This window comes from Trinickia sp. HAY1-2D (assembly GCF_056754935.1).
In genome coordinates, this window is the sequence record NZ_JBPGWX010000002.1 from 1,530,824 (window position 1) to 1,586,187 (window position 55,364).

Sequence of the window (55,364 nt, forward strand, 5' to 3'; positions counted from 1 at the left end):
GCGATGCTGTCGATCACGCCGATGATGTCGACGATTTTGTGCGAACTGTCTTCGATCGACTTCATCGTCTCGATCACTTTGCCGACGGCCAGCCTACCTTTTGCCGCAACGCTCGACGTCGTCGTGGACAACATCTCCGCTTCACGCGCGCTTTCCGAATTTTCGGCCACCGTCGCCGTGAGTCTCGCCATGGAGGCGGCGATCCGCGTCAATGAGGCGGCTTGCGCTTCCGTTCTGACGGCAAGATCGGCGTTGCCCGATGCGATCTGCGCGACGCCGTTGCCAACCAGCGCCGTGGTTTCCTTGATCTGCGAGACGAGCAGCTTCAGATTGATTTGGAGAATGCGCAGCGCGTGCCGGATCCGCGCGGCCTCGTCGTCGCCGTGCGCTTCGATCGTTTGCGACAAATTGCCTTCGCCCAGCGCGTCGATATGGTCCTTGAGCCGTGCGAACGGTCCGGTCACACCCTGGCGAAACAATAGCGAGGCCAGCAAGCAGGAAACGATTCCGGCGACCGACGACCCGATGGCCCAGCGGCTCGCGCCGCCGCCCTCATGCGCAAGGACGGCCAAGTTGCCGGCGAAGAGAACGATCGTCAGGGCCATGAGCGCGTTCATCTTCCTCCAGACGGAAAACCGCCTTTCGGCGCGCAGGCGCCGGAAGATCGATCGCCTGACGAGTCGGCCTTGGTCGACGTCGATTTCGGCGCTGCCGCTCTTCATCGCGGCATACGCCTCGCTCGCCGAGCGAATCTTCTCCGGGGAGGCTTTCGCGCGAATCGTAATGTAGCCGGCGATACGGCGATTCACACAGATCGGCGCCGCCGTCATCTCGACCCAGAAGTGATCGCCGTTCTTGCGAAGGCCTTTCGCGACCCCCGTCCACGTGCGATTCGACCGCACGGTGCGCAGGAAATCCTCGAACACCTGATGCGGTGTGTCGGGGTGGGCGAGCAGGCTTTGCGGCGCGCCGAGCAGTTCGCTTTCGGCGTAGCCGCTCACCGAAATGAAATCTCGATTGGCGTAGGTGATCTTGCCGTCGAGATCGCCTTTCGAAATCATGGCGATCGAATCGTCGAGCACGTATTCGATCCCGCTGGCTGGTCTGTCAGCGTGCATGGCCGCCGGTCTCCGTAATTATTGTTCGTCGATGCGCCGCGTGCCGAGCGCGACGCCTACCTTGACGGCGTATAGCGACCGATGCCCTCGACCCATGCCGCCGCCACCTGGTAAAGATGGTCGACGGGTTCATGCAACAGTGGAACGGCGACCGAGCGGACCTGGTCGCGCAGCCGGTCCTCGGTCAGATACTCCACCGGTGACTTGCCGTCCACGCGCGCGAGCAGCAGCGCCGGGAGCAGCGCGGCCGCGCGCGCTTCGAGGCTTGCACGCAATTCCCAGTCCGCTTCGTCGAAGTACGCTTCGGTCAGCGCCTTGAATGAGATGATCAAGGCGTCGACCTTGTCGGGGCGCACGAGGCATTTGAGCAGCAGGTGATTGAGGCAGAACGCAAGATCGAACGCCGGATCGCCGAACCACGCGCATTCCGCATCGAGCAGCACGGGACCGTTGGGGCCGATGAGAATGTTCTTCGGACTCACGTCGCCATGAACGAGGGCCGTGCGTATCGAGGCAGTACGAAGCGCGAGCGTTCCCAGCCTGTGCGCCAGTGCCGGGTGCCGCGCGGACATCGCGATGAGGTAGGGGTCCAGACGCAACGCACGGAAGTTCTCCCCCGTGTCGAAAGCATCGGCGAGCTCGCTGCTGTCCGCGCTCGCGCTGTGCAAACTGCCGATCAAACGGCCGACGGCCTTGGCCGTGTCGATCTCCACTTCGCCTGCCATGAGCTGCTGCTTCCAAACCGGATGCTCGGCGGGGGAGAGGAAGGACATCGCGAACACCCCGAGCACCGGGTCGTGCGCCAGCGGCGTGGGCACGTTCTCGGGGCAGTGCTGCGCGGCGAATTGTATCCACGCCCATTCATAGGCGTTGCGCGAAACGGGCGCTTCCCATTGCGCGGAAACCTTCAAGGTGGAAAGCGCACGCTTGACGCACAGCGATCGTCCGGGTAGATCGACACGCCAAATGTCGGACGATACGCCGCCCGTCAAAGCGCGCCAGGACGCAGGTTCATTCGCGGCCGCGAGCCGATGCTCGATGAGAAAGGCGTCGAGGCGCGGGTCGGGGCAATTTCGTTCGTTCATCGTGAGACGGCAGTGGTGGAAAATCGAAACGGCACGCTTGCCGTCAAACCTTACGCAAGTTGCAGGGGTTGCGCGGCGCCTCGCCGCGCAGGACACGGACGACTTCCTGCGCCGCGCGCTCGCGCAATTCCAGCAGCGAAGCATCGGATGAAAACGCCACATGAGGGGTCAGCAGCGCGCCGGGCTGCCCGAGCAAGCGTGCGGGAACGGCGGGCTCCGATTCCAGCACGTCGAGGGCGGCCCCGGAGAGGCGACCGCTTTCGAGCGCCTCGATAACGGCGTCCGTATCGACGATCGCGCCGCGGCTCACGTTGACGAGCAGGCCGCCGGGCCGCATGCGCGCGATCCCCTCGCGATTGACGAGGTGGTGCGTGCCGTCGGTCAGCGGCGCATGCACGACGACGATGTCGCTTTGCGCGAACAATTCGTCGAGGCTGACGGCTTGCACCCCGTCGGCATTGGCGGGCATGAACGGATCGTGCGCCAGCACGCGGCATCCGAAGGCGGCGAACTTGCGTGCCGTCGCGCGCCCGATACGTCCGTACCCGATCAGTCCGCAGGTCAGCGACGACAAGCGGCGCAGCTTCGCGTCCGCCGGCGACCACCGTCCCGCACGCACCTCGCGGTCGAATGCGACGAGGCCACGGGTCCAGGCCAACGCGAAACCGACTGCATGATCGGAGACTTCCTCGACGCAGTAGTCGGGCACGTTCGTCACGAGAACGTTTCGCGCCGTTGCCGTCTGAACGGCGATGTTGTCGAGCCCGACACCGAGCCTCGCGACGATTTTCAGATTCGGTGCGGCGGCGATCGCATCTGCCGATACTTGCGCCCAGCACGTCAAGATGCCGGCGGGCCGATGCTCGCGCACGAGGGCTTCGATCGATGAGGCAGAGGCCGGCGATGCGGGGCCGCTGACCAGCCGAAAGCCCGACGATTCGACGATGGCGCGCTCGACGCTGTCGTCGGGCCAGGCGTAGTCGGTGAGAAGAACGGTATCGCTCATGAATGACCTTGTTCATGTGAATCGAGAAATGTGCTCAAACGTTAGCACGAGAAACGATGCCTGCCAAGACGGCCGGCGACACAGCCGGCCTGGCAATTCGCTGCGGCCATGCCTGCAATGGGCTTCGAGATGGGCTATCGAAAACCCCAATGTCGTAAGCTGAGCAGTCGAAATATTCTCCGTCTCAGTGCTAACGTTAGCGCTAACCGAGATCCAAGTGTGACGCATTCGATCGCACCCGACGACACGGACAACAACCAGGAGACAAGGAATGAAGCGGCAACTCGCATTCGCGATCGGAGGCTGTCTTTGCGCAGCGGCTCATGCTCAGAGCTCGGTCACGCTGTACGGCCTGATCGACAACGGCATTTCGTATGTCAGCAATCAGCGGGGCCACAGCGCCGTATTGGCGTCGACCGGGAATATCGTCGGCGATCGATGGGGGTTGACCGGCAGCGAAGATCTCGGTGGCGGATTGAAGGCCATTTTCAAGCTCGAAAACGGCTTCACGGGCACGAACGGCACGTTGCAGCAAGGCGGACGCTTGTTCGGCCGGCAAGCATGGGTCGGTATGTCCAACCCCTGGGGCGCCGTCACGCTGGGCCGCCAGTACGACTCCGTGGTCGACTATCTCGCGCCGCGCAGCTTGGCGCAAAGCTTCGTGGGCGGGCTCGAATTCATGCACCCCATGGACAACGACAACTTCGGCGACTTCTTCCGGCTCGACAATGCCGTCAAATTCGCGAGCACGGATTACAAAGGCCTGAAATTTGGCGGGCTGTATGCGTTCTCCAATAAGGCGGGCGGTTTTGCGGACAATCGCGCATTCAGTGCGGGGGCGACGTACGAGCGAGGGCCCATCACGGTCAGCGCGGCGTACATGCGCATCGACCACGCGGGGGATGGCGCCGCGGGCGCCCTCGACGGTTCGTCCACGTCGGGTGATGCGACGTTCCATGCGGCGACGCAGCAGGTATGGGGCGTCGGGGCGGGCTATACGATCGGACCGGCCATACTAGGCCTCGTTTGGAGCCATTCGCACTATGGCGCGGCGAGCGCGGTCTATCGCGGCAGCACGCTGGCCCCCGCGGCAACGGGTTCGCCTACCGATCTGACGTTCGACAATTACGAAGCGAACATCCGGTATCTGATCAATCCGGCGTGGGTAGTCGCGGCATCGTACACGTTCACCAATGGCAGCTATTCCAATGCCTCGGTTCGTGCGAAGCCGCGCTGGAATCAGTTCAATCTGATGACGGCCTATTCGTTGTCCAAGCGCACCGACCTTTATTTGATGGGCGAGTACCAAACCGTCAGCGGCGCGGGCTCGACGATATTCAACGGCGCCTTCATCGGCAGCAGCGGCGGCCCCTCGTCGACGAACCGTCAATTCCTGACGAGCGTCGGCCTGCGGCACAAATTTTAAGCCGCGGCGTGGGGCAGGACGGCAGCATTGCCGGCCTGCCTCGCAATCCAGTCGCGAAACCGGCCCAGCGCCGCGTTTTCCGCCTTCTCTTCCGGAAAGATCAGGTAATACGATCGGCTGCTCGGGTGTTCGTGCGAGGACACTTGCACGAGCGCGCCGCTTTTCAATTCGTCCTCCACGAGCAAGCGCGGCATGAGCGCAATGCCCATTCCTTGCTTCGCCGCTTCCGCGACCATCGAGAAGAGTTCGAGCCGCGGTCCCGCCATATCGCCTTCGACCTCCATGTCCTGGGATGCGAACCACTCGCGCCAGGCGTAGGGCCGCGTGCTCTGCTGCAGGAGCGTGTAGCGCTTCCAGTCGTTTCGCTTCAGTGCGCCGCGCGCTGTGAGGAGCGCCGGGCTGCATACCGCGACCAAGGTTTCTCCCATCAGCCGCAACCCGTCCGTGCCGGGCCAAATACCGGGCCCAGCGTGAATGGCCGCGTCGAATTCGGTGCCTTCGAATAGGAAAGGGCGCGTCTGCGAGGTCAGGTTCACCGTGATGTCCGGATGCGCCTCATGGAACATCGGCAAGCGCGGCAACAGCCATTTCGTGGCAAACGTAGGGACCACGGCGAGTTCGAGCGTTGCGCCTTGTCCGCCGCGAGCCATGAGTTCGAGCGTATCGCGTTCGAAATCGTTCAGGCGCGCAACGACCCTTCGGCTATAGGCCACCCCGGCTTCGGTCAATGCCACGCCGCGACGGCTCCGGCGAAACAGCTTCACTCCCAGGAAATCTTCCAACGTACCGATCTGCCGGCATATGGCGCTTTGCGTGACGGCCAGTTCGTCCGCCGCTTTGGTGAAGCTCTGGTGCCGTGCGGCCGATTCGAAGGCGCAGAGCGCGCCCGTGGAGGGAATCTTTCTGCGCATGACGGTGGGTCTCCGGTTACTCTGACAACAAGTGAGATTTTCGCACAGATCAGTGCGAACAAATCGTTTGTGCGTGACTCATGGTGTGATTAGAGTGGCTCTAATCTCACTTTCTTTCGAGTTCGAAATGCGTGCACAGCACAAGTCAGCCAGCTTCAAATGGGACGATCCCTTGCTGCTCGATCAGCAACTGACGGACGAAGAGCGCATGGTGCAGGAATCGGCGCGCGCCTACTGCCAGGAACGACTGGCGCCGCGCGTGCTCGATGCGTTTCGGCGCGAGCATACCGACGTCGACATTTTTCGCGAGATGGGCGAGCTCGGCTTGCTTGGTGTGACGATTCCCGAGGCGTATGGCGGTTCCGGGTTGAACTACGTCAGTTACGGGCTCGCGGCGCGCGAAGTCGAGCGCGTGGACTCCGGGTATCGCTCGATGATGAGCGTGCAGTCCTCGCTCGTGATGGTCCCGATCAATGAATTCGGCAGCGAGGCGGTCAAAAACAAATATTTGCCGAAGCTCGCGCGCGGCGAATGGATCGGATGCTTCGGCCTGACCGAACCGGATCACGGCTCCGACCCGGGCAGCATGGCCACGCGCGCGAAGCGCGTCGATGGCGGCTATTTGCTGACGGGCAGCAAGATGTGGATTACGAACAGCCCGATCGCCGATGTCTTCGTCGTATGGGCGAAGGACGACGAGGGAGCGATCCGCGGCTTCGTGCTCGAAAAAGGTTGGAAAGGATTGTCCGCTCCGGCCATTCATGGGAAGGTCGGCCTGCGTGCGTCGATCACGGGCGAAATCGTCATGGACGAAGTGTTTTGCCCGGAAGACAATGCGTTCGAGCACGTGCGAGGGCTCAAGGGTCCGTTCACTTGCCTGAACAGCGCGCGATACGGCATTGCATGGGGCGCGCTCGGCGCGGCGGAAGATTGCTGGCATCGTGCGCGGCAATACGTGCTCGAGCGCAAGCAGTTCGGCAAGCCGCTCGCCGCGAACCAACTGATCCAGAAAAAGCTCGCCGACATGCAAACGGAAATCACGCTCGGTTTGCAAGGTTGCCTGCGGCTTGGCCGGATGAAGGACGAAGGCACGGCGGCCGTCGAAATCACATCGATCATGAAGCGCAACTCCTGCGGCAAGGCGCTCGATATCGCCCGCCAGGCGCGCGACATGCTGGGCGGAAACGGCATCAGCGACGAGTTCGGCGTTGCGCGGCACCTCGTGAACCTGGAGGTGGTCAACACCTACGAAGGCACGCACGACATCCATGCGCTCATTCTCGGGCGCGCCATGACCGGCATCGCGGCGTTCTAGGCGACTATGAACGACTTCAAACAAGGCGCGCTGTCCGGCCTGCGGGTGCTCGATCTGTCGCGCGTGCTCGCCGGACCCTGGGCGAGTCAGTTGTTGGCGGATCTGGGGGCGGACGTCGTCAAGGTCGAGCGTCCGGGCGCCGGCGACGATACGCGCGCGTGGGGGCCGCCCTGGCTTGACGACATCGATGGCAAGCCTACCGGCGAATCCGCGTACTACCTGAGCGCCAACCGCAACAAGCGATCGGTGACGATCGACATGGCGCAGGCCGACGGCCAGGCGCTGATCCGGCAGCTTGCCGGCAAGGCGGATATCGTCATCGAGAACTTCAAGGTCGGTGGCTTGGCGCGGTACGGGCTGGACTATGCGAGTCTGTCGGCGATCAATCCGCGGCTCATTTACTGCTCGATCACCGGCTTCGGGCAAACCGGTCCCTATGCCGCGCGCGCCGGCTATGACTTTCTGATTCAAGGCATGGGCGGATTGATGAGTCTGACCGGGCGGCCCGACGGCTCGCCGGGCGAGGGTCCGATGAAGGTCGGCGTGGCGCTGACCGACGTCATGACGGGGCTCTATTCGACCGTGGCCGTTCTTGCCGCGTTGGCGCATCGCGAGCGCTCGGGCCGGGGCCAGCATATCGACCTCGCGCTGCTCGACGTGCAAATCGCGTCGCTGGCGAATCAGGCGGCCAACTACCTCGTCGGCGGCGACGTGCCTCGACGGATGGGCAACGCGCATCCGAACATCGTGCCGTACCAGGACTTCCCGACGGCGGACGGCTACATGATCATCGCCGTGGGCAACGATTCGCAGTTCGCGAGTCTATGCGAGGCGATCGACCGGCCGCAGTGGGCGCGCGATGCGCGCTTTCGCACTAACCCGCAGCGTGTGAAGCATCGCGACGAGCTCGTCGAATCGTTGCGCGGCATCACGCTCACTCGCACGACCGCGCAATGGGTGTCCATGCTGGAAGCGCGCGGCGTACCGTGCGGCCCCATCAATCGAATGGACCAAGTGTTCGCCGATCCGCAAGTGCAAGCACGCGCGATGCGCTTGGAGATGAGCCATCCCGTCGCGGGAAAGGTGCCGCTGGTGGCCAATCCCATACGAATGTCGGAGACGCCCGTCCAGTACCGGCATGCCCCGCCGACGCTCGGCGAACATACCGAGGCCGTGCTCGGCGAATGGCTCGCGCTCGATGCGCCGCAGCTCGCCGCCTTGCATGACAGAGGCGTCGTTTAACCGACATTTCATCAGGGAAAGCAATCATGAAGGTCCTCGTACCGGTCAAGCGCGTGGTCGATTTCAACGTGAAGGTTCGCGTGAAGTCGGATGGCACGGGCGTCGATATTGCGAACGTGAAGATGTCGATGAACCCGTTCGACGAAATCGCGGTGGAAGAGGCGGTGCGGCTGAAGGAAGCGGGCGTGGCGACGGAAATCGTGGCGGTGTCGTGCGGAGTGGCGCAGGCGCAAGAGACGCTGCGCACGGCGCTGGCGATCGGTGCCGACCGCGCGATTATGATCGAATCGAACGAGGACTTGCAGCCGTTGGCCGTGGCGAAGCTGCTCAAGGCGTTGGTCGATAAAGAGCAGCCGCAGCTCGTGATTCTGGGCAAGCAGGCGATCGACGACGATTCGAACCAGACGGGCCAGATGCTGGCGGCGTTGGCGAACCTGCCGCAAGCGACGTTTGCCTCGAAGGTGACGATCGCCGAGGGCCGTGCGACGGTGGCGCGCGAAGTGGACGGCGGTGCGGAGACGCTGACGCTGAGCTTGCCGGCGGTGGTGACGACGGATCTGCGCCTGAACGAGCCGCGCTATGTGACGCTGCCCAATATCATGAAGGCGAAGAAAAAGCCGCTGGAAACGCTGAAGCCCGAAGACCTTGGGGTGGACGTCACGCCGCGCTTGAAGACGCTGAAGGTGGCCGAGCCGCCCAAGCGCAGCGCCGGTGTAAAGGTGCCGGATGTGAAGACGCTGGTCGAGAAGTTGAAGACCGAAGCCAAGGTGGTGTAAGGGGAGCGCGAAGAAATGACGATTCTGGTGATTGCCGAACATGATGCCCGGAACGAAATCCCCTTGGGGGACAACGCGACCGTCAAGGGCGCGACATTGAACACTATTGCTGCCGCGCAGAAGATCGGCGGCGACATTCACGTGCTGATTGCCGGTCACAACGCGCAGGCCGCGGCCGATGCAGCGGCGAAGATCGCGGGCGTCTCGAAGGTGCTGCTCGCCGATGCGCCGCAACTGGCTGCAGGTCTGGCGGAGAACGTCGAAGCGACGGTGCTCGAGATCGCGAAGGATTACTCGCATATCGTGGCGCCGGCCACGGCTTACGGCAAGAACATCGCGCCGCGCGTGGCGGCGAAGCTGGACGTGGCGCAGATCAGCGAGATCACCGCGGTGGTGTCGCCCGATACGTTCGAGCGGCCGATCTACGCGGGCAATGCGATTGCGACGGTGCAATCGGGCGATCCGATCAAGGTGCTGACGGTGCGTGCGACGGGCTTCGACGCCGTGGCGGCCGTTGGCGGCAGCGCTGCAATCGAGAAGATCGAGGCGGCGGCGGAGCGCGGCATCTCGCAGTTCGTGAACCGCGAGGTGACCAAGCTGGACCGTCCCGAGCTGACGAGCGCGCAGATCGTGGTGTCGGGTGGCCGGGGTCTGGGCAGCGGCGAGAACTATCAGAGCGTGCTCGTGCCGCTGGCCGACAAGCTCGGCGCGGCGTTGGGCGCGTCGCGCGCCGCGGTGGATGCGGGCTATGTACCCAACGATTATCAGGTGGGCCAGACGGGCAAGATCGTCGCACCGCAACTGTACGTTGCGGTCGGTATCTCGGGTGCGATTCAGCATCTGGCCGGCATGAAGGATTCGAAGGTGATCGTCGCGATCAACAAGGATCCTGAGGCGCCGATCTTCAGCGTGGCCGATTACGGGCTCGTCGGCGATTTGTTCACCGCGGTTCCCGAGTTGATCGAAACGCTCGCTTAGGTGCGGGTGACAGTGAGCGCGAAATCCGCGCGTCTACCGGAGTCACGATATGGATGCGATGCAACGCGCTCGCTTCGATGCGGCCGCAGTAGCCAATGCGGAAGATGCATCGGTCTGGCGATGGTTTTCCGCGCTTCTAGAGGAGCGTCGCATTCGTTGGCGCTATACGTTCGACAACTGGGTAATCAGCGTCGACCGGATGCGAGTGGCCACCGAGCCCACGTTCGACGGTGCGATCCGAGCCGCAAAAGACGAGGCCGAGCTGCGCAGAGTCGGCCAGCCCGGCGACTGGTCGGCGCCGAAACGGCGTCGCGCCGAATCATCCGAATATCTAAGGCAGCAACCATGAACTACGAAACGATAGGCATCGTCGGCGCAGGCCAGATGGGCACGGGGATCGCGCAAGTCTGCGCGGCAGCGGGGCTGACGGTCGTGCTCAGCGACGTCGATGAAAGCGCGCTCGAGCGCGGGCGCGAGCGGCTGTCGGCGGGCTACGACAGCCTGGTCTCGAAGCAGAAGATGACGGCCGGTGACGTTGCCGAAGCGATGGGGCGGGTGAAGACGACGTCCCATTCCGCCGCGCTCGGTACATGCGATGTCGTCATCGAAGCGGCTACGGAAAACGTCGGGATCAAGCACCAGATATTGCGCGAGTTGGACAGAATCGCCAAGCCCGGCGCCATCATCGCAACGAATACGTCGTCCGTGTCGATCACGCAATTGGCGGCTACGCTCGCCGACCCGTCGCGTTTCGTCGGCATGCATTTCTTCAACCCCGTTCCGGCGATGGCGCTCGTGGAAGTCATTCGCGGCATGCAAACGAGCGACGCCACGTTCGAGACGACCGTTGCGCTTGCCGAGCGCCTCGGCAAATCCGCGATACAGGTGAAGAATGCCCCCGGTTTCGTGGTCAACCGCATTCTCGTGCCGATGATCAACGAAGCCGTATTCGCGCTGCAGGAAGGATTGGCGAGCGCGAACGAAATCGACGCGGGCATGAGGCTGGGCGCGCGTCATCCCATGGGGCCGTTGGCGCTCGCGGATCTGATCGGCCTCGACACCGTGCTCGCGATCATGGAGGTGATTCAGCGCGAGACGGGCGACACGAAATACCGGCCCGCGTCGTTGCTCAAAGAGATGGTGGACGCGGGCTATCTCGGCCGTAAGACTAAGCGGGGCTTTTACTCCTACTGACCGTGGCCGTGGCGCGCTCTCGTGCCGCCGCAGCGGGCGCGCGCGTGCTGCCCCGCTGGATCAACGTGGCCGTGGCGATCGAAGCGTAGGGCGCGCGCGCGGCGGCGTTTTGGCGGATCTGGTGCACGAACCAGAGGCCGCACGCCGTGGCCAGATCGTGAACGGGAAGGCCGATGGTCGTGAGACCCGGCCCCCACCAACTGAATCCCATCTCGTCGCCGAAGCCCACCACCGAAAGTTGCTCGGGAACGGCGATACGTTGAGCCATGAGCTCTTCGACGATGCCTTGCGTGATGCGCACCGCACCGGCCACGACGGCCGTCGGCGCTGCGGCCTGCGCCAGCAGGTCTCGCATGGCTTCGCGCCCGAAATCGATCGAACCCGGCGGGCCGAGCCGGACGAACTCGGCGCTCGGGCGCGCATTGCGCGGCATGGCTTCGATGGCTCTTCGATAACCCTGCAGTCGCGCTTCGCCGGTGGGCAGCTCGTCGGTGCCGCCGACGTAGGCGATGCGTCGGTGGCCGAGCGCAATCAAATGGTTCGTCGCATCGAACAGCGCCTGCGTATCGTCGATGCCGAAGTACTGGTCGCCGATGACGGCTTGCCGGCGAATCAATTGGACGTGCGGCAACAACTTGAGCAGGCGCGTGGCTTCCCGATGCGGCTTCGCCGTGGGAACGATGATGATCCCGGCCACGTTCGCGCTCGTCAGCTCGCGAATGTGATGCAGCTCGACCATCCGGTCGTCTTCGGTTTCCGACAACATCAATTGAAAGCCCGCGCCCTGCACGCACTTCGACAGCGCGTGTGCAATCGTCGAATAGAAGCTGTTGCGAATATCGGGCAGCACGAGGCCGATGAGATTGCTGGACACGCCGCGCATCATGCGCGCCGCGAGATTGGCCACGTAGCCCATTTCATTGGCGACTTCCGTGACCTTCTTTTTGGTGGCGGCGCTGATTCTCGGATCGTCGGCGAGCGCGCGGCCAACCGTCGAGGGAGAGACCTCGAGGCGGGCGGCGATGTCTTTGATGGTGATCATGGCGTTCCAATGAGGGCGGATTCGGACAAACGATAGCACACTCACTCGCTGCAAGGCAGTTCCCCCGATCGACCGCCCGGTACGACGGCGAACGAGCAATTCCCCCGTCGGATCATGCGTTTGCACGCGCCTAGTGCATACGTAAGCACGAAATAAGTAGATGTACGCATTTGACAGCGAAAGAGCGGGCATCTAATCTACGCTAACGTTAGCATTGATCGTGTGAAGCGGTAATCGAAAGAACGCCGTCATGGCGTATCGCACGAAGACAACTTAATGGAGACAATTGATGACCGCTTCTCACCATGACATCGGGTACGAGCGCAAAACGCTCGTCCTGCTGGGCCTGGGGTTCGGACTGGTCGGTTTCGACCGGTGGCTGATGGCGCCGATGTTTCCGTACATGATGAAAGACCTTGGCCTCGACTATTCGCAACTGGGTAGCTTGATCGGCGTACTCGGCGTGGCGTGGGGCATCTGGTCGATCGTCATGGGGCCGGTTTCGGATCGCATCGGCCGCAAGAAGATTCTCGTCGCGACGATGATCGTCTTCTCCGTGCTGTCGAGTTTGTCGGGGTTCGCGACGGGCTTCAGCAGTCTCTTGTTGTTGCGTGCCGCGATGGGCGTCGCCGAAGGTGCATTCACGCCCGCAAGCCTCGCGGCAAATAGCGAGGCGTCGCGTCCCGCCCGACGCGGCCTGAACCAGGGCTTGCAACTGAGCATGATCCCGCTCGTCGGGCTCGGTTTCGCCCCCATCGCCGCCACGCAACTGCTTCGCGTCGTACCGTCGTGGCACTGGGTATTCATGATCTCGGCCGTGCCGGGCTTGATCGTCTCCGCGCTGATCTGGCGACTGCTGCACGAGCGCACGCGCAGCCGCGATGTCCCGCTCGGCGTCGAGGGCGCCGCCAAGATGGAATGGACGCAGTTGCTGCGCACGCGCAACGTGCTCGTCGCGACTGCTGCCATTCTGTGCGCGATGGGCGGCATTTTCGTGATCGGTGCGATGGTTCCGATCTACCTCGTCGCCGTCCTTCATCTGGACACGCGGAGCATGGGCTTCGTCGCTTCGGCGATCGGATTCGGCGGGTTTGCGGGCTCGTTCGCGCTGCCCGGTATCTCCGATCGCGTCGGCCGACGCCCGACCGCGCTGTTCGGCTTCGTCGCCGCGACGCTTCTGCTCTATTGCTTCGCACGCACGGGCCCCCATCCTCAAATGCTCTTCGCGCTGCTCTTCGGCGTATCCCTCTTTTCGATCGGCTTGCTGTCGTTGCTCAGTGGGCCGGTTGCCACCGAGGCGGCTCCGCCCGGTCTCGTCGCGTCGGCCATCGGCTTCGTGTCGGGCGTGGGTGAGACGTTCGGGGGTGGCGTTGCTCCTGTGATCGCCGGTTTCATCGCGCAGCATTTCGGCCTGGCCCGGACCCTCGATTTCGCGTTCTACAGTCTCGTCGCCGGAGCGGGCATTGCCGTGCTGCTCGTCGAAACCGCGCCGCGCCGGCGCACCCTTGCGCGCCCGGACGGCGATGCGGTCGAAGTTCATTTCGTCAACGATCTTTGAGCCGGACATGTCTCCTGTACTCGTGAACGTGTCGATCGCCGCCTGCACGCCGTTTCCGGCGCTGCTGTTCGAAGGCCGCGTGATGGCTTTGGCGCAGTGGCGCGCCAGCGGGTTGCGCGGCACATCGTCGGTCGCCGAATTCCTGAATGAATGGGAGTGCAACGCCGATCGATTGAAGCAGGTCGTTCGATCGGAAGGGACGCAGACGCTCATCGCGGAAAAAGGTGTCGAGCTCGCTGCCTTCCGGATCCACGAGCCGATCGCCCCGCGGCAGGTCTACTGCACGATCGGCAATTACAGTGAGCAGGTGGTGCAGGCAGCCCTCGATGCACATGGCGCTGCCGATGCGCCTGTCCGCCGGGAAGCCGTGCTCGCATCGATCGAAACTCGGCGGCGCGTGGGCACGCCCTATATATGCGTGAAGGGAACAGCCGCGGTTTCGGCCCCGTTCGACCCATTGCCGGTCGAAGCCGGCATGTCGACGCTCGATTGGGAGGTGGAGATCGGGGTCGTGATCGGACGGCGCGCTTGCAACGTCGACGTCGCAAGCGCGCTCGACTATGTCGCGGGCTATTGCGTCGTCAACGACATCACGTTGCGCGATCGCGTAGTGCGGACCGACGTGCCGGTGCTCGGCACGGATTGGCTTCAGTCGAAATCGAGAGCCGGATGGCTGCCGGCCGGTCCGTGGCTGGTTCCGGCATGGGACATCGAGGCGCCGTCGGCGCTGCGACCGTGGTTGCGGCTGAACGGCGCATTGATGCAGGACGGGCAGGCCGGCGACATGATTTTCAGCATTGCCGAGCAGATCGCCTACCTGTCGACGCATACGTCGTTGCAGCCGGGCGACTTGATCTGCACGGGTACGCCTGCAGGCATCGGCAGTCACCACGGGCGATATCTGCGTGCCGGCGATGTGCTCGAGGCCGGTGTATCGGCGCTCGGCACGCAACGGATCGTTTGCGTGGAAGTGGTCGGAGGCCGTTCGGATGGGGGAGCGGGACGAGGAGAGGAACGATGAGTCAGACGAACAGCGCGGGCAGGCCCACTCAGGAGCGCTTCGAAAGACGTGCGGGCGAGCACGTGTCTCCGACCGTTGGTGGCCGGGGTGCGTATACGGCCGCTGCAATCGGGTTGCACTGGATCGTCGCGGCGTTGATCGTCGGCGGGTTTGCGTTGGGCTGGGCGATGACGCGCATGCCGGGCATCACGCCCGATAAGCTGCGCTTCTATTCCTGGCACAAGTGGATCGGCGTGACGGTGCTCGCGTTGGCCGTGTTGCGCATCGTCTGGCGGTTGACGCATCGGGCACCCCCGTTGCCCGATTGCATGAGCGCGTGGCAACGCTGCGCGGCGAATGCCGTTCACGTGGCGCTGTACGCGCTCATGATCGCGATTCCCGTTTCGGGCTACCTCTACACCGCGGCGGCGAATGTGCCCGTCGTCTATTTGGGCCTCATACCGATGCCGCAGCTCATCGCACCGGACCCGGTACTCAAGGTGTGGTTCAAGTCCATTCACATTGCGCTCGATTACGGACTGCTCGCGCTCGTTGCAGGGCACGTCGCCGCGGCCGTCAAGCATCAGTGGATCGATCGGGACGGACTGCTCGGGCGGATGCTGCCTTTTCTCAAATGACGAAGGATCTTCGATGAAGTCATCGCTTTACCACTGCATGGCGCCGGTGCTCGTGGCAGCCGTCTTGACTGCGCCCGGCGCGGCGCGCGCCGAAGTCGACCTCGCGAAAAGCTCGATCACCGCGGTATCGAAACAGATGAATGTGCCCATCGAGGGCGTCTTCAAGAAGTTCAGTGCGCGCGTGAGCTTCGATCCGGCCAAACCGTCGGCAGGCAGCGCGCTGATCACGGTCGATGTCGGCAGCTATGACCTGGGCGATTCCAGTTACAACAGCCAGGTGGCCGGAAAGGAATGGTTCGACGCGAGGACTTATCCGACGGCAACGTTTGCTTCGAGCGAGATAGCCGCTGCCGGTGCCAATCGGTACCGCGTGACGGGAAAGCTGACGATCAAGGGCAAATCCGCGATCGTCACCGTGCCCGTCACGCTAACGGTGCGTGACCACGCTCAGACGCTGGACGGCAGCATGCCGATCAAGCGCTCGCAGTTCGATATCGGGACGGGCGAGTGGAAGGACACGTCGATCGTCGCGGACGACGTCACCATCAAATTCCATCTCGTTGCAGCGAAGTTTTAAAGAGAATCCAATTCAACGCATTTGGAGGAGACAATGAACAAAGCAAACCAGCTCGTCACGGCGGGCCTCATCGCCATCGCGGGAGCATCGTGTTCGGCCGCCGCTTCTGCGACCAGCTATCAACTCGATCCGACGCATACCTATCCCAGCTTTGCCGTCGACCATTTCGGCGGTGTGTCGATCTGGCGAGGCAAGTTTACGAAGTCGAGCGGCACCGTGACGCTCGATCTCGCGAAGAAGACCGGGACAATCGATGTGTCGATCGATCCGTCGTCGATCGACACGGGCAACGCGCAACTCGATCAAAACCTGCGCGGGACGCAAGGGTTCGATACGAAGCAATTCCCGAGCGCGATTTACAAGGGTACCCAAATCCGATTCGATGGCGATCGGCCCAAAGAGGTCATCGGCGCGCTGACGCTGCATGGCGTCACGCGGCCGGTCAATCTGCGGATCGAATCGTTCAAATGCTTCATGAATCCCTACTTCAAGCGCGAGGTGTGCGGTGTGGAGGCAAGCGCACAGTTCAACCGCGCCGACTTCGGCATCGATATCGGGCAGCGGCTTGGGTTCAACATGCTGACGAAGCTTCAGATTCAGGCGGAAGGCATCAAGCAGGAATAGGGCCGCGCCGCAAGCGCTAGCCGGCGATCTTTTAAAAGTCCTGTTCTATTGCACAAATGTGCCTTCTCTATTCGCGATGAACGTCGAAAAATACAAGCAAACGACGAGACATCTTGAAAGGGGGCACCGTCATGAAAACCCGAGTCGCGATCATCGGCGCCGGACCGTCGGGTCTGCTGCTAGGCCAATTGCTGCAACGAGCAGGCATCGACAACGTGGTGCTCGAGCGGCAGACGGGCGGCTACGTGCTCGGGCGAATCCGGGCGGGCGTGCTCGAGCAGGGCGCGGCGGATCTCATGCGCGAGGCTGGCGTCGGCGCGCGTATGGATGCGGAAGGACTCGTGCATGAAGGCATCGAACTCGCCTTCGGCGGCCGGCGCGACCGCATCGATCTGAAGGCATTGACGGGCGGTGCCACGGTGCTCGTCTACGGCCAGACCGAAGTCACGCGCGATTTGATGGCGGCGCGCGAGGCCAGTGGCGGTACGACCATCTATGAAGCCCGCAACGTTCAATTGCACGGGATCGAGGGCAACACGCCCCGTGTCACGTTCGACAAGGACGGCGAGACGATGGCGCTCGAATGCGAATTCATCGCTGGCTGCGACGGCTTTCACGGTGTATCGCGCAAGGCGATACCCGCGGATCGCCTCACGCAGTACGAGCGCATTTTTCCATTCGGATGGCTTGGACTGCTATCGGATACACCGCCCGTCAGCCATGAACTGATCTACGCCCACCATGCGCGCGGCTTTGCACTGTGCAGCCAGCGCTCGATGACGCGCAGCCGCTATTACCTGCAAGTGTCGCTGAGCGAGAAAGCCGAGGATTGGACGGACGAGCGCTTCTGGGCCGAGCTCCAGGCGCGCTTGCCGCGGGATCTGGCCGAGACGCTCGTGACAGGCGATTCGCTCGAAAAGAGCGTGGCGCCGCTACGCAGTTATGTGGTCGAGCCGATGCAATATGGCCGGCTCTTTCTCGTCGGGGATGCCGCGCACATCGTCCCACCGACGGGTGCGAAGGGGCTCAATCTTGCCGCGAGCGATGTCGGCACCCTGTACCGGATTCTCCGTGGCGTCTACGAGGGCGGGCGCACTGACTGGCTCGAGAAATACTCGTCGATCGCACTACGCCGTGTTTGGAAAGCCGTGCGTTTTTCCTGGTTCATGACGAACCTGCTCCACGAGTTTCCGGACCGCGATGGTTTCGACAAGCAGATGCAGCGCATCGACTACGAGTACTACACCCGTTGCGATGCGGGGTTGAGGGCGATCGCCGAGAACTACGTAGGGCTGCCTCATGAAGCGATCGAATAGGGTGCCCAAACGTTGGAAGGGGCAGGAACTTGGCCGGCAGGGATGACCGTTCAGTGGTGGCCTTTCGGCGCCCCCTGCCTCGCCGTACCGGTCAACCGTCGGGCAGTGCACCGGTGTACTCGTACGCCACCGTTCCCTGGGGATGCGTGTGCCAGCCCGGATCGCGGTAGTCGTTGCGCCCGAGCCCCTGCCTGACCTTGACGACCGTGAACATGCCGCCCATTTCGAGCGCGCCGAAAGGCCCGGTGCCCGTCATCATCGGCAGCGTGTTTTCGGGCAAGGGCATCTCCATTTCGCCCATTGCGCCACCGGTGCTGCCCATCGCCATATAGTCCGGCACCACGTTGCCGATGCGTTCGGCCAGGTCGTCCTGCCGTACCCCGATCATCGTCGGCACGCGGTGCCCCATCGCGTTCATCGTATGGTGCGACTTGTGGCAATGAAACGCCCAATCGCCCGGCCGGTCCGCGGTGAACTCGATCGCGCGCATCTGGCCGACTGCAACATCGGCGGTCACCTCGGGCCAACGGGCCGCCGGTGGGATCCATCCGCCGTCCGTGCCGGTGACCTCGAAGCGATAGCCGTGCAGATGGATCGGGTGATTCGTCATCGTCAGATTGCCGAACCGGATGCGTACGCGATCGCCGGCGCGCACCGGCAACGGATCGATGCCGGGGAACACGCGCGAGTTGAAGGTCCACATGTTGAAGTCCGTCATTTCGTTGACGCGCGGCGTAAAGCTGCCCGGATCGATGTCGTAGGCGGCCAGCAAAAATACGAAATCGCGGTCGACCGGCATGACGCTACGGTCCTTCGGGTGGACGATGAACATGCCCATCATCCCCATCGCCATTTGCACCATCTCGTCGGAGTGAGGGTGATACATGAACGTGCCGTGCGTCTCCAGCTGGAACTCGTAGACGAATGTCTTGCCGGGCGGGATGTGGGGTTGCGTCAATCCACCGACACCGTCCATGCCGTTCGGCAGCCGCATTCCGTGCCAGTGGATCGTGGTGTGCTCGGGCAGTCTGTTGGTGACGAAGATACGGACCTTGTCGCCTTCGACGGCCTCGATCGTCGGGCCCGGCGACTGACCGTTGTAGCCCCAGAGGTTGGCCTTCATACCGGGCGCCATTTCGCGCACCACGCGTTCGGCCGTCAGGTGAAACTCCTTCCAGCCGTTTTTCATCCGCCAGGGCAACGTCCATCCGTTCAGCGTCGCGACCGGTGTATAGGGGCGGCCGTTGGGCGGCATGAGAGGCGGCTGCGTCGCCGCGGCCGCCATGGTCGGCGCTTCCGGCAATGAAGCCGCGCCGGCCTTGCTGACCATGGCGGCACCGAGCAGGGCGGCTCCCGAGCCGCTCAGGAATTGTCGACGGGACACCATGTCACTGCCCTCCCGAACGGCTGGCGGATGCCGGCGGCGGCAAACATCCGCCCAACGCTTGCCGGATGTCCGTTTCCGCGAGCCAGTAGTCCTCGAGCGAATCGACGTAGCCGCTCATCGCGGCGGCCTGCTCGCGCGCGTCGGCCAACAGCTCGAAAACGCCGGCGAGCATGCCGTTGTAGCGGAGCAGCAGTTCGTCCGAGATCGTTTTGCGAAGCGGCACGATTTCGTCGCGATAGCGCTTTGCTACGTCGTAGCTCGTCATGTACGCCGAGTAGGATTCGCGAACCTCCGATCGAATCTCGAGATGGTTGCGCGAGGCGAATGCGTCGAGGTCGTTCAGTGCGGGACGCGTTTTCGGCAGATCCGGCAACTGATCCGGAAGGGTGTACTGCGTGTGCCCGCCCCGCAGCCCCAGCGTTCGCGTCAATTTCTCCCGCGCCGACAGCGCTTGCTGGCGAGCCTTCGCTGCCTGTACTTGCGCGCTGGCACGGAAGGCTTGCTCGCGCGCCTCATCGAGCTTGCTCAGGTTTCCGGCCTGGCGCATGCGCGAGGCCAATTGTGCGCCGGCGTCGGCGGAGTCCTCGACGTGCCCGGCGTATCGGGCGGCTTGCTCGCCCGCCACCGCTCGGATATAGGCACGGCGCGCATCGGCGGCCACCTTCGACATCGCGTCGGCGGTGCCGGGGTTGTCGTTGTGCAAGGCGAGCCGTGCCGCGTCGTCCATCGAAAGCGGCTTGGAAGCGTATTCCCGGGTGCGCATGGCCATTGCATCGCGTGCGGTGGTGGTTCTTGCAACGAGCGCTTCATCGTCGACGGCAGACGATGAAGCGCTCGCGGGAGCCGGGGCCGCCGCGTCCGCGGGGGCGGGAAAGGTGGAGGTGGCGTGCGTGAGCATCGGCAATGAAGCCGCCGCGCCAAGCAGCGCCGCAGAAATTAGTCGCATGGATTTTCTCGTCTTCAATCATCCGGCGGGTCCAAGAGACCGCCGGCACGAATGGAACATCGCGGGCTTTAACCGCGGTGGAAAACTAGACGAGCGTGGAGCGAGGAGGGCGCTCGATGCCGCCGGTCAAAAAAGACGCGGCACCGGCCGAAGGGGGAATAGATGCGACGACACGCGTAGCGTCCGCGATGACGGCAACGATGGGAACGGCCGGCAAGGCGGTCCCGAGGCAGCACGATGCGCACATCGAACACGAATGCACGTGAGGACTGCCGCGCAGGTCATGATGGTCGCCATCGCCGGCGAGAACCATCCCGTGCATTTCTCGATGGTGCTCGGACATCTCATGCCCGGCGTGCCGGACGGACGCATCGCCGGCGCGAGCATGTGTGGGCACGCATTTCATCGAGATGGCCGCAAACGACTGAACCGGCAGGCTCAGTGCCAAGAGCACGACGATGAATAATTTGCGCCAATAGGACATGGGTGGGAAGTCTAGCACGCGTGTACTTCGCGGGGTAAGCCACGCGCGCCATGGCGCGCGTGCATCGCCGCTAGAAGTTCCGCGCGAGGCCGACCATGAACATGTCCTGGTCCTTGTCATTGCCGGTCGCGACGCGGTTGAAGCGCAGGCTCGCGGCCCAATTGTTCGTGACCTGGTAGCTCACTTGCGCGCTGAGCAAGGCGTTGATTCGCATGCGATTCGAAGGTTCGTCGCGGTCGCGCGCGAGGTACGGCCCTACACCGGCCGATAAGGTCCATTTGCTCTGGATCGGCGCGACGTACCAGAGTTGTGCCGCCACGCCGCGCCGGCCGGCCGTGCCGTTATTGCCTTCGTAGACGAAGCTCGCGGAATACGCCCAAGCGTTGCCGAGCGGGCGCTTGAGTTCGACCATGTAACCTTTTTCCATCGGCACTTGAGGATGGTTTGTCTGCGACGTGCCGGCCCAGATGCTCAGCTGTGTCTTGCCGTCGGAGAGCGCCGGTGCGGGGTTGCCGCGAAGATCGGAGCCGATGCCGAAGAGCACCGCGTCGGAGTTGAATCCGTTGACCATCTGGATATGGTTGTATTGCAGCTTCAGAAAAAAGCGGTTGGGCACGACATAGAACCGCACTGCGGCCGAGGCGCGCAGGCCCAATCGCTTTTCGTTACGCGGTTCATTCTCGACATGCGTGGTATCCATGCTGAAATAAGGCCCCGCGGACAACTCGAACGCCACGCGATCGCTGAGGGGCCAGCGAAACGAACCCAGCGCCGCAAAGCCATCGCGATGATGATTCGTCGGATGCCCCTCGTTCAGATAGGCGACGTAGACGGAGAGGTAATCGTTGAGGATGTCGCCGAAGCCGATTTCATAGGCGCGCCAATGCATGTCGCCGCCTTCGGTCGCGCGGCCGTTGCCGAACACGGCGTAGCCGTCGATCGTGCGCTGCGGCGATTGCTGCGCGGCCGGCGCATTCGGTGTGCCGTCTTCGGCATGCGCCAGGCTTGTGCACTGCAGAGCGGCCAAGGCCGCGAGCGTGCCTGCGCACACAGTGCGCCAATCGATGCGGTGAAACTTTAGAGGCGTCAAAGCAAATGACCGGTTAGGTAGAAAAGGCGAACGCACTTCGCCGCTTCGCAACAGCCTACTTATCGTTGACCGATCCCTATGTAGGGCACCGAACGCACGAACGCGGAAAATTGCATGCGCTCATCCGGTCGGTCCTTCGCGCGCCCGCGCTTGTAACGGACCTAGCGATGGGAAGATGACGGCATTTGCCACTTCTCGCGACTCACATCATGACAGTGCCGCCGCTTGGGACATCCGGCTCGATGGGTCCCGAACCCGACCCGTCGACCGAACAGCCGAAGCCCACCGTCAGCTCGGGCCGGGGCCGGCATCGGGCTCACTCGGTGCTCGATGGCCTGCGCGGTCTCGTCTCCGCTGCGCGGGGTAAGGAGACATCGCCCACACCTGCGTCGCCGGAGACCGGACAGACACGGCACGACGCGGCAGCCGCGCTAGAGCCTCGCACCGCCCGATATCTATCGGGTCTACTCGACGAGATCGATCGGATCAGCTCGCGCCAGTATGGTGGCGGCATCGAGATGCTGATCGACGAGCACCCGTCACCGGAGCGCGAGCAATTCCTTGCTGCCTTGGCGCGAGGCTGCGAGGTCACGATTGGTCTCGGCGGCGATGACACCGGTGCCCCGGATGCGCTGCTTCAGAACATCATCGATCTCGTTCGCGTGATGGAGCGCGAGACCAAGGCCAAATCGGTGCTCGACGTCGCGGGGCGGCGCGACCGCGCGCGCCTTGAAGAGCTATGGGCGCAAGCGGGCGGTCTTCCTTATCCCACGCCGCCGTTCCGCGATGAAACGACGAGAAAGGCCAACCACCCGCCCGGTGACGCTTCGGGGCAATAGCCTTCCTGAATCCTACGCGGCGCGCCAGCGAGCGAGCACGGCCGGCAGTTCGGCCATATCGTGAAAGATCGCTGCGACGCCCGTGGCTCGCATCGCCTCGGCATGGCCGTGCCCCGCAGCGTCGGGGCAGTAGCCGAACACGGTTGCCCCGGCGGCCAGTCCCGCGGTCGCACCCGTGATCGTATCTTCGACGATCGCGCAGCGCGCGGGATTGACCTCGAGCCCGCCTGCGGCGGCGAGGTAGACATCGGGATGCGGCTTGTTCCGGGGCATTTCATGACCGCTGAAGATGCGTCCTTCGAAATACTCGAAGATACCGACCTTCGCGAGCTGCATTTCGACCTTGTGCCGATCGGCACCGGATGCGACGGCGATGACACCGCCAAGCGCTTCGTGCAGCGTTTTGACTGCCAGTGGTGCGCCTGTCACGCCGAGGAGCTCGGCTTCGAGCGCCGCATTGCGCCGGGCGCGGAACTGCTCGAGCCACTGCGCCGTGAGGCGAAAGCCGGTGTGCGATTCGATGAGGGCGGCTTCGTCCTTGACCGTTTTGCCGACGAAGTGCCGCATCGTCTCCCGAGTGCTGATGTTCCAGCCGAGCTCGCCGAGCATTTCGGCAAGCACGCGGTTCGTAATGGGCTCGGAATCGACGAGGACGCCGTCGCAATCGAAGATCACGGCGTCGAAGGGGAGGGCGGACATCGTGCGCGAATCATCCAGATAGTGTTCAAACGCGGCCCTTACGTCGATGCGCTTCGGGCCGCAAACCGGATGGCATTGTATCGCGCGCGGGGACGTCCTCGCCGCTCCCTCCCCGGATGCGGCAAAGACCATCCGCCTCAGTCCTCGATCCCGAGTCCCGGCAGTGCGTGCGTCCCTTCTTCCGCTACCGAGTGCAGCCACTCGGGCTTCAGGTCGAGTGCGCGCAGGATCGTCGGCGCCACTTGCGTGGTCAGGACGGGCTTGGCGATCGTGCGGGCGTGACGAATGCCAGGGAACGACACGAGCAGACCGAGGTGGCTGTCGTCAGGCGCATTGCCGCCATGTTCCTCGTCCTTTTTCTTGCTCGACGTATAGATCACGCCTGGATTCGGCTGCACGACGATATCGGGCGTGCGGCCTTGCGCCGGATCGCCAAAGCGCGCGGCGAGTTGCGGGCCGTAGAGGAGATAGGCCCCCGGACCATCGGCGCAGATGCCGGGCGCGTTGCAGCCGAGATTGGCCTTGAGCGTCGCGATCACGGCGTCGCGCTGGCTTTGATCGCGCAGCCAGACGAGCCCGACATCGTCCGTTTGCACCATGCCCGTGCCGGCAAGCCCGGTGCCGTCGTTGAGGTTGCCCGATTGCGTCGTGTTCTGGCCGAAGTTGCCGTTCGGATCCAGGTAGTTGTTCGCTTCGAGCAGTTGCGTGAGCGTGTCGCCGTTTTTCACGAGCTTCGTGTGATCGGTCGGCGATTGGCCATGTTTGGCCGTCACGATGATGACGGTCGTGGAGTACAGGTTGCGCTGCTTCAGCTCGGCGACGATGCGGCCGATCGCGTCATCTGCATAGGCGATCGCATTGGCCACGTTCGGGCCCGGGGTGAAGCTCGCGTCGAGGTAGCCGCCGCCGTTGGCGACCGGCGATTTTTGCGCCACGCTCAAGGTCTGGAAGTTCGTGCCGAACAGCGTCGGTACCGGCGCGTTCTTCGTCCCCGTGGAGTCCTTGCCATCGATCTGATCGAGGATTGCTTGCACGTGGTAGTTGTCGAATTTCTCCGTGTGGGTATAGACGTCCGTATAGTCGGTCTGCGTCGCCGGATCGATCGAATTGATTTCGGTGCGGGCGAGATCGTCCACGCCATGGCCCGACGGTCCGTTGAGCCAGTCGTAACCCCACGCGTGCTTATCGGCCCAGGCCGTATGCGCATCGCGCATGTGCTCCTTGATGACTTCGAATATCGTGTTCGTCTTGATGTAGTTGTGCGGATAGACGGGGCTGCACACGCCGTTGACCAGCGCGTGCGGGATCGCTTGCGGATTGAATGCGCCACCGCCGTCGAGATGGATCAGCGCGCCGCCGTTTTGCGCATCGATGCCGGTCGTTTCGTCGAACACGACATTCCAGCCGCGCTTGCCCGAGCATGTGTCGTCGGTGGGTGCGAACAGCGTGCGGTCATAGGAGACGTCGTAAAAGAGGCCGGCGGATTTCGGCGAGCCGCCCGTGACGAGCGCGGCGAGACCGGGGAATGAATCGGACAGGCCAGGCGTGCGCGCCTCGGTATAGGTGACGCCGGAGTGCGCCAGCACGGCGAGGTTCGGGCAGGTATTGGCGCCAGTGCAGCGAGCGAGGTCTTGTTCGTGCAGCCCGTCGATGCTGATGAGTAGCACGCGCCTTGCATCGTGGATTTCATGGGCGGCAGCGTCCGTTGCCGCGCCTGCGAGTGCCATCAGCCCGATGGCGAGCGCCGTGCCCGCGTGGCGCATTGCCTTGCGTCGATTCATGTCTACCTCGTTGTAAGGCGCGGAGAGTTTCCACGCTAAAAGCAGCTAATCTGAGGGTCGAATGCGACTGGGCGATGAAGCGGACCTTTCAGTCTGCTATCGATCGGCGCTTGGCGTGCAGGTCACGGTCGATGGCGCCTGAACCGGGTGCCGGTTCGGCGCGGCGCCCGCTTGGCAGCCGATGTGCCAAGAGGCTGTTAATATTGCCGTCTGATTTTCGGGTAGGCGGTTACAGGACGAATATGGGTTTCGAGCAGCTGGCAGAACTGAGAAAGCAACTGGCGAAAGAAGCGCGCGCCGCAAAGGAGCAGGCCCAGGCCGCCGATGCGGGCAAATCGCCTCGACAGGCTCGGCCTGGTCAGCGCGACGCAAAGGGCGACGCCAACGGTCATCGCGATGCGAAGGGGCCGCGCGACGCGAAGGCCCACCAGGAGACAAAGGGTCAGCGCGACGCGAAGGGACAGCGCGGCGATGCCCGAGCCCAGCGCGGGGAGGCGAGAAGCCATCACGTGCCGAAGGCTGAGCCGGTCGATCCCGTGGTACGGGTCATCGGCAAGCTGCAAAAGCGCTTTCCGGCAGCATTCCCCAAGAACCCCGCGCCGAAGGTGCCGCTGAAGATCGGCATTCTGGCCGATCTCGTCTCGCACGCCGAGGAGCTCGCGCTGAACGAGGCGCAGATCCGCGATGCGGTCAGCACATGGTGCCGCGGCAGCCGTTACTGGGCCTGTCTCGTCGACGGTGCGCCGCGAGTCGATCTCGACGGCGCGCCGGCCGGCAGCGTCACCGCGCGCGACGCGGCCTTCGCGCGCAGGCAGGCCAAGGGCGGCGCTGCAGCGCGCCGCAAGGGCGATGGCACACAGCCGGCTGCGAAGGCTCCCGCCGAACAGCCGGCGCAGCCGGGCGCGCCGGAAGGTTCGCCGGCCTCCGAGGCGGCGCAGCCAGCTGGGGCTGTTCAGTCGGCTGACGCGGCTCAGGCGCCCGAGTCAGGCTCGACGTCCGATGCGGGACATGCGTCCGACACCGGGCATGCGTCCGACACCGCGCCCACGCCCGCCGTCGAGCATTCGCCGGATACGGCTCAGTCGCCTGACTGAGCCAAGGCTCGGGCGCGTCCCCACGCGCCCGAGGGTTAGACTATCGTTCGCTGCGTTGCGCCGCGAGCCGCTTTTCTCCTATCGCGCTTTTTTCGACGCATGTCGAAATCATGGCAAGCCGTTCGACATTGTCGAGGTAACACGCTGCGTGTTGCCGCAACTCTTCAGGAGCGACAAATGGAATATCTGCTGATGATTTATGGCAATGAAGCCCGGGCCGCCGAAATGACGCCGAGCCAGGCCGCGGAGATGACGGCTGCGTTCGGCGCCTATACGGAGGCGCTCAAGGAAGCCGGCGTCTGGCGTGCCGGTGCCCGACTGCGGCCGGTCGACACGGCCACCACGGTTCGAGCGAAGAACGGCAAAACGGAGGTGCTCAACGGACCGTATGCGGAAACGCGCGAGCAACTGGGCGGCTATTACCTGATCGACGTACCCGATCTGGATCAGGCGCTCGCATGGGCTGCGCGTTGTCCCGCGGCGGACTACGCCGGGCTCGAAGTTCGCCCTATCTGGCCGATGCACGAGTACGCCCCGAATGCCCGATAGCGGGGACACGGCCGCCGCGCGTGCCGCGGAGGCGGCGGCGCGGCTCAGTTACGGCAAGCTCATCGCCTTTCTCGCCGCGCGCAGCCGCGACGTGGCGGGCGCCGAAGACGCGCTCGCGGACGCATTCGCGGCCGCGCTCGCGGATTGGCCGCGCAACGGCGTGCCGCGCACGCCGGATGCGTGGCTGCTCGCGGTGGCCAAGCGCCGTATCGTCGATGCGATCAGACGTCGTTATCGTGACGCCGATGCAGCCCAGTATCTGGAATGGCTGAGCCAGCTGGCGCCCGAGACGGATGATGCCGCCGCATCGATTCCCGACGAGCGCCTGCAATTGATGTTCGCCTGCGCGCATCCCGCGCTCGAGCGCAGCGCGCGTGCGCCGCTCGTCTTGCAAGCGGTGCTCGGCTTCGATGCTGCGACGATCGCCTCCGCGTTCCTCGTCGCGCCATCGGCGATGAGCCAGCGGCTCGTGCGGGCCAAGAACAAGATTCGCGAAGCCGGCATTGCACTCGAGATGCCCGAGCCCGGCGAGCTGCCCGCGCGGCTCGAATGTGTGCTCGATTCGATCTACGCGGTCTATGCCGAAGGATGGTCGGATCCCGAGGGCGGGGATCCCCACCGCCGCAATCTCGCCGATGAGGGCATCTGGCTGGGCCGCCTCGTCGTCTCGCTCATGCCGGACGAGCCGGAGGCGCTCGGATTGCTGGCCATGATGCTGCACACGCACGCCCGCCGCGATGCTCGCCGCGCGGCCGACGGGGCCTACATCGCGCTGAGCGAGCAGGATGTGATGCGATGGGATTGCGGCATGATCGAAGAAGCGGAAGCGTTGCTGGCCCGCGCGAGCCGGGCCGGCCGGATCGGCCGCTATCAGTTGGAAGCCGCGGTGCAATCGGCCCACGCGATGCGCAGGTTCGGTCATCGTCCCGACTGGCAGGCGATCGTGCAACTCTACGACGCGCTGTGCGCGTTGAGCGGCTCGCCGGTTGCCGCGCTCAACCGGGCGGTTGCATTGGCCGAGCGCGATGGCGCAGCGGCCGGCCTTGCCGCGCTCGACGAGGTCGCGGGCGATGCACGGCTTTTGGCTTATCAGCCATTCTGGGCGGCGCGGGCCGAACTGTCGGCGCGCGTCGGCGCGTGGCAAACCTGCCTCGACGCATATCAACGTGCCATCGGCCTTGAATCGGACCCGGCGGTGCGGCGGTTTTTGCTCCAGCGCGCGCAAGCCGCGCGCGCCCGATGCGGGCAGAGCGCTTCGCCGGCCGAATGATCGCGCTGCCGCTCGTTCCGTCATCCAATACGGCATTCCTTTATTCGAATTCGTGGGGCCTACAAGTTTTTGGAGGTCCTGGTCCACGCTTATCCGTTTATTACATGAAAATATGCAAGATGCGTTGTGAGATAGAATAAAAATTACCGGTTACTACGAAATTTGCATATAGCATACCGTTTGCCAAAACGATTAGAAAAGTAATACAGTGAAAGCGAGTTGACATTAAAAGGAAGTGGAACGTACTCTGCGCTGTCGCTGGTTTTTCTGGAAGACATTCGCGCCGCCCCGTTCCTATGGAGTCGACGATGTCAACGATGATTTTTAGTAGTCCATACGTTTAGTACTCCTATTTATTGCAGGTTGGAATCACGGTCTGGGTTTCAGTGAATGCTGGGCCGGGGCGCAGCACGCCCCTTTTCGTCGCGAGCTACGGATTTGCTTGCGTGGCGTCGTATTGCCTGCCGGCGAATGAGAGAGAAGAACAACGAGACGAAACCTGGCATCGGTTAAACACTTTCTCATTCAGGATTTCTATGCGATTTCATTTTGGATTGAATTGGCATTACGCTTCGATTGCCGCGCTCGCGCTATTGAGCGCATGCGGCGGCGGTGACGGTGGACAGGCGTCGGCGAGCCGTGCGGGCGCGGCCACTTCGAGTCCCAGCACTCCGGCGCTTGTCGCGCCTGCTTCCGCCGTCGCGGCGACGCCGGGCGTGGACAAGACGGTATCGCCGGTGGAAATGCCCGATACGGTCATACCGGTCAATTACCGGCTTTGGTTCCGCCCGAACCCCGTGCTGAATGCGTTCGACGGCCGAGCGGACGTCGAGATCAAGGTGCTCAAGCCGGTCACCGCGATCACCGTGGCCGCGCACCGGCTGCAGTTCGTAAACGGCACCATCGCCTTGCAGCCCGGCAATGTGCAGCTGGTCGCGACGCCCCAGGACCAGGGCGATTACTATCAATTGCGTCCTGCGAGCGGACAGATCGCGGCGGGCACCTATTCGCTGCACATGGAATGGCGCGGCATCATCAACTTCAAAAGCTATGACGACCCGGTCACGAAGACGGGCGGCAGTTGCGGCAACGATCCTTATCCGGGATGTTCCGCTGCGGAAGGCGTATTCCGCGTCGATCTGAAGGCGACCGACGGTACGACGAGCGGCGCCATCCTGACACAAGGCGAATCGGATCTCGCGCGGCAATGGTTCCCCGGGTGGGACGAGCCGGCGTTCCGCCCGACCTACGAGGTCAGCGCCGACGTGCCGCAGAACTGGCGAGTCGTCTCGAACGCGGCGGAGAAACCGCCGGTCAACGTGGACAGCGGTTATAAGCGCGTTTCATTCGAGAAGACGCCGCCGATGCCGTCGTACCTGCTCTTTTTCGGCGGCGGGCAGTTCGATGTGCTCGAAGACGACTTCTCGAGCCCGCTGCCGGACGGCAAGGGTCTGCATTTGCGCATCTTCACGCCGCCGGGCATGCGCGATTGGGCATTGCCGGCCATGCAGCAGACGAAGCAGGCGCTCGATTACTACTATCGTTACACAGGCATTCCGCTGCCCTTGACGAAGTTCGATACAGTCGCGGCGAACGACGCGTTCAAGGCGCAGAAAGATCTGAACTTCGGCGGGATGGAGAACTGGGGGGCCATTCTCGAGTTTGCCGACGACATCTTGCCGCAACCGGGCACCCCGATGTCGAACTATGGCGTGACCGTGCTGACACATGAGGCAGCTCACCAGTGGTTTGGCGATCTCGTCACGCTGGACTGGTGGGACGACGTCTGGCTCAACGAATCGTTCGCAACGTTCTTCGAGAACAAGACGAAGATCGCCTTCTTTCCCGATCGCTTCAACTGGGAAGGCGAGGTCCGCAACAAGTATCGCGTCATCGCGGACGATCTGACGTCCGCATCCTTCCCGGTGCAGCCGAATTTCAACGCATGGGCTTCGAACGACTTCGTCATCAACGCCGGGCGTTTTGTCTATGACAAGGGCGGTCAGGTTCTGAAGATGATCGAGGGCTACCTCGGCGAGGACGTGATGCGCAGTGGGCTGCAGTCGTATCTGGCGGATTACGCACTCGGCAACGTCACGCCCAAGCGGCTATGGGACGAACTCGCGCGAGCAAGCGGGGAGCCGATGACGCAGATCGGCGACAGCTTCGTGCGACAAACGGGTGTACCGCTGGTCTCGCTGAACACGACGTGCGATCTGACGACGAACCAATCGGTCGTGACGTTGAAGCAGCTGCCGTTCCCGAACCAGAATCCGTATCCCGGAACGCTATGGACGATCCCGCTGACGTTGGCCTATGGCGACGGTCTGACGAGCCGTAAGACCGTCTCGATGAAGGGCGCGGACATGCAGGTGCGTCTCCAAGGCTGCGGCGCGGTGCTGGCCGATCCGACGGGACAGGACTATTACGTCGTGAACTATGGCGACAACGCGTGGACGCAGTTGCTCGCGCAATCGAGTGCACTGCTCGAGCCGGCCAGGCTGACGAATCTGAAGCTCGGCACGCACTTGCTGGTCGACCACGGCCTTGCGCCGCAATCGCGCGCGACGGCGATCGATTCGCTCGCCGCGTCACCGAGCGTCGCAGCCCGGCTGATGCGCCAGGCACTGATGCCGGAGCAGCCAGTCGAGCGCCGCATCCCGCACTATCAGGGCCGTTTGAAAGCGAGGCCGCAGCCGTCGAGCAAGCAACAGTAGTTGAGCGATTGATCGGTTGACGGCGCGCGGTTCGCTTCAAAGAAGCGGATCGCGCGCTTGCGCACACCTCTCATTTGCCGAATTCGGAACGCACCCTTAAAAAACTTTCGAAGAATCGAATGCGCTTCGCTACAGATTTGGGGCGGCGAAGTCGTTATCGCAGTGAATATTCATCGAACGATTATCTGGCTCGTTATGAACAGAAATTTGCCGCAGCTGGTTTTCTGCATGGTTTCCATGTTTTTCTTGAATGCATGCAGTGGTGGGGCGGCGGCGCCGCAAAGCGGCGGCGTCTATATGGCTAACGTCTCTCAGGCGTCCGTCGCCGTCTATGAAATTGCGGCAGACGGCGCCGTTTCCCCGCTGCCTGCTGCTATGGCGCGTACGGCCGATGACGGCAGTTTCTCGCTAGCGCGGCCTGCGCATTACCCCGTGCTCGTGCGGGCGAGCGGCGGGCGCTATATCGAGGAAGCGACGGGCGAGCGGGCGTCGCTTTCGGGCGAACTCGATGCCGTCTATGTTTCGGCGCCAACAACCATGGTGGTCTCCCCGTACTCGAATGCGATCGTCATCGATGCCATCGCGGCCGGAGGCTTGAGCGCCGAGAACATCGCCGCGGCGTCCGCACGCGTCAACGCATTCGTCGGCGGCATCGATGTTCAGCAGACCGTGCCGGTCTATCCACCGGCTTCCGATGGCGCAGCCGTGTCCGATGGCGCGAAGATGGCGTTCGCGCTCGGTGCCGAGTCGCAAAGCCGCAGCGATAACGGTCTCGCGATTGCTGCGAGCTCGCAAGCGATCGTCGACCAGGCGGCGAACGGCGATACGCTCGCCCGTTGTCACACCGGTGCGGGCGACGTCTTGAGCGACGGCTCCGTCGCAGCGGCCGATGCCGACCATTGCCTCGTTACCTCGGGCGCCGCCGCGTTTGCCCACAATGCACACAATCGCACCGGCATCACGTCGCTTGCGATGCTCGAGCCTGCGCAGCAAACGGCACCGCAGCTTGCTGCCGCGTCCGCATGTGGGGATCGGGTCGCGCTGCTGACTGACAATCTTGCGCTGTTCGAAGGCCGCAAGAACTCGGTGCAGGCGCTGCTCGCCGGTGGCATGACCGACCAGAATTGGTCGACGTTCCAAACACCTAGCCGCTGGGGGCCGTTCGCGAGAGGATATGGGGCCATCGAGCCGCCGGCGAACTGCACGGACATGGATACGTTCAAGCGCGAACTGGTCATGGCCGCGGAAAATTTCTGGGTCGACCAGAACATCAACTACTGCCACCACCATGTCCCCGGATGGCTGCCGCCCGACGATTCGAATCGCGCCAACCCGAAGTACCGCAATTCCACGCCGGAGAGCACGTCGGGGGAGTCGGCGGGCGGCAATCCGCAGCAGATGACGTGCACTGGGCAGCGCAATGCGAACGGCGCCCAAAGCGTGCAGGTGGCGGCAAGCGATACGCCCGCGTCGTTTCCCGCGGCGGCCATCAACTGGAAGGGCGTGGACTGCTCGGACTACACCGCATGGATCTATAACTTCGCCGGCATGACCTCCAACGATCTATCGACGGGCATCGGTACTCAAGCCTGCTCGACGGCCGATCGGGGCGGCTCCGACGCGAATCCGTCGCCGGGCGTATTGCTCGACATCAATCAGGGAAATTTCGACGCGATGCAGAGCTATCTGCGCCCAGGCGATCTGCTCTACATCACACAAGAAAATGCGCTCACCGACAGCGGCGAATTCACGGGCGACTACAAACTCGCGCATGTGGTGACCTGGACAGGAAAGCATTGGAACGATTTGCAAGCCGGGACCGACGCGGCCCGGTATGACATCGGCCGGATCGGGCAGCCCGACTCGCGGCTCGGCGGCGATTTCAAAGCGCATCTCGATTTCGACGTCAGTCAACTGGGTAAGACGGCGAGGACCGACCCGTGGATGATCATCGACAGCCATTATGCGGGGCCCGCCTACCGGCCGTTCTTGGGCTGGTATCGCACGCATCTCTCGCATGTGAGGCGGATCATCGGTGCCGACGCGGCACGCACCGACCCGGTGCTCGCCGCCTACGTCATCGCGCCGGTTTCGCAAAACGCGCAGCATACGCAGGTCGTGCTGGGATCTGCCCACGCGGGCAGCGGCGCCGCGAGCGGCTACCGGATGATCTATGACGACGTTCAGGGCAAGCAGGCGTGTTACCGTGCGGGCACCGCGCAGTAGCGGTCCGGGGAGGAGGGGGGCGTACCGGCCGGCAACGGCGCATCGGGCTGCGCCGATTCTTCCCGGGCCGAGCTTTCGACGAAGCGAATGAAACAGTTCAGCCGAAGCCGTTCTTCGCTGCGCAGGTCGCGCTCGGCAATGGCCTCCGATAAATAGCGTTCGCGGCAGGTTTCCAGAACGTATCTGTTTTGCGCCATCAACGTCTTCCATCCCCCCGATGAGGCGAACGCGTCGTTTGCCCAATCGATGAAATCCAACGCGCAGGCGAGATGCCAGCTTCGCGCGCGCCATGGCAGCCGCGCGGCGACGAGATGCTGCTCGAACTTCGAAATCGTCGTCATCGTCAACTCGCTCCGGTCTGAAACCGCCTCGTTCAGGGTTGAGCCGGGGCGCCCGGCGTCGATAGTTCAGAGCTTAGCGATACCGTGCTGTGCTCGAACCGCAGTGTGCGAAATGGCGATGCGCCGTGCGAAGAAGGGGATGCCTTCGGGCCGGTGGGGCACTGCCGCGTCGGCGCGCTGCATGTCGCCAGGCCATGTCAGCCGATGTAAGGGATATTTGGTGGGCAAGGCGGCGTGAACTAAGATGCAATCGACCGGTCGTCGATGAGTCGCATCGCGGCCATCCCCCACCACGTTCAGCGAGTCAGACATGGTAAAGGCTTTTGCATCGCAGGCGGATCTGCAGGAAAAGCGCGTCTCGTTCGAGCAGTTGTCCGAAAACGCCTATGCCTACACGACGGAAGGCGATCCGAATTCCGGCGTAGTGATCGGCGACGACAGCGTGCTCATCGTCGATACGACTGCGACGCCCGCCATGGCGCGCGATCTGATCGCCAGGATCCGCAGCGTCACCGACAAACCGATCAAGCACGTCGTGCTGTCGCACTACCATGCCGTGCGCGTGCTCGGCGCGTCGGCCTATGCGAGCGAAGGAGCCCAGGAAATCATCGCGAGCCGCGGCACGTACGAGATGATCGTCGAGCGGGGCGAAGCGGACATGCACTCCGAAATCGAACGCTTTCCGCGGCTCTTCGCAGGCGTGGAGACGGTGCCGGGCCTCACTTGGCCGACGCTCGTCTTCAAGCGGGAGCTCACGCTGTTTCTCGGCAAGCTGGAAGTCAAAATCATGCATCTCGGGGCGGGCCATACGAAAGGCGATACGGTCGTCTGGCTCCCCGGGCAAAAGGTACTGTTCTCGGGCGATCTCGTGGAATACGAGGCGGCCTGCTATTGCGGCGACGCACAACTCGCGCAATGGCCGGCCACCCTCGATGCGTTGCGCGCGCTCGGGGCCGAGAAGCTCGTGCCGGGACGCGGCCCCGCGCTGACGAATCGCGCGGCCGTGAACGCCGGCATCGACTACACGCTGGATTTCGTCACGACGCTGCTTGCGCAAGCGCGCACGGCCGTCGAGCGCAAGCTCGATCTGAAGGCCGCGATGGCCCTCGCGCGCGAGGCGATGGATCCCAAGTTCGGTAGCGTCTTTATCTACGAGCATTGTCTGCCGTTCGACGTTTCGCGTGCTTACGACGAGGCGAGCGGCATCGTTCATCCTCGCATCTGGACGGCGCAGCGCGACAAAGAAATGTGGGGCGCCCTGCAGGGCTGAGCGCTCGAGGCAACGCATGGAAACGCCGGCCGACTATCGGAACGCGCACTTCGACTATCGACGCGCGGCGGAAGCTGCGTCCGATGCGCAGGCGGTGGTCCATCCGGTCGTCGTCGTGGGTGCGGGCCCGACGGGACTCGCTACGGCAATCGATTTCGCGCAGCGCGGCATCGAGGTGGTGCTCGTCGATGACGATGACCGCCTCTCTGTCGGATCGCGTGCGATCTGTTTTTCGAAGCGATCGCTCGAGGTATTCGACCGTCTCGGTTGCGGTGAGGTCATGGCGGCGAAGGGCGTGCGCTGGCACGTCGGGAAGGTGTTCTTCCGCGACGAGCTCGTCTATGCGTTCGACCTGCTCGGAGAAAGCGGTTACCGCCGCCCGGCGTTCGTCAATCTGCAGCAGTACTACGTCGAAGGATATCTGCTCGAGCGGGCGATGCAGCTCGACAATCTCGACGTGCGCTGGAAAAACAAAGTGGTCGCAATCGAAGCGCCGCGGGTGCGCAATGCGGATACGCGCGGCAACGGTTGCGAGCCGATCGCGTTGACGATCGAGACACCCGAGGGGCAATACGAGTTGCGCGCCCGTTTCGTCGTGGCCGCCGATGGCGCGCGCAGTCCGCTGCGCAAGCTGCTCGGCTGCGACAGCGCGGGACGCACGTTCAAGGACCGCTTCCTGATCGCCGACGTGAAGATGGAGGCCGATTTTCCGCCCGAACGATGGTTCTGGTTCGATCCGCCATTTCATCCGAATCAGTCGGTGCTGCTGCATCGACAGCCCGACAATGTATGGCGAATCGATTTCCAGCTCGGCTGGGATGCCGATCCGGAGCTCGAGAAGGCGCCCGAGCGAGTGCTTGCGCGCGTGCGTGCACTGTTGGGCCACGATGCGCAATTTTCCCTCGAGTGGGTCAGCGTTTATACGTTTTCATGCGTGCGCATGAAGAGCTTTCGGTGCGGCAATGTCCTTTTCGCGGGCGACAGTGCGCATTGCATGTCGCCGTTCGGTGCTCGAGGCGCGAATAGCGGCTTGCAGGATGCGGATAATCTCGCCTGGAAGCTGGCGCTCGTCCTGCGAGGACTGGCACCGGACGCGCTGCTCGATTCCTATGCGCGGGAACGCGAATATGCAGCCGATGAGAACATCCGCCACTCCACGCGCTCGACCGATTTCATTACGCCGAAGACGGCGACGAGCCGGGTCTTTCGCGACGCGGTGCTCATGCTCGCGCGACATCATGCGTTCGCTCGCCAGCTCGTCAACAGCGGCAGGCTGTCGGTTCCGTCGGTGCTTGCCGACTCCGCGCTCAACACCGCGGATCGCGACACCTTTTCGGGCAGCACGGTGCCCGGTTCCGTCAGCGCCGACGCCCCGGTCGATCGCGACGGTGATGACGACTGGCTGCTCTCGCACCTCGGCGATACTTTCTCGCTGCTCATTTTCGGCGGTACGAATGGACTCGACGCGAATGCGCGGGGATTGCTGGCGGCCTCGGCGAGTTGCCGGGTTCCGGTCCGAAACGTCGTGGTATTGCCAGCGGGTGCGCAAGTGAGCGGCACCGATGATGCCGCTGCCGCGACCCTTTTATTCGATCGGGAAGGGCTGGCTGCCGAACGCTACGACGCGAAACCCGGCACCGCATACCTGATCCGGCCGGACCAGCATGTCTGCGCGCGCTGGCGTGCGGCCAGCGCCGCCGATCTGGAAGCAGCGCTCGCGCGTGCGCTATGCGCCAACGTGGATTGACGCCGCCAAGCGCGGCTAAGCGATCGAGGTGACGATATGTCGTTGAAGACCGAACCGAATCTGACCCGGCCCGACGATTTTTATGAATCGTTGCTCGAGATGCATCGCGATCTGGACGATGCGCAAAGCCAGTCTGCCAATGCGCAACTGATTCTGTTGCTCGCCAATCATATCGGCGAGCAGGCCGTGCTTGTGGAAGCCATGCGGCTCGCGCGCGAAGGCGTGACGGAGCGTTCGACGCCTCGCGCGAGCGTTACGCGTTGAGCAGCCCGCGGCGCGCGAGGTTGCGGTAAAGCGCGCGCACGCCGAACGTCCACGGTGCAATTTCATTCGACCGTTGCACCGTGTTCACGAGCGCGCCGAGCGAAGGCGTCGAAATCGTCACCACATCGCCGAGGTGGTGGGTGAATCCGGCGCCGGGCGCATCCCGATCCTTGATCGGCGAAAACATCGTGCCGAGAAACAGCACGAAGCCGTCGGGGTACTGATGGTGTGGGCCGAAAGTCTGCGAGACGAGGTCGGCCGGATCGCGGCTGATCTCGCTCATGTGGCTGACGCCCTCGAGCACGAAGCCGTCATCGCCCTCGATGCGCAGCGCGAGACTCGCGAGACGCACCGTATCGAGCGTGAAATGTTCGTCGAAAAGGCGCACGAACGGGCCGATCGCGCACGAGCCGTTGTTGTCCTTCGCCTTGCCGAGCAGCAGCGCCGAGCGGCCTTCGATGTCGCGCAGGTTCACGTCGTTGCCGAGCGTCGCGCCGACGATGCCGCCCGCGCTGTTCACTGCCAGCACGATCTCGGGCTCGGGATTGTTCCATTGCGAGCTCGGGTAAAGACCGACGGCCGCGCCGAGTCCGACCGCCGACATCGGCTGGGACTTGGAGAATACTTCGGCGTCCGGGCCGATGCCGACTTCCATGTATTGCGACCAGGCATTGCGACGCTCGAGCTCGGCCTTCAGCTTCATGGCCGCTTCCGAGCCGGGTTTGATCTTCGCGAGATCCGTGCCGATCAGCTCGACGATGAGTTGCCGTACCTGCTCGGCCTTGCTCGCATCGCCCCCGGCTTGCTCTTCGATCACACGTTCGAGCAGGCTGACGGCGAACGTCACGCCGCAGGCCTTGATGGCTTGCACATCGCACGGCGCCAAGAGCCGCGCGCCGCTTGCGCCGCCACCGTCGAAGCTCGCCTCGATCCATCGCGCGACGGGACCGAGCGACTCGCCCGGTGCGTGCCGGGCGACGTCGACGGCATCGGGGCGATCGAAGAGATCGGCTGTCGTGGGTGCCGAGGCCGTGATATCGAAGACCTCGCCGTTGCGCACGGCGACGACGGACGGCCCATCGACGGGCGCTTCGCGCCAGACGCGCCCGACGAGGAGCGCTCGGTCGAGATCGGTCGGCAAAACGGAAAGCGATGCTGGCTGCATGAGCGTATTCGGTACGAAAGTTGACGGTTCGACGATCGTAGCCACTGCGCGTCACAGTGTCCACGGTTTCCATGCGCAGCCGGTCGCGCGCGGGGGCGGGCGACCGGCTAAGACCCCACGCTGGGTGGGGAATAGAGAATCAATCGTAGAGCTGCGATGCGATCTTCGGATCGTCGATGTTCGACTTGTCGTACCAGTAAAAGCCCGTGTCGATCACCTTCGGAATCTGCTTCGCCTTGCCGTTGATGGCCTCGACGGCCGCCTTGACCGTTTCGTAGCCGATACCGCCCGGGTTCTGCGTGATTGCGCCGGCCTCGATGCCGGAGCGGATCGCTTCTTTTTGCTCCTTGCCCGAGTCGTAGCCGATGATGACGACCTTGCCGGTCATCTTCATTTCCTTGGTGCCGTGGATGACACCGATCACCGAGCCTTCGTTCGCGCCGAAGATGCCCTTGATCTTGGGATGCGCGGCGAGCAGCGCCTTCGTGATCTCGGTCGATTTCAACTGATCGCCGGCGCCGTATTGAATATCGACGATCTTGACCTTCGGATGCTTGGCCTTCATTTCGTCGACGAAACCGTCGCGCCGATCGATACCCGTGCGGCTCGTCTGGTCGTGCACGACGAGCGCGACTTCGCCTTCGTCGCCGATGAGTTGGGCCATCTTGTCGGCGGCGAGCGCGGCTGCCTTCTTGTTGTCGGTGGCCGCGGTGGCGAGCGGGATGTTGCTGTCGACGCCCGAGTCGAACGCGATGACGGGGATCTTCTCCTGCTGTGCCTTCTTCAGGAGGGGGATCGCCGCCTTGCTGTCGAGCGCGGCGAAACCGATCGCGGCGGGCCGTTTCGCCAGCGCGGCCGAGAGCATGTCGATCTGCTTGTCGACCATCGCTTCGGTTTCGGGCCCTTCGAACGTGACTCTGACGTGATAGTCTTGGCCAGCCTTTTCAGCGCCTTTTTTCACGGCTTGCCAGAACTGATGCTGAAAGCCCTTGGAGATCAGCGCGACATACGGCTCGTCCGCCGCTTGTGCCCCCGCACCGAATCCCAATGCCAGGGCAAGCCCGACAGCCGCGCCGATCAATCTCGGTTTCATCATTTGCACGTCTCCTCTCTGGTTGAACTCATGGCGCGGGCGAAGCGCGCGCCTGCTGTAAAACAAGGCAACGTTACCGCTGTTTTCTTCGACGCAGCATGTCCATATAGACGGCCGCGATGATGATTCCGCCCGTCACGACGATCTGCCATTCCTGCGCGACCGACATCACGCGCAGCCCGTTCACGAGCACGCTCATGATGAATGCGCCGATCATCGTACCCGTGATCGTGCCGATGCCGCCCGATAGCGACGTGCCGCCGATGACGACGGCCGCGATCGCATCGAGCTCGTAGCCCTGGCCGAGCGCCGGTTGCGCGGAATTCAGCCGCGAAGCGATCAGCAGACCGGCGATGCCGCAAATGGCGCCGCCGACCGTATAGACGGCGATCTTCCACCGATCGACGGCCACGCCGGACAGGCGCACGGCTTCCTCGTTGCTGCCGAGTGCGAACGTATAGCGGCCGAACAGCGTCTTGTTGAGTGCGACCGCGGCAACGACGGCGAGCAGGAAGAGGATCAGCACCGAGTTCGGAATCGGCAGCGCCGGAATCAAAGTGCCGATCACCGAATCCTGCGAGATACTCGTGAAGCCAGGTGTGTCGTTGAAATAGATGGGCCGCGTGCCCGAGATCACGAGCGAGAGTCCCTTGAGCAGCATCATCATGCCGAGCGTGGCAATGAACGGCGGAATGCGCAGCTTCGCGATCAGAAAGCCGGAGATCCAGCCGCACAGCGCGCCGAAGAAGAGCGCGGCGAGAATACCCACGAAAAGCGGCATGCCCCAGTTCGTCAGCACCATGCCCGTCATGACGGCGCAAAAGGTCATCAACGTGCCGACGGACAAGTCGATGCCGCCGGTAATGATGACGAACGTGGACGCGACCGCGAGCACGCCGTTCACCGCCGTGGCCTGCAAGATGCTGACCAGGTTGTCGACCTGCAGGAACTGCGGCGACGCAATGCCGAAAAATGCGATGAGCACGATGAGACTGGCGAACGCGAGCAGCTTCTGGCGCGCGCCGGAGTGAAAAATCTTGCCGACGAGTGCGGCGACGCTGCGCTCGCGCTCCATCGACAGGGCGGGTTCTGCCGGAGGCAGCGGGTTCGGTGTCTGGCTCATGTTCGATTCCGTCGATTCATTCGGTGACGACTGACTCGCGTTGCGTCGCGAGCTGCATGATGTTTTCCTGCGTGGCGGTGCCGGCCGGCAGTTCGCCGGTCACGCACCCCTCGCACATGACGAGCACACGATGGCTCATGCGCAGGATTTCGGGGAGCTCCGACGAGATCATGACGATGGCCTTGCCTTCGGCCGCCAGCGCGTCGATGAGCTTGTAGATTTCCGTCTTCGCGCCGATATCGATGCCGCGCGTCGGTTCGTCGAAAAAGAGGATGTCGCAATCGCGCAGCAGCCACTTGGCGATCACGATTTTCTGCTGATTGCCGCCGGAGAGCAGACGCACCTGCTGATCGACCGAAGGTGTCTTGATGCGCAGCTGCTTCACGTATTTGTCGGCCGCGCGATGAATCGCGCGCTGGTCGAGAAACATGCCGAACGAGGTGAAGCTGTGCATGCTCGGCAGCGCCACGTTGGCTTTCACGTCCATCCCGGTGGCGAGGCCGAAATGCTTGCGGTCTTCGGACAGATAGCCGATGCCGTGGCGCACCGCATCCTTCGGCGATTTGATCGATACGCGCTTGCCGTGCACGTAGATCTCGCCGCGCTCGAGTGGATCGGCGCCGAAGATCGCGCGCGCCACTTCCGTGCGGCCCGCGCCCATGAGACCGGCGAAACCGAGCACCTCGCCGCGACGCAACGTGAAGCTCACGTCGCGGATCGCGGTGCCGCGCGTCAGGCCTTTGACTTCGAGCGCGATCTCGTTATCGGCGGTGTGGCTCGGGTGCCGCGGCGCGCTGTCGAGCTGGCGTCCGACCATCATGCCGATGATGGTCTCGACCGGCGTTGTCGCAGTGGGAACCGTGGCCACGTACTGTCCGTCCCGCATGACCGTCACGCGGCTCGCGATCTGCCGCAGTTCGTCCATTTTGTGGGAGATATAGACGATGCCGACGCCGTGGGTCTGCAGCTGCCGAATGATACGAAAGAGGTCCTCGATCTCGACGTTGTTCAACGCCGCGGTGGGCTCGTCCATGATGAGCACGCGCGAATCGAACGAGAGCGCCTTCGCAATCTCGACCATCTGCTGCTTGGCCACCGTGAGCTCGCCCACCGGCGTGCGCGGATCGAGCTTCAGATGCATGCGCTTGAAGATCGCGGCGGCCCGGCGATTGAGCTCGCGCTCGTCGATGAAAAGCCCGAGGCGCCCCTTCGGCTCGCGCCCGATGAAGATGTTCTGCGCGGCGCTCAGATGATTCATCAGGTTCAACTCCTGATGCACGATGCCGATGCCGAGCGCCTGGGCGGCGCGCGGGTCGGGAATGTCGACAGGTTGGCCATCGACGAGGATTTCCCCCTCGTCCTTTTGGTAGACACCCGATAGCACCTTCATCAGCGTCGACTTGCCGGCGCCGTTCTCGCCCATCAGGGCATGGACCTCGCCCGGCAGCAACTCGAACTGACAATTGTCGAGCGCACGCACGCCGGGAAACGACTTGCACAAGTTGCGGATGGACACCAGGGGGCGCGGCGCTTGCCCGGCTGGCGGTTGATCTGTCTCACTCATCTGTCTCGTCCTGGACGGGGCCCCGAAGGGAGCCCCGGCGGTTCGCTTGCCGAAACGTTTCGCTAAACGTTTCGGCGTGAGACTAGATGGCGCTAAGGCCGATGTCAACAGGTGAGACGGCACTATCGGGTTAACCATGTTGCCGCGTCCATCGAAACGTTTCGCTAAACGTTTTGCCACAGTTTGGGAATGCGGATATGATCGGGGCTCGTCTTGCGGGCGAGACCATGAGGAGCGGCTCGGCAAAGGCATCGATGGGACCATTCAGAGCGGGAAACAACGTGGCAGCAACGATGAAGGATGTGGCGCGGCTGGCCGAAGTCAGCCTGGCCACTGTCTCGGCAGTACTCTCGGGTTCGACGTACGTGAGCCCCGAGCTGACGAGCCGCGTGCAAAAGGCGGTGGCGGCGCTCGGCTATGCGCCGAATACCGTGGCGCGCAGCCTCAAGAAAGGTGCGACCAAGCTGATCGGTCTCGTGGTGCCCGATATCACGAATCCATTTTTCACGGAGCTCGTCCACGAAGTCCAAAAGCGCGCGCGCACGCTGGGCTATGCCGTGCTGCTTTGCGACAGCGAGCGCGATCTCGAGCAGGAACGCTGGTACTTGCGCATGCTGCGCGCGCATCTGGCGGTCGGCGCGATTCTGTGCGCGACGGGCCCCGACGAAACCTACAAAGACCTCGCCAACAACGTCGGCATCATGCCGATCGTGGCCGTCGATCACATCATCCGGGCGTCGGATTACGACTCTGTCGTATTGGACAACGTGGCCGCTTCGCGCATCGTCATGCAGCACATCCTCTCGCTCGGCCATACGCGCGTTGCGATCCTTGCAGGTCAGCAACATCTCGTGCCGGGCCGGGATCGCCTGGCCGGATTCGTCGACGGGTTGCGCGCGGCAGGGCTCGAGGTCATACCGGAACTCGTGCGGCAGGGCGCTTTCGGCGAGCCGGAGGCATTCAAGGCCGCGCAGGCGCTGATGAAGCTGCCCGAGCCGCCGTCCGCCATCTTCGCGACGAACAACCAGATGTTGATCGGCGCGATGCGCGCGCTGGCCGAATCCGGCATCCGGTGTCCCGACGACATCTCGGTGGTCGGCATCGACGACTTCGCGTGGGCGGCCGCATTCTCACCGGCGCTGACGACGGTGCGGCAACCCGTCGACGAGATGGCCGCCGCCGCGCTCGACATGCTCGTCGAGCGCGTGAACGGACTCGATGTCGCGCCCCGCCATATCGTCTTCGCCCCAGAGCTGGTCGTGCGTCAATCGTGCGTCGCGCCAGCCCCCAAGCGCGCCCCGGCCCGTCGGGGCAAGGCGGCGAAATCCGAACGCGCGGCCAAGGCGCCGCAGTTATCCCACGCCTGATACGGGCGCTTCGTTTATGGAGATACGACCGTGACCCACGATCGCTCAGATCGCCACGACCGTGACGAGCGCGGCGCGATCGCCCCCGGCCCAATGGGCTTCGGGGCGGCGCCGCTCGGCAATCTTTTCGCGCGCGTCAGCGACGAGGTGGCGCTGGAGACGGTGTCGGCCGCCTGGGACGCCGGCATTCGCTACTTCGACACGGCGCCGTTTTATGGCGCGGGTCTCTCGGAAACGCGGCTGGGCCGCGTGCTTGCGCGCTATCCGCGCGACGCTTTCGTCGTATCGACGAAAGTGGGACGTCTGCTGGTTCCGGACGCTTCCGTGCCCGAGGTTCATAACGGCTTTGTCGGCGGTCTGCCGTTTCGCGTGGAATACGATTATTCGGGCGACGGTGCGCGCCGCTCGCTCGAGGCGAGTTTGAAACGACTCGGCACCGATCGCATCGATATCGTCTATATCCACGATGTCGCACAGGACACGCATGGCGACGACTGGCTGCGGCACTACCGGATCGCGGTGGACGGCGCGATGAAGGTGCTGTCTCAATGGCGCGACGAGGGCATCATCGGCGCGTGGGGGCTTGGCGTGAATCGCGTCGAGCCCTGTCTGAAAACGCTCGACGATGCGGACCCCGACATTTTTCTGCTCGCGGGGCGCTATACGCTGCTCGATACCGGCGCGCTCGATGCGCTCATCCCTGCTTGCGAGGCGCGCGGCGTGCAGTTCGTAATCGGCGGTCCTTACAACTCGGGGCTCCTCGCGGGCGGCAATACGTTCGAGTATGCCGAAGCCCCCGCTTCGATGCTCGACAGACGGGCGCGGCTTCTTGCCTTATGCGAGCGCTTCGGCGTCGATCTGAAGGCCGCCGCGCTGCAGTTTTGCAAGGCGCCGCGACCGGTGGCCTGCGTCATCGCCGGTGCGCGCACGCCCGAGGAAGTCCGGCAGAACTGCGCCGCGATGGCGGCGCCCATTCCGCGCGAGTTCTGGGCGGCGCTCAAAGGCGAGGGGCTCATTCCCGCGAACGCGAGCGAGCCCGGCTGAGGGCTGCCCGGCGCACGATGCCGCCGCCCCCGATGCGGCGGATCGCCAGAAAGACATTTCCTTTGCTTGTTCAGGATTCCTGACGATGGTCATCGACGGACATTTTCATATCTGGTCCTTGGCGCGGGGCGATTACGGGTGGCTCACGCCCGAGTTCGGCGTGCTTTACCGCGATTACGGGCTGGCGCACTGGCGCGACGAATTCGCGCCCCTCGGCGTAAGCGCCGGCATTCTCGTGCAAGCTGCGCCGACCGAGGACGAAACGACGTTTTTGCTCGAGCACGCGTTGGCGCACCCCGGCGAAGTCGCTGGCGTGGTCGGATGGACGGACTTCGAGCGCGACGATGCGCCCGCGCGTATCGCGGCGCTGGCGACGCATCCGCATCTCGTCGGCTTGCGGCCGATGCTGCAGGACCTGCCCGATCCGGGGTGGATCGGGCGCCCGTTCGCGCGTCGTGCGCTCGATGCGATGGTCGAATCGCAGCTGACTTTCGACGCGCTCGTTCGCCCCGTGCATCTGCCCTGGATTCTCGAACTCGTCGAGCGGCATCCGTCGTTGACGGTCGTGATCGACCATGCGGCGAAGCCCGACATCGCCTCCGGAGAGGGGCGCGAGGCCTGGAGCGAGCGGCTCGCCGCGCTCGCCGCCCATCCGTCGGTCTACTGCAAACTGTCAGGTCTATGGACCGAGGCGGCGTCGGGTTCGCCCGTCGAGACGGTCGAGCCGTGGGCTCGGCGTGTGCTGGAGCTGTTCGGCACCGAGCGGACGATTTGGGGCAGCGATTTTCCCGTCGTGCGCTGTGCAGGAGAAGGGCGGGCGTGGCTCGCTCATGCGCTCGAACTGGTCGGCACGTACGGTCCCGACGCGGTGCCGCGCGTCTTCGGTGCCAATGCCCGGCGCGCCTATCGGCTCGGCGATCCCGCCGTGGCGAGCAGCGGCGCGTCCTGATGCGATGACTGCACGCTAACCGTCGGTTTGCGCGACCTTGCCCCGCGCGCCCCGAAGCCGGGCGTCGCGACGCTTTTGCAACCGTTTTTGCAGCGCCAGATAAAGCAGCGCGCAGGCACTCATCACGAGCGGCCACAGCAGGAACCATCCGGTCGCCACGCATAGCGCCGCGACCGCGATCAATGCGATGCCGGCGCATCGGTGGGCGGCGCTGCCGCGCGGCAGCAGCTTCAGTGCGGCGGCCGTGCCGAGCGCGTAGACCGTGACGAACGAACCCGTCGTCACCAGCACGAGCGGTTTGGGCCCGACCTGCGCCCATGCAACGACCGCCGTGGCGAGCGCGGCCAGCGCCGCGACCACGCCCAGGCTGCGACGCGGGACGTCGCCCGCGAGCGAGCCTGCTGCCAGCCAGCGCGGCAGGGCACCGTCGCGACCGAGCGCGGCACCGAGCTTGGCTGCGCCCGCAAAGTAAGCGTTCATCGTGCCAAGCGTGAGCAGGACGGCGGCGAACGCGGCGACGATCCGGACTTTGCCGCCGATACCGATCACGAGCAACTGGGCGAGCGGCGCGTCGGCCTGGCCTGCCGCGGGGCCCAGCACGAGCACGCTGGCCGCGGCGACGGCGAGGTAGAGCACGCCCACGACGACGACCGCGATGCCCGAGGCGAGCGGCAGGTCGCGCGCCGGCTGCCGGAATTCGCCTGCCAGGTGGGTGATGGCTTCCCAGCCCGCAAAGCTCCAGACGAGCAACGCTGCCGCGGGTGCGATGGCCGACCAGCCGTGCGGTGCAAACGGGTGCAGATAGGCGAGCCGCGCATGCGGCGCCGAAACGGCGACGGCCGCGAGCAGCAACGCCACGAGCAGCGCCGAGAGCACGACTTGCAAGCGCCCCGAGATCGTGACGCCGAGCGCGTTGGCGGCCGTGACGACAATCACGAGTGCGACGCTCGTCAGCAACACGGTCTGGCCGCCGCCGCCGACGGCCGCGGCCACGTAGGCGCCCGCGAACATGGCCGCGGCCGGCGCGCCGGCGGGCACGGCAAAGTAAAAGCACCATCCGACGATGGCCGAGGCGCGCTCGCCGAACGCATTGCGCACGTAGGTTGCGACGCCGCCCGCGTCGGGGTAGCGCGCACCGAGCGCGGCGAACGTGGCCGCGAGCGGCGCGGACAGCAGAACCAGTGCGAGCCAGGCCAGCAGCGAAGCCGGCCCGGCAATGTTGGCCGCGAGCGCGGGCAATGCGATCACACCCGTGCCGAGCACGGCGCCGACATAGAGCGCCGCGCCTTGCAACACGGTGAGGCTGCCGTGGGACGGGGCCGGTGGGACGGGCGGGGTGGGCGCCGGCGAGCCGTGCATCGTTGGGTCTCCTGATTATTTGTGGTCATGCCTCGCTATGGCTGCCTACTATAGCGGACACGTCGGATCGCCGCAGCGAAGTCCACCGTGCGCGTACCGAGCTTGTTTATTATGGAAATCCCGTATACCTACCTTGCATCGGCGAAAGGATCGAGAAGGATTGCGTCCAATAGAATTTCGCCATCAACGCGACAACAGACCGCATCCCGCGGCGCGCGATAACAAAGGAGACGTCACGATGTACCCGACCCTGCGCAATTTGAAGGTCCTCGCTCTCGCTTCGGCACTTTCATTTGGTATCGTCTCGCAGCACGCATCAGCCGCTGATGACGGAAAGGTCACGATCATGGTGGGGGGCATCACCAAGATCATCTATTTGCCTGCGAAGCTCACCGAGCAGCTCGGCTACTTCAAGGACGAAGGTCTCGACGTCGAGCTGCTCTCGCAGCCGGCCGGCGTCGATGCGGAAAACGAGCTCCTCGCTGGCGCCGTGCAAGGCGTGGTCGGGTTTTACGATCACACGATCGACTTGCAGACGAAGGGCAAGGAAACCGAGGCGATCGCCGTGTTCTGTCAGGTGCCCGGCGAAGTCGAGATGGTGTCGACGAAGGCGGCCGATACGCTCAAGTCGTTCGCCGACGTGAAGGGCAAGACGCTCGGCGTGACCGGCCTCGGTTCGTCGACGAGCTTTCTCACGCAGTACCTCGCTGCCCAGCACGGCATCGCGTCCAACCAGTACACGATGCTGCCTGTCGGCGCGGATGCGAGCTTCATTGCCGCGATCAAGCAAAGCCGCATCGATGCGGGGATGACGACGGAGCCGACCGTCTCCAAGCTGCTGAAGACGGGCGACGCGAAGGTGCTCGTCGACATGCGTAACGTCGACGGTACGAAGGCCGCGCTCGGCGGCGTGTATCCGGCGGCGAGCTTTTATGTGCAGCGTGCCTGGGCAGAATCGCACAAGCAGGAGGCCCAAAAGCTCGCGCACGCGTTCGCGAAGACGATGCAGTTCATCAGTACGCACAGCGCCGATGAAATCGCCGCGAAGATGCCGGCCGACTATCAGAAGGACAAGGAACTCTACCTGATGGCGCTGAAGGCGTCGCTGCCGATGTTCACCAAGGACGCGAAGATGCCGAAGGATGGCCCGGAAACGGTGCTCAAGGTGTTGGCGGGCTTCAACCCGTCGGTCAAGGGCAAGCACGTCGATCTGTCGAAGACCTACACCAACGCGTTCGTGGAGTCGAAATAATCGGGCACCGTGCGTTCCGGCCGTTGCCGGAGCCCGTGCCTTCACCGGCGCCGCGAGGGGCGGCGCCGGCCACTTCCCTGGATTTGCGATGAACAAAGCTGTCTCCAAAGAATCACCTGTCATCGAGTTCAACTCGGTATCGTGCCGCTTCATTTCGCCCGACGGCAAGGCGACGATCGCATTGCGCGATTTCAGCATGTCGGTCGCCAAGGGCGAGTTCATTGCGATCGTCGGCCCGACGGGCTGCGGCAAATCGACGACGCTCAGCATGATCACCGGCCTGCTCAAGCCGACGACGGGTGAAGTCCGTGTGATGGGCGCGCCCGTGACGGGCATCGATCCTCGCATCGGCTTCGTCTTTCAGGCGGACGCTGTGTTTCCGTGGCGCACCGTGCTCGACAACGTCGCGGCCGGCCCCATGTTTCGCGGACGTTCGAAGACCGTCGCACATGAAGAGGCGCGCGATTGGCTGCGCCGCGTCGGTCTCGAAAAGTTCGAGAATCACTATCCGCACCAGCTCTCGGGCGGTATGCGCAAGCGCGTCGCGCTCGCCCAGACGTTCATCAACAAGCCCGAGATCCTGCTCATGGACGAGCCGTTCTCGGCCCTCGACATGCAAACGCGCACGCTGATGCAAGACGAGCTGCTGCAGTTATGGTCGGCCAATGCGGGCTCCGTCGTATTCGTCACGCACGATCTCGAGGAAGCGATTGCGCTGGCTGACCGCGTGTTCGTGCTCACGGCGCGTCCGGCTACGCTGAAAAAGGTCTACGAGATCGATTTGCCGCGGCCGCGCATCACCTCGGAAATTCGCTACGAACCGCGCTTCATCGAAATCTCGCGCGATATCTGGCGCGACCTGCGCGAAGAAGTGCAGATTGCTTGATGTCTACCCTCGCGCAAGAACTGAAAGAACGCGGCAAGAACTGGAAGGAAGGTCGGAAAATGTCAACTGTTGAACATGCTCAACGCGCCTTTGGCGAACAATCGCTCGCCGAGGTCGAAAAAGTCGCGCAACGCCGGATCCGGCAGCGCCGTGCGCTCGTCATCGGCTTGCGTATTCTCGTGCTCGTCGTCGTGCTCGGCGGCTGGGAGCTCGGCGGACGATTCAAATGGTTCGATCCGTTCTTTTTCTCGATGCCGTCGCTGATCTTCGATCAGATCGTCGACTGGTTCGTGAATGGAACCTCGCAAGGCCCGCTGCTCGTGCAGGTCTGGGTGACGCTCGAGGAAACGATGCTCGGCTTTCTGATCGGCGCGGTGGGCGGCATCATCTGCGGCGTCATACTCGGCCGCAACAAGCTGCTTTCCGACGTCTTCAGCCTTTACATCAAGATCGCGAACTCGATTCCGCGTGTGGTGCTCGGCTCGGTATTCGTCATTGCGCTCGGCCTCGGCATGGCATCGAAGGTGGCGCTGGCGGTCGTCATGGTGTTCTTCGTCGTCTTTGGCAATGCGTTCCAAGGCGTGGTCGAAGCGGACCGCTATATGATCGCGAACGCGCAGATTCTCGGTGCGTCGAAGCGTCAGCTGACCACCGCGGTCGTGATTCCGTCGGCGCTCTCCTGGATCCTTGCCAGCTTGCATACGAGCTTCGGTTTTGCGCTCGTCGGTGCGGTCGTCGGCGAATTCCTCGGCTCGAAGCAGGGTATCGGCCTGTTGATCTCGACGGCGCAGGGCGCGTTCAACGCAAGCGGCGTGTTTGCTGCGATGATCGTGCTGGCCGTGGTCGCGTTGACGATAGACTACCTGCTCACGACACTGGAAAAGCGTTTGCTGAAGTGGAGACCGGCCGCCTTCTGAGGAAGTAGGCGCCGCGGCCGCAACCGAAAAGCGGTAAAAGCGGCAAAGCGGTTCTTCGCGGGCACGCATCGAAAGATGCGTGCCCGCGCCCCGTTGAGCGTCGGATGAATAGGGGGAGTTCGTGATGCTGCATAGCCTGCGTGCGCGGCTGCTGCTGTGGGTTTTTCTGCCGCTCGGCACGTTCGTCTTCGTCACGGGCTTGATGGCGCACGACGCGTCGCGGCAGACGGCCGATCTCGTGCAGGACAGTGTGCTGCTCGCGTCCGCGCGCACCATAGGCGAAAACATCGAGTGGCGCGACGGGGCGCTGATCGCGAATATCCCGCCCGCGGCGCTCGAAATGTTCGAATCGCCTTACCGCGACCAGGTCTTCTACAAGGTCGTCGCGGGCGAGGACAAGCTGCTCGGCGGGTCGATCGATCTCGCGCTGCCCGGGCACCTGGCGACCTTTCCCGTGTTTTACGACACGGTGCTCGACGGACAAAACCTGCGCGCCGTCGCATTCCAGCGGCAAGTCTATGACTCGGGCTCCGTCACGCCAGTCACCGTGATCGTGGCCAAGACGCAAGCTTCGCGCGAGGCGATGCTCTCGCAGCTCTGGCACCCGCAGGTCCTGCGGCAGGGTTTGATGCTCGCGCTGGCCGCGGTACTTGTCGTGATCGGCCTCACGAGCGAGTTGCGGCCGCTCATGAAGCTCAGCGAAAACGTTGCCGATCGCGACGCCATGGAGCTGGAACCGATTCGCTTCCACCATTTGCCGTCCGAACTGCGTCCCATCGTCGACGCGATCAATCAATGTATCGCGCGCCTGAAACTGCATACGACGACGCAGCGGCAATTCATCGCCGATGCCGCGCATCAATTGCGCACGCCGCTGACGCTGCTCGACACGCAGGTCCAATACGCCTGCCAGCACAACGCCGGCGATCCCGTGCTCGTCGATGTGCTGCATGGCGTGAGGCGCACGAGCCTCAAGATGATCGAAATCACGAATCAGCTGTTGCTGCTGGCGCAGGCCGAGTCGACGCGAGCCGCCGCCACGCTTGTGCGCGTCGATATGGCACGTGTGGTTTTCTCCGTGCTCGAGGAGCTCATCATGGCGGCGCAGCGGCGTAATATCGACCTTGGGGCCGATCTCGCCGATGACATCGCCGTGATGGGTATCGAGCAATTGCTGGCCGCGCTCGTTGCGAACCTCGTCGACAATGCGATTCGTTATACACAGGAAGGGGGGCACGTGACGGTGATTTGCAGGCGCGAGGGGGACGAGGTGCTGCTGGAAGTGGTGGACAACGGGCCGGGCATTCCCGCGGAGATACGCGCACACGTGTTCGAGCGTTTTTATCGCGGCGCGACCGATGTCGACGGGACCGGTCTCGGGCTCGCGATCGTGCAGGGCATCGCGCGCTCGCATGGCGGCGCGGCGTCCGTCGCACCGGGCCCTGGGCGCGTCGGCCTCACGGCCACCGTTCGTCTGCCGGCTGCAAGCCGTGAAGGAATGACGCAATGAAACTGCTTCTGGTCGAGGACAACGCCGAACTGGCGCACTGGATCGTCAATTTGCTGCGAGCCGAGAATTTCGCCGTCGATTGCGCGAGCGACGGCGAATCGGCCGATGCCGTGCTCAGTACCCAAAGCTACGATGTCGTGCTGCTCGATATGCGTTTGCCGCGCATGAGCGGCAAGGAAGTGCTCGCACGATTGCGCAGACGCGGCGATAACGCGCCGGTCTTGATGCTGACGGCCCATGGTTCGATCGACGACAAGGTCGATTGCTTCAGCATCGGTGCGGACGATTACGTCGTCAAGCCGTTCGACGCGCGCGAGCTCGTTGCGCGCATCAAAGCGCTGATCCGCCGTCAGACGAGCGGCAAATCGGGCTCGCTCGTGTGCGGCGACTTGCAGTACAACACGGATACGCGCGAGTTCTCGCACAACGACGCGCCGCTCGCCTTGCGGCGACGCGAACATGCGATTCTTGAAACGTTGATGCTCAAGCAGGGCAAGACCGTCACGAAGGCCGCGCTGATGGACAGCGTGTTCAGTCTGGAGGATGAGGCGAGCGCCGATGCTATCGACATCTACATTCATCGCTTACGTAAGCATCTTTCCGCATCCACGGCGCAAATCATGACGTTGCGCGGGCTTGGCTATATCCTCAAGGAGAAAGAAGCACAATGATGAACTAGTCATCATTGCGTAACTAGTGAAAGCACTTAGTACTACTAAGCGATCACGAAAGCAGCGCGAAGGATTCGGACCACTACGATTGTCTCCATTCCGTTTTGGCGGAAAGCTCGGTGCTCAGATGGGAGTGGCACCGTTCAAACAAGCAGAAGTTCAACGCAGTGAATGAGGAGACGATCTTGAGAAGGACCTATCGGACCTTGGCAATTGCCGCCGGCGCATTGGCCGCGGCGAGCGGCGCGCACGCGCAGTCGAGCGTGCAGCTGTATGGGCTCATGGATTTGAGCTTCCCCACTTACATCACGCATGCCGATGCGAAGGGCAATCACTTGATCGGCATGGGTAACGCCGATGGCGAGCCGTGGTTCAGCGGCAGCCGCTGGGGTTTGAGGGGCGCGGAAGATCTCGGCGGCGGCACCAAGCTGATCTTCACTCTCGAAAGCGAATTCGTGGTTGCCAACGGGAACATGGAAGATCCGGGCCAGATCTTCGATCGCGATGCGTGGGTTGGCATCGAGAACGATACGTACGGTAAATTCACTGCCGGCTTCCAGAACACGATCGCGCGTGACGCCTCGGCGATTTACGGCGATCCGTACGGCAGTGCCAAGCTGCGCTATGAAGAGGGCGGCTGGACGAACTCGAACAACTTCAAGCAGATGATTTTCTATGCTGCCGGCGCAACGGGTACCCGTTACAACAACGGTCTCGCGTGGAAGAAGTTGTTCAGCAACGGCATCTTCGCAAGCGCAGGTTATGCGTTCAGCAACTCCACGTCGTTCGCATCGGGCAGCACCTATCAGGCAGCGCTCGGTTACAACGGCGGCCCGTTCAACGTGTCGGCTTTCTACAACCACGTGAACAACACGGGCTTCGTCGATCAAACGTGGTCGGTGGGCGGTAACTACACGTTCGGTATCGCGCGTATCAACGCCGGCTACTTCCGTTATCTCGGCAATCAAGGCTCGCTGGGCCAGCGCCAGGACAACGCGTGGACGGTGTCGTTCAAGCTTGCGCCGAAGGGACCGTTCGACTATGAGCTCGGTTATCAGCAGATGCGCGTTCACAACGCCGCGTACAACGCTGACGGCGATATTCCGAACGCCAACACGGCCCACGTGTTCGATGCGACGGCCGGCTTGCACAACGGCTTCAAGGAAACGCTCTACGCATCGACGTTCTATCACCTGTCCAAGCGTACCGAGCTGTACCTTGCGGGCGACTACATGCGGCTTCACGGCGGCTACACGGTCGGCAGCACGTTCGGCGCGAAGAACCAGCTCGAGCTGACCACGGGTGTGCGTACCCGCTTCTGATTGTCCTACCTCCTCCAAGACGGTGCTGCCTGATGAGGGCAGCCATTTAAAGGCGGCGGCGAGCCTCATCGCTTGCCGCCTTTTTTTTGGGAAGACAGCATGGTTAGGGTCACTAACGTTCGTGCCGCGCTGAGCGCGACGGTCGCCGGCTACACGGGTGCCCTGATACTCGTGATCGCGGCATCGGTTGTCGGACTCAGATCCGCCAATGTGGCGCTCGAGAAGATGCATAGTGCCGAGACCGCGGCGCTGACGCATCTCGCGGAGACCTCCGCGAACCTCTTGCAAGCGCGCGTCGATCTAGGCAGCTACGAGACACTCGTTGCACAAGGCAAGCCGACAGAATCGACGCTGGCGAACATTCATGCGGCGCTGGCCGCCAGCGATCGCGCGCTCGAGGCTTACAGCGCGCTGCCCGTATCGGGCGATGCGGAAGCCTCGCTCGCGAACGCGTTGCGCACCGCGCGCGCCAATCTGATCAAGCAGGTCATCGCGCCGGAAATCGCAGCGCTCGACCAGGATGATTTTGCCTCCTTCCGCACCATCGAGCGGCACGCACCGGAAGCAATTTTCTCGGACTACAAACAGGCGGCGCAGCGGCTCATGGATTTCCAGGTGCGCGCGCAACAGATGCATTTCGATGCGGCGCAGGACCGCTTTCACCGCTTGCTGGCGCTTTTTGCCTGCGTCGGGGCCGCCTCTATCGTTCTCGCAGTGCTCGCTCGGCGAGTCCTGAGCGCGTCGATCGTCAAGCCGATCGGCACCGTAATCGATCACTTCGAGCGAATCGCTTCAGGCGACCTGACCTCGACGATCGATACGTCGCGCGGTGCGGAGATGGGCAGGCTGCTGGATGCGCTCGCGCGCATGCAGGCAAGCCTGGCGGCGACCGTCACACGTGTGCGCGACGGCACCGGCGAAATTCGTCACGGTGTGCACGATATCGCGAGCGGCAATGCCGATTTGTCCGCGCGCACCGAACAACAAGCAGCAGCGCTCCAAGAGACAGCGGCGAGCTTGAAAGAGCTCACCACAACCGTCGCGCAAAACGCGCAGCACGCCCGGCAGGCGAGTGTGCAGGCGCAAACGGCCTCAGCGACCGCCGTGCGCGGCGGCGAGGTGGTAGGGGAGATCGTTCATGCAATCGCGGACATGTCGGCCGACTCGGATCATATCGTCAACATCATCGGAGCAATCGAAGGCATTGCTTTCCAGACGAACATACTGGCGCTCAATGCGGCGGTCGAAGCCGCGCGGGCTGGCGAAGAGGGACGCGGATTCGCTGTCGTGGCCGGCGAGGTTCGCGCGCTTGCTGGCCGGTCCGCCGCCGCGGCCAAGGAAATCCGTGCACTGATGACGGCGTCGGTCGCCAAGGTGCAAGGCGGGACCGAATTGGCCGAGCGCGCTCGCGCGACGATGGGCGACATCGTCAAGGCTGCACACGAGGTCAATGGGATCGTCGCGGAGATTAGTGCGGCATCGGACTTCCAGTCCCAGGGAATCGAAGAGATCGAGCGCGCCGTATCGCACATGGACCGCTCGACGCAACAAAACGCCGCGCTCGTCGAACAGGCCGCGTCGGCTGCGGCATCGCTGGAGGAGCAGGCGCGCCTGCTCGATGAAACGGTGGCCGTATTCCGGCTTCGCGCCGACGCGCTCGCAAGCACGACGCGCGAGCGCCCCGCACCGGTTGGCATGCTGCCGGCCCATTCACTCGCTCACGAATGACCCACGACGTTCATCCTTCGCACCGTCATCGCACCCATCTGATCGTGGGTCTCACACACGGCGGGAAAACGTTTCGGCCCGGCGACTGGGCCGAGCGTCTTGCCGGTGTCATCGCGCTGTTCGTCAAAGAGAAGCGGCCGGGCAGGAATCCGGCATCGACATGGCTTGCGGTGCCGTTTGTCGATGAGGGCATCAGGTGTCTCACCGTGTCGGGCGAGCTGGCCGAAATCTGCCCGGAGGCGTTCGAGTTCGTGATGCGATTCGCCGCGGACAACGAGTTGCCGGTCGAAGAGGGGGTGCGCATCCTGCGTGCCGGTTGAACATCAACGTATGGCCCGGCACTTGATGTCGGGCGCAGTGTACGGCGTCGGGTAATCGGACCAGGGGCCCGTCTCCAGGAAGAGACGATGCATGGCCAGGACCTCAGCCTGGCGCTCCTCGCTGGTACTGAGCGGTGCGGCCGGCCCACGCCGGCCGGCCAGCGGCTCGTTGACGGCGCATTCGACGGTCTTGCCGTCGGGAATCGCCACGGTCGTCGTATACGCGTAGTCGGGCCGGCCCTGTTCGGCACAGCCGACGCCGCAGGAGACGATGGCACCCATCAAAACCGAGGCTGCTACGGATCGCATCTTCATGGCGGACTCACTCCGGCGAGGCGCGCGCGGCGCCCGGGTTCAGGGCGGCCGATGATTGTCAGTATGGGCTTCGGAGCCGGCATTGGGGCGAAGACCCTACGGTTCGCGCATGTCGCGCCCTTGTTCGCATTTGCGCTTTTTGTTCAGGCGAATAACGAGGCGACCGGGCGGCTGATAGAGTGGCGTTTTCACCCTCTGACCAAGCGAGGCATCAATGCAACTGATTGGCATGCTGGATTCGCCGTTCGTCCGCCGTGTGGCCGTTTCGA

At 63.6% G+C, this 55,364-nt stretch carries 54 protein-coding genes (2 of these 54 running past the window's edge); 36 read left to right on the forward strand and 18 right to left on the reverse strand.

Going from position 1 to position 55,364, the window contains the following annotated elements; translation table 11 throughout:
• The 3 genes in view from ACR9ZC_RS14305 to ACR9ZC_RS14315 are tightly spaced (at most 56 nt apart) and all read right to left on the reverse strand, a layout consistent with a single transcriptional unit that may run on beyond the window.
• Positions 1 to 1,118: the 5' portion of a methyl-accepting chemotaxis protein gene (locus ACR9ZC_RS14305; RefSeq protein WP_481580798.1), read on the reverse strand. It extends 469 nt beyond the left edge of the window; only the first 1,118 of its 1,587 coding nucleotides appear in the window; its start codon is at positions 1,116 to 1,118; the stop codon falls past the left edge of the window.
• A 56-nt stretch (positions 1,119 to 1,174) separates the two neighbouring features.
• Positions 1,175 to 2,203: a phosphotransferase family protein gene (locus tag ACR9ZC_RS14310; RefSeq protein ID WP_481580799.1), complete on the reverse strand. Its 1,029-nt coding sequence runs from the start codon at positions 2,201 to 2,203 to the stop codon at positions 1,175 to 1,177.
• Between the two features lie 43 nt (positions 2,204 to 2,246).
• A complete protein-coding gene (locus tag ACR9ZC_RS14315) occupies positions 2,247 to 3,209 on the reverse strand; it encodes a C-terminal binding protein (RefSeq protein WP_481580800.1) in 963 nt (320 codons plus the stop codon).
• Between the two features lie 271 nt (positions 3,210 to 3,480).
• On the opposite strand from ACR9ZC_RS14315, the gene ACR9ZC_RS14320 reads away from it, so the two are divergent.
• On the forward strand, positions 3,481 to 4,635 hold the full coding sequence (locus ACR9ZC_RS14320) for a porin (protein ID WP_481580801.1): 1,155 nt from the start codon (positions 3,481 to 3,483) through the stop codon (positions 4,633 to 4,635).
• Here ACR9ZC_RS14320 and ACR9ZC_RS14325 read toward each other — a convergent pair.
• A complete protein-coding gene (locus ACR9ZC_RS14325) occupies positions 4,632 to 5,546 on the reverse strand; it encodes a LysR family transcriptional regulator (protein ID WP_481580802.1) in 915 nt (304 codons plus the stop codon). The genes ACR9ZC_RS14320 and ACR9ZC_RS14325 overlap by 4 nt on opposite strands.
• A 127-nt stretch (positions 5,547 to 5,673) precedes the next feature.
• Here ACR9ZC_RS14325 and ACR9ZC_RS14330 point away from each other — a divergent pair, with 127 nt between their 5' ends.
• The 6 genes from ACR9ZC_RS14330 to ACR9ZC_RS14355 are packed head-to-tail and all read left to right on the forward strand — an operon-like array spanning position 5,674 to position 11,051.
• On the forward strand, positions 5,674 to 6,861 hold the full coding sequence (locus ACR9ZC_RS14330) for an acyl-CoA dehydrogenase (protein WP_481580803.1): 1,188 nt from the start codon (positions 5,674 to 5,676) through the stop codon (positions 6,859 to 6,861).
• A gap of 6 nt (positions 6,862 to 6,867) precedes the next feature.
• Positions 6,868 to 8,103, forward strand: a complete 1,236-nt coding sequence (locus tag ACR9ZC_RS14335; protein WP_481580804.1) for a CaiB/BaiF CoA transferase family protein — start codon at positions 6,868 to 6,870, stop codon at positions 8,101 to 8,103.
• Between the two features lie 26 nt (positions 8,104 to 8,129).
• Positions 8,130 to 8,879 carry an electron transfer flavoprotein subunit beta/FixA family protein gene (locus ACR9ZC_RS14340; protein ID WP_481580805.1) on the forward strand — a complete coding sequence of 250 codons (750 nt, stop codon included), beginning with the start codon at positions 8,130 to 8,132 and terminating at the stop codon, positions 8,877 to 8,879.
• A 15-nt stretch (positions 8,880 to 8,894) separates the two neighbouring features.
• Positions 8,895 to 9,857, forward strand: coding sequence for an electron transfer flavoprotein subunit alpha/FixB family protein (locus tag ACR9ZC_RS14345; protein ID WP_481580806.1), 963 nt, complete (start codon positions 8,895 to 8,897; stop codon positions 9,855 to 9,857).
• Between the two features lie 49 nt (positions 9,858 to 9,906).
• Entirely contained in the window at positions 9,907 to 10,206 is a 300-nt protein-coding gene (locus tag ACR9ZC_RS14350; RefSeq protein ID WP_481580807.1) for a hypothetical protein, read from the forward strand.
• Positions 10,203 to 11,051 (forward strand): 3-hydroxybutyryl-CoA dehydrogenase, encoded by an 849-nt coding sequence (locus tag ACR9ZC_RS14355; protein WP_481580808.1) that lies wholly within the window; start codon positions 10,203 to 10,205, stop codon positions 11,049 to 11,051. The genes ACR9ZC_RS14350 and ACR9ZC_RS14355 overlap by 4 nt, the downstream gene beginning before the upstream one ends.
• Here ACR9ZC_RS14355 and ACR9ZC_RS14360 read toward each other — a convergent pair.
• Positions 11,026 to 12,093, reverse strand: a complete 1,068-nt coding sequence (locus ACR9ZC_RS14360; RefSeq protein WP_481580809.1) for a LacI family DNA-binding transcriptional regulator — start codon at positions 12,091 to 12,093, stop codon at positions 11,026 to 11,028. The genes ACR9ZC_RS14355 and ACR9ZC_RS14360 overlap by 26 nt on opposite strands.
• 289 nt (positions 12,094 to 12,382) lie before the next feature.
• Here ACR9ZC_RS14360 and ACR9ZC_RS14365 point away from each other — a divergent pair, with 289 nt between their 5' ends.
• The 6 genes from ACR9ZC_RS14365 to pobA all read left to right on the forward strand — a co-directional run bounded on the left by ACR9ZC_RS14365 (position 12,383) and on the right by pobA (position 17,806).
• Positions 12,383 to 13,651, forward strand: coding sequence for an MFS transporter (locus ACR9ZC_RS14365; protein ID WP_481580810.1), 1,269 nt, complete (start codon positions 12,383 to 12,385; stop codon positions 13,649 to 13,651).
• Between the two features lie 7 nt (positions 13,652 to 13,658).
• Complete coding sequence (locus ACR9ZC_RS14370; protein ID WP_481580811.1) at positions 13,659 to 14,672, forward strand: fumarylacetoacetate hydrolase family protein; 1,014 nt, start codon at positions 13,659 to 13,661, stop codon at positions 14,670 to 14,672.
• Complete coding sequence (locus ACR9ZC_RS14375) at positions 14,669 to 15,289, forward strand: cytochrome b (protein ID WP_481580812.1); 621 nt, start codon at positions 14,669 to 14,671, stop codon at positions 15,287 to 15,289. Before ACR9ZC_RS14370 ends, ACR9ZC_RS14375 begins: the two co-directional genes overlap by 4 nt.
• Before the next feature lie 13 nt (positions 15,290 to 15,302).
• A complete protein-coding gene (locus ACR9ZC_RS14380; protein WP_481580813.1) occupies positions 15,303 to 15,866 on the forward strand; it encodes a YceI family protein in 564 nt (187 codons plus the stop codon).
• A 33-nt stretch (positions 15,867 to 15,899) separates the two neighbouring features.
• On the forward strand, positions 15,900 to 16,490 hold the full coding sequence (locus tag ACR9ZC_RS14385; RefSeq protein WP_481580814.1) for a YceI family protein: 591 nt from the start codon (positions 15,900 to 15,902) through the stop codon (positions 16,488 to 16,490).
• A gap of 131 nt (positions 16,491 to 16,621) precedes the next feature.
• Entirely contained in the window at positions 16,622 to 17,806 is a 1,185-nt protein-coding gene (gene pobA / locus ACR9ZC_RS14390) for a 4-hydroxybenzoate 3-monooxygenase (RefSeq protein WP_481580815.1), read from the forward strand.
• A 91-nt stretch (positions 17,807 to 17,897) separates the two neighbouring features.
• Here the strand turns inward: pobA and ACR9ZC_RS14395 are convergent, their stop codons facing one another.
• A complete protein-coding gene (locus tag ACR9ZC_RS14395) occupies positions 17,898 to 19,193 on the reverse strand; it encodes a multicopper oxidase family protein (RefSeq protein ID WP_481580816.1) in 1,296 nt (431 codons plus the stop codon).
• 1 nt (position 19,194) lies between these two features.
• The gene (locus tag ACR9ZC_RS14400) at positions 19,195 to 20,139 is read right to left on the reverse strand and encodes a hypothetical protein (protein ID WP_481580817.1); all 945 of its coding nucleotides are present in this window, start codon (positions 20,137 to 20,139) and stop codon (positions 19,195 to 19,197) included.
• 116 nt (positions 20,140 to 20,255) lie between these two features.
• On the opposite strand from ACR9ZC_RS14400, the gene ACR9ZC_RS14405 reads away from it, so the two are divergent.
• Both ACR9ZC_RS14405 and ACR9ZC_RS14410 read left to right on the forward strand, forming a co-directional pair.
• On the forward strand, positions 20,256 to 20,405 hold the full coding sequence (locus tag ACR9ZC_RS14405) for a hypothetical protein (RefSeq protein WP_331573759.1): 150 nt from the start codon (positions 20,256 to 20,258) through the stop codon (positions 20,403 to 20,405).
• Entirely contained in the window at positions 20,396 to 20,605 is a 210-nt protein-coding gene (locus tag ACR9ZC_RS14410; RefSeq protein WP_481580818.1) for a hypothetical protein, read from the forward strand. Before ACR9ZC_RS14405 ends, ACR9ZC_RS14410 begins: the two co-directional genes overlap by 10 nt.
• A gap of 88 nt (positions 20,606 to 20,693) precedes the next feature.
• On the opposite strand, the gene ACR9ZC_RS14415 is transcribed toward ACR9ZC_RS14410, so the two are convergent.
• Entirely contained in the window at positions 20,694 to 21,650 is a 957-nt protein-coding gene (locus ACR9ZC_RS14415) for a hypothetical protein (protein WP_481580819.1), read from the reverse strand.
• Between the two features lie 272 nt (positions 21,651 to 21,922).
• On the opposite strand from ACR9ZC_RS14415, the gene ACR9ZC_RS14420 reads away from it, so the two are divergent.
• A complete protein-coding gene (locus ACR9ZC_RS14420; protein ID WP_481580820.1) occupies positions 21,923 to 22,552 on the forward strand; it encodes a hypothetical protein in 630 nt (209 codons plus the stop codon).
• Between the two features lie 12 nt (positions 22,553 to 22,564).
• On the opposite strand, the gene ACR9ZC_RS14425 is transcribed toward ACR9ZC_RS14420, so the two are convergent.
• From ACR9ZC_RS14425 to ACR9ZC_RS14435, 3 genes are all read right to left on the reverse strand, one after another.
• Positions 22,565 to 23,251 (reverse strand): HAD family hydrolase, encoded by a 687-nt coding sequence (locus ACR9ZC_RS14425; RefSeq protein ID WP_481580821.1) that lies wholly within the window; start codon positions 23,249 to 23,251, stop codon positions 22,565 to 22,567.
• 137 nt (positions 23,252 to 23,388) lie between these two features.
• A complete protein-coding gene (locus ACR9ZC_RS14430; protein ID WP_481580822.1) occupies positions 23,389 to 25,032 on the reverse strand; it encodes an alkaline phosphatase family protein in 1,644 nt (547 codons plus the stop codon).
• A 197-nt stretch (positions 25,033 to 25,229) separates the two neighbouring features.
• Positions 25,230 to 25,538 carry a hypothetical protein gene (locus ACR9ZC_RS14435; RefSeq protein WP_481580823.1) on the reverse strand — a complete coding sequence of 103 codons (309 nt, stop codon included), beginning with the start codon at positions 25,536 to 25,538 and terminating at the stop codon, positions 25,230 to 25,232.
• A gap of 3 nt (positions 25,539 to 25,541) precedes the next feature.
• Between ACR9ZC_RS14435 and ACR9ZC_RS14440 the strand changes: the two genes are divergently transcribed.
• The 5 genes from ACR9ZC_RS14440 (at position 25,542) to ACR9ZC_RS14460 (ending at position 32,888) form a co-directional block, all read left to right on the forward strand.
• Positions 25,542 to 26,126 carry a ProQ/FinO family protein gene (locus ACR9ZC_RS14440; protein WP_481580824.1) on the forward strand — a complete coding sequence of 195 codons (585 nt, stop codon included), beginning with the start codon at positions 25,542 to 25,544 and terminating at the stop codon, positions 26,124 to 26,126.
• Positions 26,127 to 26,303: 177 nt separating this feature from the next.
• Entirely contained in the window at positions 26,304 to 26,675 is a 372-nt protein-coding gene (locus ACR9ZC_RS14445) for a YciI family protein (RefSeq protein ID WP_331572692.1), read from the forward strand.
• Entirely contained in the window at positions 26,665 to 27,945 is a 1,281-nt protein-coding gene (locus ACR9ZC_RS14450; RefSeq protein WP_481580825.1) for an RNA polymerase sigma factor, read from the forward strand. Before ACR9ZC_RS14445 ends, ACR9ZC_RS14450 begins: the two co-directional genes overlap by 11 nt.
• Before the next feature lie 536 nt (positions 27,946 to 28,481).
• The gene (locus tag ACR9ZC_RS14455) at positions 28,482 to 30,662 is read left to right on the forward strand and encodes a M1 family metallopeptidase (protein WP_481580826.1); all 2,181 of its coding nucleotides are present in this window, start codon (positions 28,482 to 28,484) and stop codon (positions 30,660 to 30,662) included.
• A 162-nt stretch (positions 30,663 to 30,824) separates the two neighbouring features.
• Positions 30,825 to 32,888 carry a hypothetical protein gene (locus ACR9ZC_RS14460; protein WP_481580827.1) on the forward strand — a complete coding sequence of 688 codons (2,064 nt, stop codon included), beginning with the start codon at positions 30,825 to 30,827 and terminating at the stop codon, positions 32,886 to 32,888.
• Here the strand turns inward: ACR9ZC_RS14460 and ACR9ZC_RS14465 are convergent.
• On the reverse strand, positions 32,864 to 33,229 hold the full coding sequence (locus ACR9ZC_RS14465) for a hypothetical protein (RefSeq protein ID WP_331572684.1): 366 nt from the start codon (positions 33,227 to 33,229) through the stop codon (positions 32,864 to 32,866). The genes ACR9ZC_RS14460 and ACR9ZC_RS14465 overlap by 25 nt on opposite strands.
• A 310-nt stretch (positions 33,230 to 33,539) precedes the next feature.
• Between ACR9ZC_RS14465 and ACR9ZC_RS14470 the strand changes: the two genes are divergently transcribed.
• Genes ACR9ZC_RS14470 through ACR9ZC_RS14480 form a run of 3 tightly spaced genes read left to right on the forward strand, consistent with a single transcriptional unit; the run spans position 33,540 to position 36,510 of the window.
• The gene (locus ACR9ZC_RS14470) at positions 33,540 to 34,499 is read left to right on the forward strand and encodes an MBL fold metallo-hydrolase (protein WP_481580828.1); all 960 of its coding nucleotides are present in this window, start codon (positions 33,540 to 33,542) and stop codon (positions 34,497 to 34,499) included.
• A 16-nt stretch (positions 34,500 to 34,515) separates the two neighbouring features.
• The gene (locus ACR9ZC_RS14475) at positions 34,516 to 36,246 is read left to right on the forward strand and encodes an FAD-dependent oxidoreductase (protein WP_481580829.1); all 1,731 of its coding nucleotides are present in this window, start codon (positions 34,516 to 34,518) and stop codon (positions 36,244 to 36,246) included.
• Between the two features lie 36 nt (positions 36,247 to 36,282).
• Positions 36,283 to 36,510, forward strand: a complete 228-nt coding sequence (locus tag ACR9ZC_RS14480; RefSeq protein ID WP_481580830.1) for a DUF2783 domain-containing protein — start codon at positions 36,283 to 36,285, stop codon at positions 36,508 to 36,510.
• On the opposite strand, the gene ACR9ZC_RS14485 is transcribed toward ACR9ZC_RS14480, so the two are convergent.
• From ACR9ZC_RS14485 to ACR9ZC_RS14500, 4 genes are all read right to left on the reverse strand, one after another.
• Entirely contained in the window at positions 36,500 to 37,675 is a 1,176-nt protein-coding gene (locus ACR9ZC_RS14485) for a fumarylacetoacetate hydrolase family protein (protein WP_331566792.1), read from the reverse strand. The two genes, ACR9ZC_RS14480 and ACR9ZC_RS14485, sit on opposite strands and share 11 nt — an antisense overlap.
• 139 nt (positions 37,676 to 37,814) lie before the next feature.
• Positions 37,815 to 38,771 (reverse strand): substrate-binding domain-containing protein, encoded by a 957-nt coding sequence (locus ACR9ZC_RS14490; RefSeq protein WP_481580831.1) that lies wholly within the window; start codon positions 38,769 to 38,771, stop codon positions 37,815 to 37,817.
• A 70-nt stretch (positions 38,772 to 38,841) separates the two neighbouring features.
• Positions 38,842 to 39,843: an ABC transporter permease gene (locus ACR9ZC_RS14495; protein WP_481582673.1), complete on the reverse strand. Its 1,002-nt coding sequence runs from the start codon at positions 39,841 to 39,843 to the stop codon at positions 38,842 to 38,844.
• Positions 39,844 to 39,907: 64 nt separating this feature from the next.
• Positions 39,908 to 41,455, reverse strand: coding sequence for a sugar ABC transporter ATP-binding protein (locus ACR9ZC_RS14500; protein ID WP_481580832.1), 1,548 nt, complete (start codon positions 41,453 to 41,455; stop codon positions 39,908 to 39,910).
• 281 nt (positions 41,456 to 41,736) lie between these two features.
• Between ACR9ZC_RS14500 and ACR9ZC_RS14505 the strand changes: the two genes are divergently transcribed.
• The 3 genes from ACR9ZC_RS14505 to ACR9ZC_RS14515 all read left to right on the forward strand — a co-directional run bounded on the left by ACR9ZC_RS14505 (position 41,737) and on the right by ACR9ZC_RS14515 (position 44,815).
• Positions 41,737 to 42,822: a LacI family DNA-binding transcriptional regulator gene (locus ACR9ZC_RS14505; protein WP_481580833.1), complete on the forward strand. Its 1,086-nt coding sequence runs from the start codon at positions 41,737 to 41,739 to the stop codon at positions 42,820 to 42,822.
• Positions 42,823 to 42,915: 93 nt separating this feature from the next.
• Positions 42,916 to 43,866, forward strand: coding sequence for an aldo/keto reductase (locus ACR9ZC_RS14510; protein WP_481582674.1), 951 nt, complete (start codon positions 42,916 to 42,918; stop codon positions 43,864 to 43,866).
• Between the two features lie 85 nt (positions 43,867 to 43,951).
• Entirely contained in the window at positions 43,952 to 44,815 is an 864-nt protein-coding gene (locus ACR9ZC_RS14515) for an amidohydrolase family protein (protein ID WP_481580834.1), read from the forward strand.
• Positions 44,816 to 44,830: 15 nt separating this feature from the next.
• Here the strand turns inward: ACR9ZC_RS14515 and ACR9ZC_RS14520 are convergent, their stop codons facing one another.
• Positions 44,831 to 46,174 carry an APC family permease gene (locus ACR9ZC_RS14520; protein ID WP_481580835.1) on the reverse strand — a complete coding sequence of 448 codons (1,344 nt, stop codon included), beginning with the start codon at positions 46,172 to 46,174 and terminating at the stop codon, positions 44,831 to 44,833.
• A 238-nt stretch (positions 46,175 to 46,412) separates the two neighbouring features.
• Here ACR9ZC_RS14520 and ACR9ZC_RS14525 point away from each other — a divergent pair, with 238 nt between their 5' ends.
• From ACR9ZC_RS14525 to ACR9ZC_RS14560, 8 genes are all read left to right on the forward strand, one after another.
• Positions 46,413 to 47,426, forward strand: a complete 1,014-nt coding sequence (locus tag ACR9ZC_RS14525; protein WP_331566805.1) for an ABC transporter substrate-binding protein — start codon at positions 46,413 to 46,415, stop codon at positions 47,424 to 47,426.
• Between the two features lie 88 nt (positions 47,427 to 47,514).
• Positions 47,515 to 48,312 carry an ABC transporter ATP-binding protein gene (locus ACR9ZC_RS14530; protein WP_481580836.1) on the forward strand — a complete coding sequence of 266 codons (798 nt, stop codon included), beginning with the start codon at positions 47,515 to 47,517 and terminating at the stop codon, positions 48,310 to 48,312.
• A gap of 59 nt (positions 48,313 to 48,371) precedes the next feature.
• Entirely contained in the window at positions 48,372 to 49,229 is an 858-nt protein-coding gene (locus tag ACR9ZC_RS14535) for an ABC transporter permease (RefSeq protein WP_481580837.1), read from the forward strand.
• Between the two features lie 124 nt (positions 49,230 to 49,353).
• Positions 49,354 to 50,739: a sensor histidine kinase gene (locus tag ACR9ZC_RS14540; protein WP_481580838.1), complete on the forward strand. Its 1,386-nt coding sequence runs from the start codon at positions 49,354 to 49,356 to the stop codon at positions 50,737 to 50,739.
• Positions 50,736 to 51,410, forward strand: coding sequence for a response regulator (locus tag ACR9ZC_RS14545; protein WP_331566812.1), 675 nt, complete (start codon positions 50,736 to 50,738; stop codon positions 51,408 to 51,410). The genes ACR9ZC_RS14540 and ACR9ZC_RS14545 overlap by 4 nt, the downstream gene beginning before the upstream one ends.
• A 185-nt stretch (positions 51,411 to 51,595) precedes the next feature.
• Positions 51,596 to 52,732, forward strand: coding sequence for a porin (locus tag ACR9ZC_RS14550; RefSeq protein WP_481580839.1), 1,137 nt, complete (start codon positions 51,596 to 51,598; stop codon positions 52,730 to 52,732).
• A gap of 99 nt (positions 52,733 to 52,831) precedes the next feature.
• The gene (locus ACR9ZC_RS14555) at positions 52,832 to 54,460 is read left to right on the forward strand and encodes a methyl-accepting chemotaxis protein (RefSeq protein ID WP_481580840.1); all 1,629 of its coding nucleotides are present in this window, start codon (positions 52,832 to 52,834) and stop codon (positions 54,458 to 54,460) included.
• The gene (locus tag ACR9ZC_RS14560; RefSeq protein ID WP_440558660.1) at positions 54,457 to 54,780 is read left to right on the forward strand and encodes a DUF3579 domain-containing protein; all 324 of its coding nucleotides are present in this window, start codon (positions 54,457 to 54,459) and stop codon (positions 54,778 to 54,780) included. The genes ACR9ZC_RS14555 and ACR9ZC_RS14560 overlap by 4 nt, the downstream gene beginning before the upstream one ends.
• A gap of 3 nt (positions 54,781 to 54,783) precedes the next feature.
• Here ACR9ZC_RS14560 and ACR9ZC_RS14565 read toward each other — a convergent pair whose 3' ends face one another.
• Positions 54,784 to 55,095, reverse strand: a complete 312-nt coding sequence (locus tag ACR9ZC_RS14565; RefSeq protein ID WP_481580841.1) for a hypothetical protein — start codon at positions 55,093 to 55,095, stop codon at positions 54,784 to 54,786.
• A gap of 214 nt (positions 55,096 to 55,309) precedes the next feature.
• Here ACR9ZC_RS14565 and ACR9ZC_RS14570 point away from each other — a divergent pair, with 214 nt between their 5' ends.
• Positions 55,310 to 55,364, forward strand: partial view of a glutathione S-transferase gene (locus ACR9ZC_RS14570; protein WP_481580842.1) — the beginning only. Its footprint extends 566 nt past the window's final position; only the first 55 of its 621 coding nucleotides appear in the window; its start codon is at positions 55,310 to 55,312; its stop codon lies off the right edge, out of view.

Bases quoted from the DNA above. Each gene is read 5' to 3' on its own strand.
- ACR9ZC_RS14565 (WP_481580841.1), bottom strand. From the start codon at position 55,095: ATGAAGATGCGATCCGTAGCAGCCTCGGTTTTGATGGGTGCCATCGTC.
- ACR9ZC_RS14365 (WP_481580810.1), top strand. From the start codon at position 12,383: ATGACCGCTTCTCACCATGACATCGGGTACGAGCGCAAAACGCTCGTC.
- ACR9ZC_RS14345 (WP_481580806.1), top strand. From the start codon at position 8,895: ATGACGATTCTGGTGATTGCCGAACATGATGCCCGGAACGAAATCCCC.
- ACR9ZC_RS14370 (WP_481580811.1), top strand. From the start codon at position 13,659: ATGTCTCCTGTACTCGTGAACGTGTCGATCGCCGCCTGCACGCCGTTT.
- ACR9ZC_RS14325 (WP_481580802.1), bottom strand. From the start codon at position 5,546: ATGCGCAGAAAGATTCCCTCCACGGGCGCGCTCTGCGCCTTCGAATCG.
- ACR9ZC_RS14430 (WP_481580822.1), bottom strand. From the start codon at position 25,032: ATGAATCGACGCAAGGCAATGCGCCACGCGGGCACGGCGCTCGCCATC.
- ACR9ZC_RS14525 (WP_331566805.1), top strand. From the start codon at position 46,413: ATGTACCCGACCCTGCGCAATTTGAAGGTCCTCGCTCTCGCTTCGGCA.
- ACR9ZC_RS14410 (WP_481580818.1), top strand. From the start codon at position 20,396: ATGCACGTGAGGACTGCCGCGCAGGTCATGATGGTCGCCATCGCCGGC.
- ACR9ZC_RS14335 (WP_481580804.1), top strand. From the start codon at position 6,868: ATGAACGACTTCAAACAAGGCGCGCTGTCCGGCCTGCGGGTGCTCGAT.
- ACR9ZC_RS14445 (WP_331572692.1), top strand. From the start codon at position 26,304: ATGGAATATCTGCTGATGATTTATGGCAATGAAGCCCGGGCCGCCGAA.
- ACR9ZC_RS14450 (WP_481580825.1), top strand. From the start codon at position 26,665: ATGCCCGATAGCGGGGACACGGCCGCCGCGCGTGCCGCGGAGGCGGCG.
- ACR9ZC_RS14330 (WP_481580803.1), top strand. From the start codon at position 5,674: ATGCGTGCACAGCACAAGTCAGCCAGCTTCAAATGGGACGATCCCTTG.
- ACR9ZC_RS14545 (WP_331566812.1), top strand. From the start codon at position 50,736: ATGAAACTGCTTCTGGTCGAGGACAACGCCGAACTGGCGCACTGGATC.
- ACR9ZC_RS14355 (WP_481580808.1), top strand. From the start codon at position 10,203: ATGAACTACGAAACGATAGGCATCGTCGGCGCAGGCCAGATGGGCACG.
- ACR9ZC_RS14500 (WP_481580832.1), bottom strand. From the start codon at position 41,455: ATGAGTGAGACAGATCAACCGCCAGCCGGGCAAGCGCCGCGCCCCCTG.
- ACR9ZC_RS14495 (WP_481582673.1), bottom strand. From the start codon at position 39,843: ATGGAGCGCGAGCGCAGCGTCGCCGCACTCGTCGGCAAGATTTTTCAC.
- ACR9ZC_RS14435 (WP_481580823.1), bottom strand. From the start codon at position 25,538: ATGGCTTCTCGCCTCCCCGCGCTGGGCTCGGGCATCGCCGCGCTGTCC.
- ACR9ZC_RS14405 (WP_331573759.1), top strand. From the start codon at position 20,256: ATGCCGCCGGTCAAAAAAGACGCGGCACCGGCCGAAGGGGGAATAGAT.
- ACR9ZC_RS14480 (WP_481580830.1), top strand. From the start codon at position 36,283: ATGTCGTTGAAGACCGAACCGAATCTGACCCGGCCCGACGATTTTTAT.
- ACR9ZC_RS14540 (WP_481580838.1), top strand. From the start codon at position 49,354: ATGCTGCATAGCCTGCGTGCGCGGCTGCTGCTGTGGGTTTTTCTGCCG.
- ACR9ZC_RS14510 (WP_481582674.1), top strand. From the start codon at position 42,916: ATGGGCTTCGGGGCGGCGCCGCTCGGCAATCTTTTCGCGCGCGTCAGC.
- ACR9ZC_RS14485 (WP_331566792.1), bottom strand. From the start codon at position 37,675: ATGCAGCCAGCATCGCTTTCCGTTTTGCCGACCGATCTCGACCGAGCG.
- ACR9ZC_RS14350 (WP_481580807.1), top strand. From the start codon at position 9,907: ATGGATGCGATGCAACGCGCTCGCTTCGATGCGGCCGCAGTAGCCAAT.
- ACR9ZC_RS14530 (WP_481580836.1), top strand. From the start codon at position 47,515: ATGAACAAAGCTGTCTCCAAAGAATCACCTGTCATCGAGTTCAACTCG.
- ACR9ZC_RS14515 (WP_481580834.1), top strand. From the start codon at position 43,952: ATGGTCATCGACGGACATTTTCATATCTGGTCCTTGGCGCGGGGCGAT.
- ACR9ZC_RS14470 (WP_481580828.1), top strand. From the start codon at position 33,540: ATGGTAAAGGCTTTTGCATCGCAGGCGGATCTGCAGGAAAAGCGCGTC.
- ACR9ZC_RS14360 (WP_481580809.1), bottom strand. From the start codon at position 12,093: ATGATCACCATCAAAGACATCGCCGCCCGCCTCGAGGTCTCTCCCTCG.
- ACR9ZC_RS14425 (WP_481580821.1), bottom strand. From the start codon at position 23,251: ATGTCCGCCCTCCCCTTCGACGCCGTGATCTTCGATTGCGACGGCGTC.
- ACR9ZC_RS14315 (WP_481580800.1), bottom strand. From the start codon at position 3,209: ATGAGCGATACCGTTCTTCTCACCGACTACGCCTGGCCCGACGACAGC.
- ACR9ZC_RS14320 (WP_481580801.1), top strand. From the start codon at position 3,481: ATGAAGCGGCAACTCGCATTCGCGATCGGAGGCTGTCTTTGCGCAGCG.
- ACR9ZC_RS14395 (WP_481580816.1), bottom strand. From the start codon at position 19,193: ATGGTGTCCCGTCGACAATTCCTGAGCGGCTCGGGAGCCGCCCTGCTC.
- ACR9ZC_RS14520 (WP_481580835.1), bottom strand. From the start codon at position 46,174: ATGCACGGCTCGCCGGCGCCCACCCCGCCCGTCCCACCGGCCCCGTCC.
- ACR9ZC_RS14340 (WP_481580805.1), top strand. From the start codon at position 8,130: ATGAAGGTCCTCGTACCGGTCAAGCGCGTGGTCGATTTCAACGTGAAG.
- ACR9ZC_RS14490 (WP_481580831.1), bottom strand. From the start codon at position 38,771: ATGATGAAACCGAGATTGATCGGCGCGGCTGTCGGGCTTGCCCTGGCA.
- ACR9ZC_RS14475 (WP_481580829.1), top strand. From the start codon at position 34,516: ATGGAAACGCCGGCCGACTATCGGAACGCGCACTTCGACTATCGACGC.
- ACR9ZC_RS14455 (WP_481580826.1), top strand. From the start codon at position 28,482: ATGCGATTTCATTTTGGATTGAATTGGCATTACGCTTCGATTGCCGCG.
- ACR9ZC_RS14420 (WP_481580820.1), top strand. From the start codon at position 21,923: ATGACAGTGCCGCCGCTTGGGACATCCGGCTCGATGGGTCCCGAACCC.
- ACR9ZC_RS14310 (WP_481580799.1), bottom strand. From the start codon at position 2,203: ATGAACGAACGAAATTGCCCCGACCCGCGCCTCGACGCCTTTCTCATC.
- ACR9ZC_RS14400 (WP_481580817.1), bottom strand. From the start codon at position 20,139: ATGCGACTAATTTCTGCGGCGCTGCTTGGCGCGGCGGCTTCATTGCCG.
- pobA (WP_481580815.1), top strand. From the start codon at position 16,622: ATGAAAACCCGAGTCGCGATCATCGGCGCCGGACCGTCGGGTCTGCTG.
- ACR9ZC_RS14375 (WP_481580812.1), top strand. From the start codon at position 14,669: ATGAGTCAGACGAACAGCGCGGGCAGGCCCACTCAGGAGCGCTTCGAA.
- ACR9ZC_RS14465 (WP_331572684.1), bottom strand. From the start codon at position 33,229: ATGACGACGATTTCGAAGTTCGAGCAGCATCTCGTCGCCGCGCGGCTG.
- ACR9ZC_RS14385 (WP_481580814.1), top strand. From the start codon at position 15,900: ATGAACAAAGCAAACCAGCTCGTCACGGCGGGCCTCATCGCCATCGCG.
- ACR9ZC_RS14535 (WP_481580837.1), top strand. From the start codon at position 48,372: ATGTCAACTGTTGAACATGCTCAACGCGCCTTTGGCGAACAATCGCTC.
- ACR9ZC_RS14380 (WP_481580813.1), top strand. From the start codon at position 15,303: ATGAAGTCATCGCTTTACCACTGCATGGCGCCGGTGCTCGTGGCAGCC.
- ACR9ZC_RS14560 (WP_440558660.1), top strand. From the start codon at position 54,457: ATGACCCACGACGTTCATCCTTCGCACCGTCATCGCACCCATCTGATC.
- ACR9ZC_RS14555 (WP_481580840.1), top strand. From the start codon at position 52,832: ATGGTTAGGGTCACTAACGTTCGTGCCGCGCTGAGCGCGACGGTCGCC.